We start from the raw sequence: 53,521 nt of genomic DNA, 5'->3' as shown, positions 1-53,521 counted from the left end.
GGACCCTGGCCGACGGCTGGGCCTACGCCCGACTCTATGAGTCGACCCGCCAACGCAACGACGCCCTACCCGGCTGGCTGCACTTCTACAATCACCACCGCGCTCACTCCGCCATCGGCGGCCAGCCACCAGTCACCAGGCTGACCAACCTCCCTGGACATCACACCTAGCCGCACCCGTCGCGTTCCGTGATCGATACGACGTCGTGATCGAGTCGTAGCTGCTCGGACGAGTGTCCTCATCACGCTGGGTGTCACCGGCAGGGCCGAGCCGGTGATGGTCGACGTCGCAATGGTGCTCTCTGGTTTGTTCGTCGGCCGACCGCGGTCCACTCTTTTCGGCGACGGCGCCGAGAAATGGATGAGAGACCATGTCGGTGTGTCCGGCAATTGCTGTCCGTGACGGTGTGGCAGCACCACGACGTGCAGGATGTCGATCAGGAAAGGAGATCATCGTGCGCAACTGGGGTTGGTGAGGGCATCCGCCGCAATGGCCACGTCCATTGTGTCGACCAACGGTGGTTCGAGTGCGAAAGGAGATCGACAATGCGTAACTGGGGTTGGTGAGAACAGCGCACGCACCGCGTCGCAGCACGGGACGCGGTGGGCACCGTCCGGGTGACGACGCCCACCGCGCCCGGCAGCGCCGTCGAGTCCCCTCGGCCACCTGTCCGTAGAGTGGGACCCCGAGTCGATGCCGGTCCTCCCTGCGGTCTCTCCGCCGTGGAGGACGCCCGAACGGGGCCGGCGGCGAGGAGGCAGTACGTGACGACGAACCGGGGACTCTCGGCGATCCGACGCCCGGCCGATCTGCGAGGGCTCGGGCCCGAGGAGCTGGCCTCGCTCGCGGCCGAGATCCGGGGGTTCCTCATGAAGGCGGTGTCCCGCACCGGCGGTCACCTGGGGCCGAACCTGGGCGTGGTGGAGCTGAGCATCGCCCTGCACCGGGTCTTCGAGTCCCCGCAGGACACCCTGATCTGGGACACGGGCCACCAGGCGTACGTGCACAAGCTGCTGACCGGCCGTCAGGAGGGCTGGGACCGGCTGAAGAAGACCGGCGGGCTGTCGGGCTACCCGAGCCGCGCCGAGTCCGAGCACGACCACGTGGAGTCCAGCCACGCGTCGTCGTCGCTGTCCTGGGCCGACGGGATCGCCCGCGCGCACGCGCTGACCGGGGTCGACCGGCACGTCGTCGCGGTGATCGGCGACGGTGCGCTGACCGGCGGCATGGCCTGGGAGGCGCTCAACAACATCGCGGCCGGTGCGGACCGCAACGTCGTGATCGTCGTGAACGACAACGGCCGCTCCTACTCGCCGACCATCGGCGGGCTGGCGGACCGGCTCGCGTCGCTGCGGCTGCAGCCCGGCTACGAGCGCGTGCTCGAGGCCGGCAAGCGCACCGTCCGTGGCACCCCCGTCGTCGGGCCCGCGCTCTATGCGGGCCTGCACGCGTTCAAGGCCGGGGTGAAGGACGCCCTGTCCCCGCAGGAGCTGTTCTCGGACCTGGGGATCAAGTACTTCGGTCCGGTCGACGGCCACGACATCGGCCAGCTCGAGTCCGCGCTGCGCCGGGCGAAGCGCTTCGGTGGGCCGGTCATCGTGCACACGGTCACCCGCAAGGGCAACGGCTACCCGCCCGCGGAGAACGACGAGGCCGAGCAGATGCACAGCCCGGCCGCGTTCGACCCGGAGACCGGTCTGCCCACCGGCACCCCGGTGACCGGCTGGACCGACGTGTTCGCCGAGGAGATGGTGGCGCTCGGGACACGGCGCACCGACGTCGTCGCGATCACCGCGGCGATGCTCGGCCCGACCGGTCTCGCCCCCTTCGCGGCCGCCCACCCGGACCGCATCGTCGACGTCGGGATCGCCGAGCAGCACGCGCTGACCACCGCCGCCGGGCTGGCCCGGGCCGGGCGGCACCCCGTCGTCGTGCTGTACTCGACGTTCCTCAACCGGGGCTTCGACCAGCTGCTGATGGACGTGGGACTGCACCGCGAGCGCGTCACGCTGGTGCTGGACCGCTCCGGGGTCACCGGCAGCGACGGCCCGTCGCACAACGGGATGTGGGACCTGTCGCTGCTGGGCATCGTGCCCGGCATGCGGGTCGCCGCCCCGCGTGACGAGACGACCCTGCGCGAGGAGTTCCGGGAGGCCGTCGCGGTCACCGACGGCCCGACCGCGCTGCGCTACCCCAAGGGCTCGGTGATCGGCTCGGTCCCCGCGCTGCGCCGGCTCGACGGCGGGGCCGGGGTCGACGTGCTGCACGAGCCGTCCGACGGGCGTTCCCAGGTGCTGCTCGTCTGCGTCGGGCCGTTCGCCGAGTCCGGCGTCGCCGTCGCCCGGCGGCTCGCCGACCAGGGCGTCGACGTCACCGTCGTCGACCCGCGGTGGGTCCTGCCGGTCCCGCGTGAGCTGCTCACCCTGGCCGCCGACCACCAGCTCGTGGTCACCGTCTCCGACTGCGGCACGCACGGCGGGTTCGGGTCCGCGCTGTCCGACGCGCTGCGCGCCGCCGAGGTCGACGTGCGTCAGCGCGACCTCGCGCTGCCCCAGGAGTACCTGGAGCACGGCAGCCGCGACGACGTGCTCGCCACCTGCGGGCTGACCGAGCAGGACATGGCCCGCCGGATCACCGAGTGGGCGGCCGCAGCGGTCCCCTCGACCCCCGAGGGGGCCGTTCCCGGGCGGGAGCGCACCCGCTGATGCGCGTCATTGTCGTCGAGGACGAGCCGGCGATGGCCGACGCCGTCGTGCGCGGCCTGCGCCGGGACGGGATGGCCGTCGACGTCGCCTACGACGGCGACGAGGGTTCGGAGAAGCTGTCGGTGACCCGCTACGACGTCGCCGTCCTCGACCGTGACCTGCCCGGCCGCAGCGGCGACGACCTGTGCGACGAGCTCGTCGCCGCGGGTGGCCTGACCCGGGTGCTGATGCTGACCGCGTCGGGCACCCCGGCCGACAAGGTCGAGGGGCTGTCCCGCGGTGCCGACGACTACCTGGCCAAGCCGTTCGACTTCCCCGAGCTGGTCGCCCGGGTCCGGGCGCTCGGTCGTCGGGCGACCCCGGCGGTGCCGCCCACGCTGCGGGCCGGCGACGTCGTGCTGGACCCGGCCCGGCGCACCGTGCTGCGCTCCGGACGTCCGGTCGAGCTGACCCGCAAGGAGTTCGGCGTGCTGGAGGTCCTGCTCGCCGCGCGCGGTGCCGTGGTGTCGTCGGAGGAGCTGCTCGAACGCGTCTGGGACGAGAACGCCGACCCGTTCACGACCACGGTGCGGGTCACCGTCATGACCCTGCGCAAGAAGCTCGGTGCGCCGGGTCCGATCGACACCGTCGTCGGTGCCGGGTACCGGGTGCCCGCCGACGGGACCCCCACGGCGTGACGCGGTGGGCGCCCTCCGGCCGCGGCTGACGCTGCTCGCGACGGCGCTCGTCGCCGCCGTCGCCGCGCTGCTGCTCCTGCTCGGCTGGATGCTGGTGGGCGCGGTCATCGCGGGCACCCCGGCGCTGCCCGGAACGGTGTTCGTGGGCGGGGTCGCGGTGCCCGCCGAGACGGCCCGCGAGGCGGTCGCCGCCTCGGCGCGCGCCGAGGTGCTGCGGGCCGGGCTGATCGCGTTCCCCCTGGTCGTCGCGGCCGGCGCGGTCACGTCCTGGGTGCTGGTCGGGCGGGTGCTGCACCCGCTGCGCCGGGTCGTCGAGACCACGTCACGGCTCTCGGCGAGCTCGCTCGACGAGCGGGTGGCACTCGCCGGGGCCCGCGGCGAGGTCGCCGAGCTGGCCGCCGCCGTCGACGCGATGCTCGACCGGCTGCAGGCCGCGTTCGACGCCCAGTCCCGGTTCGTCGCCAACGCCGGGCACGAGCTGCGCACCCCGCTGGCGGTGCTCCGCACCGAGATCGACGTGACGCTCCAGGACCCCGACGCCGACGCCGCGGAGCTGCGCCGGATGGCCGGGGTGGTCCGGGAGGCGGGCCGTCGCTGCGACGAGCTGGTCAGCGGGCTGCTGCTGCTCGCCCGCACCGAGGCCGGGGGAGCGTTGCACGACTCGGACCGGGTGCCGGTGGACCTGGTCGCGCTCGTCGCCGCGGAGCTCGCGGCCGTGACCGGGGACGTCGCCGTCCGCGGACTGGTGGTGCGGACCGACCCGCGACCCGCGACGACCCGGGGCAACGAGCCGTTGCTGCGCCGGATGGTGGCGAACCTGCTGGAGAACGCGGTGCGGCACAACCGCGACGGAGGCTGGATCGAGGTCGGCTGCGGCACCGGAACGCCCGGGTCGGAGGTCGTGCTGCGGGTTGCGTCGTCGGGGCCGGAGCTGGCCCCGGACAAGGTGGCCGAGCTGTTCGAGCCGTTCCGGCGGGGCCCGGTGGCCCGTACCGCCCACACCCGCGGATCCGGCCTGGGGCTGTCGATCGTGCGGTCGGTCGCGACCGCGCACGGCGGCACCGTGCACGCCGAGGCGGTCCCCGGCGGGGGACTGGCGGTGCACGTCGCGCTGCCCGACGACACGACGGCCCCCGTGCCCTCGGGCGGCGCCCCGGCGCTGGCCCGCTGACCGGCGGGCAGGCCCGGTCCGGGCTCAGCCGGCGCGGGTGGCCAGGGCCGGTTCGAGAACGGGGGTCAGGAGCTCGACCTGCCACGGGCGGGCGCCGCCGGCGCGCAGGGCGGCCGGGAGGTCGCCGTCGGTGGGTGGGGTCCAGCAGACCCGGCGCAGCAGGTCGGGCTGCAGGAGGTTCTCCACCGGCACGTCGTGCTGCTCGGAGACCGTGCTCAGTGCCGCGCGGGCGGCGTCGAGCCGGGCGGCGGCGTCGGGGTCCCGGTCGGCCCAGCGTGACACCGGCGGGGGGCCGTCGGTGGTCGCGGCGCCACGCGGCAGCTCGGACTCGGGCAGCTCGGCGGCCCGGCGCAGCGCGTCGAACCAGTACCGGGCCAGCCTGCGCTGGGAGCGTCCGCGGAACACCGGCAGCTCGGCCAGTGCCTGCGGGGAGTCGGGGTTGCGCACCGCGGCGTCGACGATCGCGGCGTCGGGCAGGACCCGGCCGGGGGCGATGTCGCGCTCGGCGGCGAGCGCGTCGCGGGCCAGCCACAGCTCCCGGACCGCGGCGAGCGGACGGGGGCGGCGGACCTTGTGGATGCCGGAGGTGCGCCGCCAGGGCTCCGCGCGCGGCGCGGGCGGCGGTGCGGTGCGGACCGCCTCGAACTCCTGGCGGGCCCACTCCAGCTTGCCCTGCTCGTCGAGCATCCGGGTCAGGACGTCCCGCAGGTCGATGAGGACCTCGACGTCCAGCGCGGCGTAGACCAACCAGTCCTCGGGCAGCGGGCGACGCGACCAGTCGGCGGCGCCGTGCCCCTTCTCCAGGCCGAGGCCCAGCAGGTTCTCCACCATCGGGCCGAGCCCGACCCGGGGGAGCCCGGCGAGCCGGCCCGCCAGCTCGGTGTCGAACAGCGACGCCGGGCGCAGCTCCAGCTCAGCCAGGCACGGGAGGTCCTGCGAGGCCGCATGGAGCACCCACTCCGGCCCGTCGAGGGCCGCGGCGAGCGGCCCCAGCTCGCCGCGCAGCGGGATCGGGTCCACCAGCGCGGACCCGGCCCCGGCACGCCGCAGCTGCACCAGGTAGGCGCGCTGGGAGTACCGGAAGCCGGAGGCACGCTCCGCGTCGACGGCGACCGGACCGCTGCCCCCGGCGATCGCCGCCGCCACGCGGGCGAGGTCGTCGGGGGTCTCGGTGACCGGGGGGAGGCCGTCGGCGGGACGGAGCAGCGGTACCTGATCGGGTGAACCGTCCGGAGTCGCCGAGACCGGCGGCCGGGTCGTGTCCGTACCGCCGGCGGCGCCGGTCCCGGGATTCAGCGAATGACCCCCGCGCGCATGGCGAGCGCGACCATCTGGGCGCGGTCGCCGGTGCCGAGCTTGCGGCCGATCCGGGAGAGGTGGCTCTTCACCGTGAGGGCGGAGAGGTTCAGGGCCTCACCGATCTCCTTGTTGGACTGGCCGTCCGCGACGAGCTGCAGCACCTCGACCTCGCGGGCCGAGAGCTCCCGCGGGGTGTTGTCGGTGCCCGGCACGCGGGACCCGGTGGCCAGCAGCGGGGCGACCGTCGGGTCGGCGTAGACGCCGCCGTCGAGGACCCGCTTGACGCCGTCGGTCACGACCGAGGGCGACGCCGACTTGAGCAGGTACGCCTGCGCGCCGGCCTGGAACGCCGAGCGGACCGCGTACGGGTCGTCGGAGGAGGCGAGCACGACGAGCCGGTTCCAGCCGAGCGAGCGGAGCTCGCTGACCAGGTCCAGCCCGCTGCCGTCCGGCAGCGTCAGATCGAGGATCGCGAGGTCGCAGGGGCCCGCCGCGTGGGCGCGTGCCCGCGCTTCGGTCACCGAGGCGGCCTCGTGCACGGTGCCCGCTCCCATGGAGCGCAGCCGCCCGGCGATCGCCTCCCGGAGCAGCGGGTGGTCGTCCACGACGAGAACCGTGAACAGCTCCTCCCGCGGCTGCGGGACGATCCCAGGTGAGAGCACTGCTCCACCGATCGGAGCGCCACCTGGGGTGGTGTTGCCGGAGCTCTGCGCCGGCACTTGCTGGCCAAGTACAGCCACGTCGTCAACCTTCCTGGAGTCGGTCGTACGCCCCCGACCAACACCGGAACCCGAGGGACGGAGAGTGGCGCTCGGCCGCCCGGGCGGGTGCCATGGCAGAGATGGTATCCCTCCAAGCGGCCTAACGTCTGGTGTGCATTCGTCTTTCCGGCTCGGAAAGTTACATGCGTGTGGGCGCGGTCCCACCCCTCCGGGTGAAAGATGTCCGACACATGCCGCTGACCTGCGACGTTCAGCCGGGCGATCGGCTCAACGGCACTGCGCCGACCGGCGGCAGGCCCGCGGCGGTCGACACGAGGGACGCGAACGCGACGGCGTGTCGGGACAGATCGCCGTCGCTCTCCGTGGGGGACCAGGAGGCGCGCAGCTCGACGTCGTCCTCCCGCGGGGGCGTGTCGCCGGGGCCGCCACCGTCCGCGCTGAGCCCGCCGAAGCGGACCGACGAGGTCTGGGTGACGGTCCCGCCGAGCGCGGTGAAGCCCGCCCCGGCGTGGTCGAGCGCGTCGGTCAGCCAGGACCATCCGATGCGCGGCAGCATGTCGTCGCCGAGCTGGCCGGGCTCCAGCCGGGCCTGCACGAAGCAGACCAGCCGGAAGGTGCCCTCCCAGCGTTCCTGACCCTCGGGGTCGTGGAGCAGGATCAGCCGGCCGGAGGTGTCCGGCTCGTCGAGGTCGTCGGTCCCGTCGCCGCGGTGCCCGATGTCGGCCTCGACGCTGGTCGCCCAGCTGTACGGCGCGAGCCGGGGTGGGGCCTCGAGCGGCCGCACCACGAGCTCGGGGCGCGGTCGGACCGACGCGAGCGAGCGGACCGCGCTGCGGAACGCTGCTGGTGGTGGTGAGTTCGGGTCCGGCACGGCGTCGGACTCTAGGGTGCGATACCGGTCGTACCTGGCAGGCGCGCCGGGGCGCCCGACTACCGGCCCCGTCCGCGTGGGATCATCCGGGGGTCATGACTGCAGGCATCGTCTCCGCGCCCCCCGCCCGCCGCGACCTCTCGGGCGCTCCGTTCCTCGATGCAGTGCGCGGCGCGACGCCGTCGCGGCTGCCGGTCTGGTTCATGCGTCAGGCGGGTCGCTCGCTGCCGGAGTACCGGGCCCTGCGCCGGGACAACGAGATGCTCGAGGCGTGCCTGACCCCGGATCTGACCTGCGAGATCACCCTGCAGCCGGTCCGCCGCCACGACATGGACGCGGCCATCCTGTTCTCCGACATCGTGGTGCCGCTGCACCTGGCGGGCATCGGGATCGACATCGTGCCGGGCACCGGCCCCGTCGTGGACTCGCCGGTCCGCACCGCCGCCGACGTCGCGGCCCTGCCCGAGCTGGCTCCGGACCAGGTGACGCGCGTCACCGAGGCGATCGGTCTGCTGCTGCCCGAGCTGGGCCGGGTCCCGCTGATCGGGTTCGCGGGCGCCCCGTTCACCCTCGCCTCCTACCTCATCGAGGGCGGCCCGAGCCGCAACCACGAGCGGACCAAGTCCCTCATGCGCTCCGCTCCCGAGGTCTGGCACGCCCTGCTCGGCAAGCTCGCCGTGCTCACCGGCACGTTCCTGCAGCAGCAGGTCGCCGCCGGGGTGGACGCGGTCCAGCTCTTCGACTCCTGGGCGGGCGCGCTCTCCGAGCGCGACTACCGCGAGTTCGTGCTGCCGCACTCCGCCGCCGTGCTCGGTGCGCTCGCCGGGGCCGGGGTGCCGCGGATCCACTTCGGGGTCGGCACCGCCGAGCTCCTGGGCGCGATGACCGAGGCCGGCGCCGACGTGATCGGCGTCGACTGGCGGACCCCGCTCGACGTCGCGGCCCGCCGTGCCGGGGGAGCGGTGCCCGTGCAGGGCAACCTCGACCCGGCCGTGCTGTTCGCCGGCCAGGACGCCGTCGACGCCGAGGTCGTGCGGATCGCGGCCGAGGGCACCCGCACCCGCGGGCACGTGTTCAACCTCGGCCACGGTGTGCTGCCGGCGACCGACCCGGACGTGATCACCCGGACCGTCGAGACGGTGCACGCCCAGCCCGTGTCCGGGCCGACGGGCGAGCGTCCGGCGCGATGACCCGCGTCGCCGTCGTCGGCGGCGGTGTCTCCGGGCTGGCGTGCGCGCACCGGCTGCGGACGCTGCTCGGCCCGTCCGCCGAGATCGTCGTGCTGGAGCAGCGTGACCGGCTCGGTGGGGTGCTGCGCACCGTCGACCTCGCGGGCGCGCCGTTCGACGTCGGCGCGGAGGCCTTCCTCGCCCGCCGCCCCGAGGTCCCCGCACTGCTCGCCGAGATCGGGCTGGCGGGCGCACTCACCCACCCCACCGCGGCGACGGCGACGATCCGCGCCGGGGGCCGCACCGTCGCCCTGCCCCGCGGCACCCTGATGGGCGTGCCCGGCCGGGACGCCGACCTCGGGGGAGTGCTGTCCGACGCCGGACGGGCCGCGGTCGCCGCCGAGCCGTCCACGCCGCTGGCGTGGGAGCCCGGCACCGACATCGCGCTCGGGACGCTGCTGCGCCGTCGGTTCGGCCCGGAGGTCGTCGACCGGATCGCCGACCCGCTGCTGGGCGGTGTCTACGCCGGCCGGGTCGACCGGCTCGGCCTGCGCGCCACGGTCCCGGCGCTCGCCGCCGCGCTCGACGCGGGGGCCGGATCGCTCACCGAGGCGGCCAGCACCGGGATGGCCGCGTCCGGCCAGCGCAGCGGCACCCTCGCCGCCGGCACACCGGCCGCGGGGGCCGGCGCCACCACACCGCCGGTCGCCGGGAGCCAGGTCACCAGGAGCCAGGCCGCCGGGGGCTCCGGGGTCGACCCCGCGGCGGTGCCACAGCCGGTGGCCGCCGGACCGGTCTTCGGTGCCGTGCGCGGGGGCTACCGCGAGATGATCGCCGCACTCGTCGCCGCGTCGGCGGCCCGGGTGCGCACCGGCGTCACCGTGCGGGAGCTGCACCGCCGCCCCGACGGCTGGCGGCTGGTCCTCGGCCCGGTCCCGCAGCCCGAGGCGCTCGACGTCGACGCCGTCGTCCTCGCCGTCCCCGCACCCGCCGCGCGCCGGCTGCTGGAGCCGGTCGTACCGGCCGCGGCCGCGGCGGCCGGGCGGATCGAGCTCGCCTCCTCCGCGGTCGTCGCGCTCGCCTACCGGGCGGCCGACGTCGCCGGCCTGCCCGGCACCTCCGGCTGTCTGGTCGCCGCGGACGAGCCGCTGTCGGTCAAGGGCGTCACCCACGCGTCGACGAAGTGGGCCCACCTCGGTGCGGACGGTCTGGTCCGGATCCGGGCCTCGATCGGCCGGTTCGGGGAGGAGGCGAGCCTGCAGGTCGACGACGCCGAGCTCGTCGACCGCGTCCGCGCCGACCTGGCCGTCCTCGACGGCGTCGACGCCGTCCCGGTCGCGTCGTTCGTGCAGCGCTGGGGCGGCGGTCTGCCGCAGTACGGCGTCGGCCACGGCGCGGTCGTCGACGCGCTGGAGTCGGCCGTCGCCGCCGTCGGGGGCCTGGAGGTCGCCGGGTCGATGCTGCACGGGGTCGGTGTCCCCGCCTGTGTGGCGACCGCGCGGTCCGCCGCCGAGCGGCTCGCCGCGGCCCTGCCCTCCGCACCGACCGGTCGCTGAGGGCACCCTCACCGGCCGCGTACCATGCCCGACATGGCCCGCGTGGACGTCAAAGCGATCAACGACACCATCCGCTACACCATGTGGTCGGTCTTCCGGGTCGAGCCCGGCCGCCTCGGCGACGACCGTGCCCCCGCCGCCCGCGAGGCCACCGAGTACCTCGACGCGCTCGCGAACAAGGACGTCGCCGTCCGCGGCGTGTACGACCTCGCCGGTGTGCGGCACGACGCCGACTACATGATCTGGTGGCACGCCTCGGAGATCGAGTCGCTGCAGGCCGCCTACTCCGACCTGCGCCGCACCACCGCGCTCGGCCGGGCCAGCGTGCCGGTCTGGAGCCAGACCGCGCTGCACCGCCCGGCGGAGTTCAACAAGAGCCACGTCCCGGCGTTCATGGCCGGCGAGGACCCGAAGCGCTACGTCTGCGTCTACCCGTTCGTCCGGTCCTACGAGTGGTACCTGCTGCCCGACGCCGAGCGCCGGAAGATGCTGGCCGACCACGGCATGGAGGCCCGCGACTACCCGGACGTGCGCGCCAACACGGTTCCGGCCTTCGCCCTCGGCGACTACGAGTGGATCCTCGCCTTCGAGGCCGACGAGCTGTACCGCATCGTCGACCTCATGCGGCACCTGCGCGGCACCGAGGCCCGCCGCCACGTGCGCGAGGAGATCCCGTTCTACACCGGCCCGCGGGTCGAGGTCGGCGACCTCGTCGCGTCCCTGCCGTGAGCCGGGCGCGGGGCCGTCGCGCGACGGCCCCGCACCGGTGTCAGCCCTCGGCGGGCTCCAGGGTCAGCGACACCGAGTTGATGCAGTAGCGCAGGTCGGTCGGGGTGCCGTAGCCCTCGCCCTCGAACACGTGGCCGAGGTGGCCGTGGCAGTTCGCGCACAGCACCTCGGTGCGCGTCATGCCCAGGCTGGAGTCGACCCGCTCGATGACGGCATCGCCCGCGAGCGGGGTGAAGAACGACGGCCACCCGCAGTGCGACGCGAACTTCGAGTCGCTGCGGAACAGCTCCGCCCCGCAGGCCCGGCAACGGTAGACGCCGGTGGTGGTCGTGTCGGTGTACTCACCGGTGAACGGGCGCTCGGTCCCGGCCTTGCGGAGCACCTGGTACTCGGCCGGGCTCAGCTGGGCCCGCCACTCCTCGTCGGACTTCTGCACCTTCGGGGCCGGGAGCTCGGACCCGGAGGCGGTGGTGTTGCGGCTGAACAGACCCATGCATCCACGGTAACCCGTTGATCGGTCGTGTGCCGCCGGTCGTCGGACCCGGGTGGCTCGTCAGACCCAGGTGGCGACCACGAACCCGGCCGCGTTCGCGACGACCCACGCCGCGACGAACAGCAGCAGCACCGTCACCGCGACCGCGGCGGCCCGCCGGGGGCCCCGTAGCCGGTTCGCCGACTCCGCGAAGTCCCCGACACCGCGGATGTAGCCCTCCACCGAGCACGACGGCAGCCGCTGCATGCGGTCCAGGTGCGCGGCGAACTCCCGCGCCTCGGGATCCTCCGGGTCGAGGCCCAGCAGGTCGTCGTCGAACCGGGGGGACCGGTAGGAACTCATGGGCACACGATAGTCACCGGGGGTAGGTTCGCCGGGTGGCGAGCCGTGAGGTCGTGATGCTGCAGGTCGACGGGCCGGACGGGCCGCGTGAGGTCCGCCTGACCAGCCCGGACAAGGTGGTGTTCGGCGAGCTCGGGATCACCAAGCGCGAGGTGGTCGAGTACTACGTCGCGGTGGGGGAGCCGATGGCGTCCGCGCTGCGTGACCGCCCCACCAACCTGAAGCGGTTCAACTCCGGGGTGGACGGCGAGCCGTTCTTCGTCAAACGCGTCCCGAAGGGTGCCCCGGACTGGGTGCGGACCTGCACGGTGACCTTCCCCAGTGGCCGCACCGCCGAGTCGGTGTCGATCACCGAGCCGGCGACGATCGCCTGGGCGGCCAACCTCAACACCCTCGACTTCCACCCGTGGCCGGTCCGCTGCGCCGACACCGACCACCCCGACGAGCTGCGCATCGACCTCGACCCGCAGCCGGGCACCGACTTCGGCGACGCCGTCGTCGTCGCGCAGACGCTGCGCGAGGTCCTCACCGAGGCCGGACTGACCGGGTGGGCCAAGACCTCCGGCGGGCGGGGCGTGCACGTCGCCTGTCCGATCCGGCCCGAGTGGGACTTCGTGGAGGTCCGGCACGCCGTCATCGCGATCGCCCGGCGCGTCTGCCGGCGGATCCCGGAGCTGGCCACGGTGGACTGGTGGAAGGAGGAACGCGGCGAGCGGGTGTTCCTCGACTACAACCAGGCGGCCCGTGACCGCACCATCGCCTCGGCCTGGTCGGTGCGCGGTCTGCCCGCCGCGACCGTCTCCATGCCGGTCACCTGGGACGACCTCGGCGAGGTCGACCCCGCGGCGTTCACCCTGCGCACCGTGCCCGGTCTGCTGGAACGCCACGGGGACCCGCACGCCGGGATGGGCGAGGAGCGGGGGAGCTGCGCGAGGGCGCTGGAGTGGTACGCCGAGGACGAGGCCGAGCGCGGCCTGGGGGACCTGCCCTACCCGCCGGAGTACCCGAAGATGCCCGGCGAGCCGCTGCGGGTGCAGCCCAGCCGGGCGCGCAAGCAGTAGCCACCGCGGCCACGCCGGCGACCGTCGAGATCACCGGGACCGGGTCGGCGCACCGACCCGGGGGCCGGTCGCGGTGGCAGAATCCCCTGCCATGTACGCGGTCCTGGACGACGGTCCCTACGCGGGTGAGCAGGTGCGCATCGACCCCGACGCCACCGGCCGTCCGCCGCGGACGATCGAGCTGTCCGACCCCGGCGGGGGCCCCAGGGGCTACGTGCTGATCGGACCGCTCGCCGACGCCGACCGCTGGCTCTACCGGCGCGCCCGCGGCGACGTCGACGCGTGATCACCGGTTGTGGAGCGCAGCGTCCGTGAGCCGGGCGGGATCCTCCACGACCGGTGATCACGCACCGCGTTCGCGGGCGCGCTTGCGGCGCTTCCCCTCGTGCATGGCCGCGACCCGCGGTACCGGGATCGCCCGGCCCTCGGTGAGCAGCACCTCCTGCAGGGCCGCGGGTGCGGGCCGCAGCTCCGACCAGGTCGGGCGTCCGTCGAGCAGACCGGCCACGGTGCCCACCGTGAAGTCGGCGGGCGAGGCCCCGTCCAGTTCGTCCCAGGTGAGGGGGAACGACACCGGCAGGCTGGGGCGGGCCCGCGGGCTGTAGGGCGCGGCGAGGGTGGCCCCGCCTGCCCGGGTCGGGTCGAGGAAGACCCGCCCGCCGCGGTCGTCCCGGATGAACGCGGTCGTCGCGATGTCGGGGGCCAGCGCCGCGGCGCGGGCGCACACCGCGCGGGTCGCGGCGAACGCGTCGTCGATCGGGAGCTGCTCGGACAGCGGGACCACCAGGTGCAGGCCGGTGGCACCGCTGGTCTTGACCGCGGCGGCGAGGCCCAGCTCGGCCAGCGCCGCCCGGACCGGGTGCGCGGCCGCGACGACGCGCTCGAAGCCGGCGCCGTCGGGCGGGTCGAGGTCGATCACGAGCTCGCCGGTGGTCGTCGCGCCGTGCGGCACGAGGGTCGGGTGGAACTCGACCGCACGCTGGTTGCCGAACCACAGCAGCGTGCGGCGGTCGTGGCAGAGCGGGTAGTGCACGGTGCGCTGCGAGGACTCCGCCCACACGTCGACGGTCGGGATCCAGTCCGGCGCCCCGCGCGGGAGGTTCTTCTGCATGAACGGCGCCTGGCCGGGGCGGGCCCGCACCACCGACAGGGGCCGGTCGGCCAGCGCGGGCAGCAGGAGCTCGGCGACGGCGTCGAGGTGGTCGAGCAGGGCCCGCTTGGTGACGCCGGCGCCGTCGAAGGCCTCGGCGTCCAGGCTGGTGAGCTCCACCCCGTCGCGGACCTCGTCGACCTGCCGGCGCGCCACGGCTCAGCTCCCGATGAACCCGCGCTCGGCCAGCCAGGCCCGCGCGACGTCACGGGGGCTCTGCCCGCCTGCGGAGACCCGGCCGTTGAGCTGCTGCACGGTCTGCTGGTCCAGGGCCGCGGTGATCGGGGCGAACAGGTCGGCGACCTGCGGGGCCCGGTCGAACACGTCGGCCCGGAAGACCGGGACCGCGCTGTAGGTGATGTGGTAGCCGCGGTCGTCGGTGAGCACCTTGAGGCCCAGCGCCGGGATGCGGCCGTCGGTGGCGGCGACCTCGCCGAACAGGCAGACGCCGTCGGCCGTCGACTGGAAGATGACACCCTGGTCGAGGGTCTTGCGCCGGTCACCGGGCAGCTCGAAGCCGTAGGCGCGCTGGAGCCCGGCGAGGCCGTCGGCTCGGGAGGCGTACTCGGTCTCGACGCAGACGTCGCCGGGCTGGCCGGAACGGACATAGGCGGCCATGTCGCTGATCGTGTTCAGGTTCAGCCGGGCGGCCGTCGCCCCGTCGACGACGAAGGAGTACGTGTTGTCGAACCGGGCGCGGTCCAGCCACACCACGCCGTTCTGCACACGGTCGCGCCGGCGCAGCTCGGCCAGTACCTGGTCGTCGGGCAGGGTGCGGGTCTCGCGCAGGTACGACGCCCACGCGGTGCCGGTGTACTCCCAGTAGGTGGAGATGTCCCCGGACAGCAGCGCCTGCCGGGTGGCGTCGGACCCGCCGATGTTGCACCGGTCGGTCACCGAGGCCCCGGCCGACTCCAGCGCCGCGATCGAGATCTGGCACAGGATCTGCTGCTCGTCGAAGTTCTTCGACCCCACGACGTAGGTCCGCCCGGACAGGTCGACGCCCCGGGCGAGCGACCCGGCCGTCGCCCGTGGCCCGCCGCCGGCCAGGCCGGTGCAGCCGCCCACCAGCAGCGCGACGGCGAGCAGGGCCGGGACCAGCGTCCGCAGCCTGCGGCCGGGGAAGGGGCTCACGGGATCGTCCTGCTTCGCCGGGAGGGCATGGTCCGGTCAGCCGATCACGAACCGTCCCCCGGCGCAACGTTCACGCGCGCACGGTGATCGACCCGGGACACTGCGACAACGGGACACCGCGACCCCGCACCCGGTGGAGCCGGGGCGGGGTCGCGGCGGGCGCACCGGGACACCTCAGCCGATGAAGCCCTTCTGGGTCAGCCACTCACGCGCGACGTCGCGTTCGTTCTGGCCGAAGGAGGACACCTTGCCGTTCAGGTCGAGGATGGTGTTGTAGTCCAGGGCCTGGGCGATCGGCGCCAGCACCTGCCGGACGGCGGGGTTGGCGTTGTAGACGTCGGCGCGGATGGTCGGTGCCGCGTTGTAGGTGACGTGGTAGCGCTTGTCGTCGTCGAGGACCTTGAGCTTCAGGCCGGGGATGCGGCCGTCGGTGGTGAAGACCTCGCCGAACAGGCACTTGTTGTCCGCGGTGGCCTGGTAGATCACGCCGGTGGCGAGCACCTGCGGGTTCTGGGCGGTGAAGCCGTAGGTCTTCTCCAGGCCGCGCAGGCCGTCGTCACGGGAGTTGTACTCGGTCTCCACACACATCGAACCCGCCGGTGCCCGGCCCGACTTGATGTAGTCGGCCATCTGCGACAGCGTCGTGATGCCGAGCTCCTGCGACTTCGCCTCGGTCATGGCGAAGGCGTAGGTGTTGTTGAAGTTGGCCTTGTCCAGCCACTGGATCTTGTTCTGCTCCAGGTCGCGCTGGGCGACGAGGTTGTAGAGCTCGTTGTCGTCGGTGACCCGGCGGGTCTCCTTGAAGAAGGAGGCCCAGGCGGTACCGGTGTACTCCCAGTAGATGTTGATGTCCCCGGCCAGCAGCGCCTGGCGGGTGACGTCGGTGCCACCGGTGTTGCAGCGGTCGGTGACGTTGCCGCCGGCCGACTCGAGCGCGGCGACGGTGATCTGGCAGAGCACCAGCTGCTCGTCGAAGTTCTTGCCGCCGACGACGTAGTTCTGTCCGCTCAGGTCACCGGCCTGGGCCAGCGAGCCGCCGGAGGCCGACGGGCCACCGCCGCTCAGGCCGCCACAGCCCGCCAGGGCGAGCGCCGCCGCGGCGGCCGTCGCCGTCAGGGCGAGACGCCGGGATCGTCCGAACTTCACGTGTCCTCCAGGGAATGCGGTACTGCGGGGATTCGGGGGCGAGCGGGGCCCGCGTCAGCCGGCGTTGCGGCGGACGGCGTACTCGGCGAGACCGGCGAGCCAGTCCACGATCAGGGCCAGCGCGGCGACGATGGTCGCGGCGACGAGGGTTCCGGTGGGGCGGCCGAGCTCGAGCATCCCCTTGATCGGCTCGCCGAGACCGCCGGCGCCGACGTAGGTGGCCAGGGCCGCGGTGCCGACGTTCAGCACGAGCGCGACGCGGACGCCGGCGACCATGACCGGTGTCGCCAGCGGCAGCTCGACACGCAGCAGCGTCTGCCGCGCCGACATCCCGATGCCGCGGGACGCCTCGATCAGCGCCTTGTCGACCTGCTGGAGCCCGACCACGGTGTTGGTGAGCACCGGCAGCAGCGCGGCCAGTGCCAGCGCGACGACGGCGGTGGGCAGGCCCAGCCCGAGCGGGGAGAACGCGAGCAGGACGATCACGCCGAACGCGGGCAGGGCCTGCATGAACCCGGTGAACGCCAGGATCGGGCGCTGGATCCGGTGGGCGGACGGGCGGCTGATCGCGATGCCGGCCGGGATCGCCACGATGATCACGACGAGGGTGGACAGGCCGGTCAGCACCAGGTGCTCGCCGAGCCGCTCCCCGAGCGAGCTCGCGTTGATCACCGAGGCCTCGACGTCGTCGAGGCCCTGGGAGGCGGCGTAGAGCAGCACCAGCACCACACCGACGACGGCGATGAGCGGGTTGACGATGAGCGACCGGTCCAGCCGCCGGGTCCGTCGGACGACCGGCTCGGCCGAGGACGACCCGGACGGCGCGCCAGCGCCGGTCTCCTCGGCGGCGGGGGCGCTCACGAACCGGCCTTCGTCTTGAGGCCCTCGACGAGGTCACGCCACCAGAGCGCGCCCTGCAGCCTCTGCTGCTCGTCGACCACGCCGACCAGCTCGGTCTGGGAGTCGAGCATGACGTCGACGGCGTCGTAGACGGTCCCGGTGCGCGGCACCGTGACCAGCTTGGGCAGGTCGGCGGTGCCCGGCAGGTAGGCCCAGCGCACCGGGCGGCCCTGCGCGTCGGCCTCGTAGGTGGGGGAGCCGTTGCGGGCGGCGGTGCCGTCGAGGTCGACCGGCTGCAGCTCCAGGCGGGACAGCTCCAGCAGCGACAGCCGCCGGACCGCGGCGCCGGCGCCGACGAACTCGGCGACGAACTCGTTGGCCGGGTGGGTCAGGATCATGTCGGGGGTGTCGTACTGCTGCAGCGTGCCGCCGGGCCCGAACACCGCGATCCGGTCGCCGAGCTTGACCGCCTCGGTGAGGTCGTGGGTGACGAAGCAGATGGTCTTGGCGAGCTGCTGCTGCAGCTCCAGGAACTCGTCCTGGATGCGCTCGCGGGTGATCGGGTCGATGGCGCCGAACGGCTCGTCCATCAGCATCACCGAGGGGTCCGCGGCGAGTCCGCGGGCGACGCCGACACGCTGCTGCTGTCCGCCGGAGAGCTGGCGCGGGTAGCGGTCGCGGTAGTCCTTGGGCTCCAGCCCGACCAGGTGCAGGAGCTCGTCGACCCGGGCGGTGATCCGGTTGCGGTCCCACCCGAGGATCTTCGGGACGACGGCGATGTTGTCGCCGATCGTGAAGTGCGGGAACAGGCCGACCTGCTGGATGACGTAGCCGATGTGGCGGCGCAGCTCGTCGGCGTTGACGTCGGTGACGTCGTCGCCGTCGAGCAGGATGCGACCCGTGGTGGGCTCGATGAGCCGGTTCATCATCTTGAGCGTGGTCGTCTTGCCGCAGCCGGACGGCCCGATGAACATCGAGATGGTGCCCTCGGGCACCTCCAGGTCGAGTTCCTGCACGGCCGGGGTGGTGGACTTCGGATAGGTCTTGCTGATGCCTTCGAGAGCGATCATCGGCTTGCCGGAATCAGACACGGATCCCCCTCGGGGTGGTGAAGCGCTGCACGATCCAGAAGACGACCTCGTAGACCGCAGCCACGACGAGGCAGCCGAGCGTGGCCGCCAGAACCTGGTTGAACGAGTTGACCGATCCCAGCCGTTGCAGGCCGAGGAAGAGCGAGGAGCCGAAGCCGGGGCCGTTGATGGCGCCGGCGACGACGGCGATACCGATGATGATCAGGACGGCGACCCGGATGCCGGACAGGATCACCGGCCAGGCCAGCGGCAGCTGGATGGTGACCATCCGGCGCACCGAGCCCATCCCCATTCCTCGGGCGGACTCGAGGACGGCGTCGTCCACCGAGGAGAGCCCGGCGACGACGTTGCGCAGCACCGGGTAGATCGCGTAGATCGTCAGGGCCGTCAGCGACGGCGTGACGCCGAGCCCCAGGATCGGCTGCAGCAGGCCGAACAGCGCCAGGGACGGGATCGTCAGCGCGGCGGAGAACACGATCAGCAGCGCCTCGCGGGAGCCCGCGCGGACCGGGCGGCTCCATGATTCGGGCGTCAGACGATTGGTGTGCAGCAGGGTGCCCGCCGCCAACGAGATCACGACCGCGATTCCGACCGAGATCGCGACCACCAGGAAATGCTGCTGGCCGTAGAACACCAACTGGTTCAGCTGGGTGCCGACATAGGTGAAGAAATCCACCGTGCTCCTTCCGCCCGGGGGCCGTGTCCGCCGCTCGGGGCAGGGGCACGGTCCTTCCGCACCACTCGTCGTCGGGTCCGTTCGGCGTTACACCCACCCGAACGACGTGACCGGGAGTTCGCGTGCGCCCACCGGTGCGGTGGGCATGACCTGCGGCCTCCTGCTCGCCCGACGGAGCCTAGCCGCAGAACGGTGGGGGCGGTAAGTCGAGCGGACCGTTCCGGGACGATGGCGTCGGCATTCCGGAAACGTTTCGTGCCACCGTCGTCGCAGGTGGGGATGGGCGACAACGCTGTTCCCGCAACCGCACCGGAAAGCGGCGGATACGCAATCGTGACCTTCTGCGCCGGTTTCGTCGCATCCCGACCGCGGTCCGGCTCCACCCAGGGTGAGCCGCCCGGAGCACGCGGTTACGGCGGGCAGACCACGGGCTGGGAGGGCGCCCGGCCGGTCAGCAGCGCCCGGTCGACGAGGCCGGTGACGCAGGGGGTGCGCGGATACGCCCCGGTCCCGCTGCCCTGCCAGCGCACCAGCCGCCCCGTCGCGAGCTGTTGGGCTGTCCGTTCCGCGCCGCTCTGCGGCGAACGCGGGTCCTGCGCGGTCCCGATCACGAGGACCGGGGGCGGGGGAGCGCCCTGCGGCGCCGCCGGGGTGACCGGCCCGCCCGAGGGCCACGGCCCGCAGGCCACGAGGTCCTGCGCCGCAGCGACACCGAACAGCGGGAAGCGCTGCGCCCACTGCCCGGCCAGGCCGGCGGCCTCACCGGGGGTCACCCGCACCCGGCTGTCGTTGCAGCGGGTGGCCAGGGTGGCGTCGAAGCGGCCCTGCGGGCCTCCCAGCGGGGCCAGGATGCGGACCAGGCCCGCCGGGTCGCCGTCCCCGGCGGCGACCAGCGCGGACTGCAGCTCCGGCCAGCGGGCGGGCTGGGACAGGACCGAGCGGACCGCGCGCAGCGTCGCGCCCGCGGTGACGGCGTCGCCGTCGCCGGCCGGCAGGGCGGTGCGGGACAGGCGGAACACCAGCTCGTCGACGTAGCCGCGCGGGTCGGGGCCCAGCGGGCAGGCCGGCGAGGCGGTGCAGGCCACGGCGAAGGCGTCGAAGGCCTTCTCCGCGGCCGCGGTCGTGCTCTCGGTCCGGGCGGGCTCGTCGAGGGTGGGGTCACCGGGGCCGTCGAGCACGACCCGCCCGACGGAGCCCGGGTGCGCGCCGATCCAGGCAGCCGCGGCGTCGGCGCCGTCGCCGACGGCGAGCAGGTCCAGCCGGGCCGCGCCCAGCACGGACCGCAGCGACTCCAGGTCGTCGGCGCCGCTCGCGGCGCGGTAGCTGGTCAACGTCCCCGACAGCAGCAGGTTGCAGTCCTGCACCACCTCGCGGGCGCGTTCCAGCAGTGCCGTCATGGCGGCCTCGTCGCGGCGGTCCGGTCCGGCGTCGAGCAGGATGGCGCGCGCGTCGACCGGGGCGCAGTCGAGCAGGTCCTCCCCGGTGCCGCGGCGGTCCATGCCGATCACCTGGTAGCGGTCGAGCACCGCGGCGGGCAGTCGGGCGGCGAGGCTCACCGCGGTCCGGGCGGACCCGTCGGTACCGGTGTCGCCGAGCACGACCAGCGCCGGCCGCCCGTCCGGCGCGCCGGGCGTGGTGACCCGGGTCAGACCGAGCCGGGCCGGGCCCAGCTCGGGCCGGTCCCGGTCGGCGGGCACGGTGAGCCGGGCGCAGCCGACCGTCAGGGGGCGCCCGGCGGGCAACGGGGTGCCCGCGGTGGTCAGCGCCGCGGCCGTGTCGGCGGTGCAGTCGGTGAACCCGGTGGTGCGGACCGGGTCGGAGTCCGGCAGCAGGTCGGGGTCGGCGGGCGGGCCCGCGGCCGAGGTCGGAGGGGCGGCGGGCAGCTGTTCACCGCGCACCGCCACCGGTGGCCGCTGCGACGGCCCGACCGCACACCCGGCGAGCAGCACCGCGGCGAGCAGGACCCCGAGCACACTCCACCGCCGCACGAGCACCGATCATGCCCGCACCGGGGTGTGGCCTCGGTGAGCGGCCCCGCTCCTACCGCGCCGTCCAGCCGCCGTCCTGGGACAGCGACGTCCCGGTGATCGACGCCGACGCCGGCCCCCACAGCAACGCGGCCAGCTCCGCGGTCTCGGCGGGCTCGATCAGCCGCTTCACCGCCACCGGGGTGAGCATGATCTTCGTGACGACCTCGTCCTCGGAGATCCCGTGCGTGCGGGCCTGGTCGGCGATCTGGGCCTCGACCAGCGGGGTGCGCACGTAGGCCGGGTTGATGCAGTTGCTGGTCACGCCGTGCTCGGCGCCCTCCAGCGCGGTGACCTTCGACAGGCCCTCGAGGCCGTGCTTGGCCGAGACGTAGGCGGACTTGTACGGCGAGGCCCGCAGGCCGTGCGCGGAGGAGATGTTCACGACCCGGCCCCAGCCACGGGCGTACATGTGCGGCAGCGACCGCCGGATCAGCCGGAACGGCGACTCCAGCATCAGGCGCAGGATGTTCGAGAACATCTCCGGGTCGAACTCCTCCAGCCGCGAGACGTGCTGGCGGCCGGCGTTGTTGACCAGGATGTCGACATCGGTGGGCAGCTGCTCGACGGCGTCGAGGTCGGACAGGTCGCACCCCAGCGGCGTGACCAGGTCGCTCTCGGCGGCCAGCGGGGCCACCCGGTCCTCGGCGAGGTCCACCGCGTACACCCGCGCCCCGTCGGCGACGAGCCGGCGCGCCACCGCGGCCCCGATCCCGCTGCCCGCCCCGGTGACGAGGGCCGTCCTGCCGTCCAGCACTGCGCTCATGCCGACGACCGTACGGACGCCGGCCGGCCCGGCTCCTGTGAGCCGGGTCACCCACCCGGCCGGTGGGTCAGGAGACCCGCGGGCGGTCGTCGCGAGGGGCCGCGTCCAGCTCCAGCCGCACGGCGACGGGCAGGTCCGCCATCCCCAGCGCGTCGCGGATCGCGGGCAGGACCTCGGCGTCGAGGCGGCGGCAGATCTCGGCGACCTCCCCGTCGGCGACGTCCTCGTCGACCCACACGGTGGCGCGCACCGCGGGTGCGGAGGCGCTGCCGACCATCCGGGCCCGGGCCCGGGTCACCCCGGGCAGCGTGGCGGCCCCGTCGGCGACGGCGTCGGCCGCGGCGGAGGCGCCGATCCGGATCTCGGTGTCCGGTCCGCCGTCCAGGACCAGCTCCGGGCGGGGCTCCGGGCGCAGCGACCGGGCGGTCCACCAGAGCCCGAGCAGCACCAGCACGAGCCCGGCCAGGACCGCGACCAGCCGGGCGGCGGTGCCGTGGTCCAGCAGGAACTGCTCGACCACCGGGTCCAGCAGCGGGCGCTGCGGGCGGCCCCGCCCGAAGACCCCGGTCACCAGGAGCACGGTGAGCACGCCGACGGCGAGCAGCAGCCCGCCGAGGAGGACGAGGCCGGTGCGGGCACCGCCCGCGGAGCGGTACTGGGCGCGCCGCGCGGTCCGCGCCGCGCGGCGCGGGTTCGCGAGGGCGGGTGCCGGCGACCCTCCCGCCGGGATCCCGGTCGAGCTCGCGTCGTCGGTCATCACTGCACTTCCTTCGAGCCCGGCTGGTCCGGGGTGGCGCGCACGGTCAGGCGCGGCCGCCGGGCCAGGGGAAGCGCGTCGAGGACGCCGGAGGCGGCGGCGCGGGCCGCCTCGCGCAGCACGTCGACGTCCCCGCGGCCGCGGGCGTTCACCACGACCGAGCGGGCCGACGCGGTCACCGAGGCCGCGGTCACCGGGTCCGCGGCCCGGACCCGGGTGCCGACCAGGCGGGCCAGCACCCGCGGCGCGGTGGCGACGGTGAGCCCGGGCGACGGCGCGTCGAGTGCGACATCGTGGCGCCGGGCGAGCAACCCGACGAGCAGCAGCACGGCCCCGACGACGATCACCCCCACCGCGACCCAGAGCACCGGCTGCGCGGTCCACAGGGTGTTCTGGACGGTGGTGCGCCAGTCCCGCCAGGGGACGAGCAGCCCGGGGCCGGAGACCCGGCCGGCCCAGGCCGCCACCACCTCGACGACGACGAGCGCGCCGAACGCGGCCACCACCAGGCTCAGCAGCGGCGCGAGAACGCGGAGCAGGACACGCACGGGGTCCGGCCTCCCTCTTCCGACTCGGTCACGGGTCCGACGGTTCTACTGCACGTCTACTGCACGCGGGGGGAGGCCGGGCGCGGCCCGGCGTCCCCCGATCGGAGGGCCTCGACCTCGACGGTCAGGCCGCGCAGACGGTGCCCGGTGGTGCGACGCAGGTCGGCGTCGATCCGCTCCCGGACCTCGGCGACGGCGGCCCGCACCGACCCGGGGTGGGCCAGGGTGAGCCGCAGCCGGACGTCGACCTCGCCGGCGTCGCCGGTCTTGCCGGTCGTGTCGTCGCTGGTGACCCCGACCGTGCCCCGCGCCGGACCCGACCGCCGGGTCACCCGGGCGGTCGGTCCGGACTCGCCGACGTCGAGCCCGGCGACCCGCCGGGCGCGGTGCCGGGTCGCCGGCGCGGTGTCCGCGGCGTACTCGACGATCTTGCGCAGCACCGCCGGGTCGATCTCCAGGACGCCGCGCTCGGCGGGGTCGGGGAGGGTGCTCACCGGTCGCGGCCCCGGCCGAGGCCGGACAGGTCCAGCTCGCCGTCGAGGACCCGGCCGACGACCAGGCCGATGATGCCGAGCACCAGGGTGATGACGAAGGCCAGGAAGCCGCCGGTGGCACCGGCGACGCCCAGCAGGAGGCCCGCGAGCAGGCCGGTCTGGGTGGCGTTCATGAGATGTCCTCTCCGGGACGGGTGGGGCGGGGTGAGTGCCGGCCGGGCCGGTCGACCCGGGGGTGCGTGCGACGTCGGACGGTGCGGATCAGGGCCACCAGGACCCGGGTCGGCAGCGGCAGGTCGCGCACGATCTCGATCGGTGCGTCGTAACGGGGGTCGTCGTGGCGGGGGTCGTCGAGGCCGGATGCCGCCCCGCCGTGCGGGTCGGCCGCGAGGGCGCGGAAGCGGGCCAGCCCGGCGCGGAAGACCTCCGGGTCACCCCCGCGGTCGGGGTGGTGGGTACGGACGAACGAGCGGTAGGCCGACCGTTGCTCGGGGGTGAGGCCCCCGGGCCCGCCGGGGTCCGGCTCGACCATCCCGTTCCCACCTCCACCTCAGGTGACCTCCACGTCGGTCACCGTCACGTCGACCGGGACCCCGTCGACCAACGGCGCGACCGATGCCCGCAGCGCCGCGACGGTAGCCGGGATCGGCCGGTCCAGGCGCAGCACCACCCCGATCTCGACCGGATCGTCGGCACCTCCGATCCCGACGCCGACCAGCCGTCGTCCGGGGAGCCAGGTCGCGACGGTGCCGAACGCGCCGCCGTCGAGCTGCACCACCGACGGGTGCGCGGCGACCGTCTCGGCGACCAGCTCGGCCAGGACGGCCGGGCTCCGTGCGGGCACCGTCACTCCACGACGCGGCCGGTCGGGGCAGGAGCCGCCGGGGCGTCGTCCCGGCCGTCGTCCTCGCCGGCCAGGTGGATGTCGTTCACCGCGATGGTGACCTCGATGACCTCCAGCCCGGTCATCCGCTCGACGGCGCCGATGACGTTGCGGCGCACGGCCGCGGCCAGGTCGGCGATGGCGACGCCGTACTCGACGACGACGTCCAGGTCGATCGCGGCCTGCTTCTCGCCGACCTCGACCGCCACGCCCGCGACGGTCGAGGCGCCGCTGGTGCCGCCGCCGGGGATGCGCTCGCGCAGCGCACCGAAGGCGCGCGACGCGCCGGAGCCCATCGCGTACACGCCGGAGACCTCGCGGGCGGCGATGCCGGCGATCTTCTGCACGACGGACGGGGCGATCGTGGTGCGGCCCTGGCCGGTGCCCTCGGCGAGGCGCCCCGCGGGTGTCGTGGCGGAGGTGGTGGTCGGGGTGCCGGAGGTCATCGGTGCTCCTCTCACGGGCCGGCCCCGGGTGGGGGCCCGCCGCGGTGCGTGTGGTGTCCCCCGTGAGATGCCCGTCCCCGGACCTCCCTCACGGTGGTTCACCCGTTCGGCGCAGCCGGGATCCCCGCGGTGGCACGGACGTAGTGCAGGAGCAGTGTCCCGTCGGCCGCCGCCTCGTGGCCGGCCAGGCGCAGCGCACGCGGCACGGGGAGGGGGTCCGGCCCGGTCGCGATCCGCCTCTCGGGGCCCCCGACCAGCACCGGGACCAGGGTGAGGCGCAGCTCGTCGACGACGTCGGCCCGGACCAGCGCGCCGAGCAGGGTCGGCCCGCCCTCGCACAACACGGAGGTGTGGCCGCGGCGGCCGAGGGCGGTGAGCAGCGTGGTGGGGGAGAGGTCGTCGAGCAGCACGACGTCGGCGCCCGCGGCGGCGAGCGCGGCGCGCCGGTCGGCGGGGGCGGCGGTCGTGGTGAGCACGACCGGTGGGGTGACGGTGTCGGTGAACAGCCGTGCGCCGGGGTCCAGCCCGGCCGACCCGGTCACGACGACGACCGGCGGCGGCCCGGGCTGCCGCCCGTCCGGCCCGGGACGGCGCGGCCGGACCCCGCGGTAGTCCTCGTCCCGCGCGGTGCCCGCCCCGACGAGCACGCAGTCCGCCGACCGGCGCAGGGCACGGAACAGGGCCCGGTCGGCGGGGGTGGACAGGCCGCCGGAGCCGGCCCCGCCCGCGCTCACGGCACCGTCGGCGGAACTGACCATGACCGCGGTGACCCGCGGCCGGACGGGTGGGGGACCGGACGCGGAGGGCTCGGTGGACACCCGCCGAGCATCCCGCCGTGCGGGCGACGTGACGCACGGGGGTGTTCTGCCGTAGGGCAGCCTCACTTATGGTGAGCGGAGCCGCACCGGATGGGTGGGGCATCCGGTCGAGCAGGGGGCCACGAGCACGGTGAACGCGATCCAGGTCCGACCACCGTCGGCACAGCAGCCGGCCCCCCCACGGCGGTCGTTGCGCCGCCGTCGGCTGATCGGCCTCGCGGCGCTGGCCGCGGCGCTGCTGCTCGCGGTGCTGGCCAGCATCGCGATCGGGACCAAGGTCATCCCGGTGAACGAGGTGTTCTCCGCGCTGGTCGCCCCGACCGGCAGCGAGAACGACGTGGTCATCCGCTCCCTGCGGATCCCGCGCACCCTGCTCGGGCTGCTGGTCGGGATCGCGCTCGGCCTGGCCGGCGCGCTGGTGCAGGGCTTCACCCGCAACCCGCTCGGCGACCCGGGCCTGCTGGGCGTCAACGCGGGGGCGGCGTTCTTCGTCGTCATCGGCATCTACGTCTTCGGCGTCAGCACGCTGTTCGGCTACGTCTGGTTCGCCTTCGCCGGTGCGCTGGTCGCCAGCGTCGTGGTGTTCGTGATCGGCACCCGGGCACCCGGCGGCGCCACCCCGGTCTCGCTGGCGCTGGCCGGCGCGGCGGTCAGCTTCCTGCTGCAGGCGGGCACGTCCTCGGTGGTGCTGCTCGACGAGACCAGCCTCGACGCCTACCGGTTCTGGGTGGTCGGCTCGCTCGCCGGGCGCGACGCGGCGGTCGGCGGCCAGGTGGTGTGGTTCATCGTCGTGGGCGCGGTGCTCGCGCTGGCCAGCGCGCCCGCGCTCAACGCGCTCTCCCTCGGCGACGACGTCGCCACCTCGCTGGGGCACTCGGTCCGCCGGACCCGGGTCGTCGGCGTCGTCGCGATCACGCTGCTCGCCGGTGCGGCCACCGCGGCCTGTGGGCCGATCGCGTTCCTCGGGCTGATCGTGCCGCACGTCGTGCGGGTGTTCACCGGACCCGACCACCGGTGGCTGCTGCCCGCCGCGGGGCTCGCGGGGGCGGTGGTGCTGCTGCTCGCCGACGTCGTCGGACGGGTGGTGGCCCGCCCCGGTGAGCTGCAGGTCGGCATCGTGATCGCGTTGATCGGCGGGCCGTTCTTCATCGCGCTGGTGCGCCGACGCAAGCTGGGGGCCGTGTGAGCACGCTGACCGACCCGGACACCGGGCCCCGGCCTTCGACGGTGGTCGTCCCCGGTCGCCGCGCCGTCCGCGCGGGCCGCTTCTCCGGTGTGCTGCGCGTGCGCACCGCGGTGGTGCTGCTCGTCTGCGCCGTCGCGCTGGTGCTCGCCGCCGCGGTCAACATGGGCCGCGGCGACTACCCGATCGCACTCACCGACGTGCTGGCGACGCTGTTCGGCGGCGGCGACGCGGGCCAGCAGCTCGTGGTGCTGGAGCTGCGGCTGCCGCGCACCCTGGTCGGCGCCCTGGTCGGCGGCGCGCTCGCCGTGTCCGGGGCCATCCTGCAGGCGGTCGCCCGCAACCCGCTGGCGAGCCCGGACATCATCGGTGTCCAGTGGGGCGCCAGCGCCGCGGCGGTGTTCATCATCGTGCTCGGCGGTGGCGCGGCCGGGGTCGGCGGCGCGTTCGCCTCGCTCGGCATCCCGCTCGCCGCCCTGATCGGCGGGCTCGTGGCCTCGGTCGCGGTGTACGTGCTGGCCTGGCGCAAGGGCATCCAGGGCTTCCGGCTGGTGCTGATCGGCATCGGCATCCAGGCCGTGCTCGTCGCGGCGGTGCAGTGGCTGCTGACCGTCGCGCAGATCTACCAGGCCGCGCAGGCCCAGGTCTGGCTGAACGGCAGCCTCAACGCGCGCAGCTGGAACGAGGTCGTCCCGCTGTCGATCGCGATGCTGGTGCTCGTGCCCGCGGCGCTGGTCCTGGTGCACCTGCTGGGCGCACTGCGCTTCGACGACGACACCGCCCGCGGCCTCGGCGTGCGGGTGAACGGTGCCCGCACCGCGCTGCTGCTCGTCTCCGTCGGCCTCGCCTCGGTCGCGACCGCGGCCGCGGGCCCGATCGCCTTCATCGCGCTGGTCACCCCGCAGATCGCGCGTCGGCTCTGCCGGGTCGGGACCCCGCCGATCGGGGTCTCGCTCGTGCTGGGCGCCGCGCTGACCGTGCTGTCCGACCTGATCGCCCGCACCGCACTGGGGTCCGTCGAGCTCCCGGTCGGCATCGTGACCGCGGTGCTCGGCGCCCCGTTCCTGCTGTACCTGCTCGCCCGCACCCGCCAGGAGGCCCGTCGATGAGCACCGTCGAGGACATCAGTGTCGCGGAGGCCACCGCCTCCCCGACGACGACCGCGGGCGAACCCGTCCGCCCCGGCGAGGTCCGGCTGTCGGCCGAGCAGGTCACGCTCGGCTACGGCGACCGCACCATCGTCGACGGGCTGGACCTGGAGGTGCTGCCCGGCGCGGTCACCACCGTGATCGGCCCCAACGGCTGCGGCAAGTCCACCGTGCTGCGCGCGCTGGGCAGGCTGTTGCCCGCCCGGGCCGGCCAGGTGCTGCTCGACGGCAAGCGGATCGACCGCACCCCGACCAAGGAGGTCGCGCGGGTGCTGGGGATCCTGCCGCAGTCGCCGCTGGCGCCCGAGGGGCTCACCGTCGGCGACCTCGTCGCCCGCGGTCGGCACCCGCACCAGGCCTGGTACCGGCAGTGGTCCTCGGACGACGAGCGCGCCGTCGCCGAGGCGCTGGCCTGGACGGGCCTGTCCGACCTCGCCGAGCGCCCGGTCGACGAGCTGTCCGGTGGCCAGCGCCAGCGCGCCTGGATCTCGATGGCCCTGGCGCAGCAGACCGACCTGCTGCTGCTCGACGAGCCGACCACCTTCCTCGACCTGGCCCACCAGGTGGACGTGCTGGAGTTGGTGCGGCGGTTGCAGTCCGAGGCGGGCCGCACCGTGGTCATGGTGCTGCACGACCTGAACCTGGCCGCCCGCTACGCCGACCGGCTCGTCGCGATGAAGGACGGCCGGATCGTCGCGGCGGGTTCGCCGGCCGAGGTCGTCACCGAGGAGCTGCTCGCCGACGTGTTCGGGCTGCGGGCCCGGGTGCTGCCCGACCCGGTCACCGGCACCCCGCTGGTCGTGCCGGACGCGGGCCCGTCGCTGCGCGCCCCGGAGCCGATCGCCGAGGCATGATCTCCGGTGTGACCCCCGGCGACGACCGACCACCCTTCCTCGCCACCCGCGCGGTGCACGCGGGCAACGACGTCGACGCCGGGACCGGCGCGATCCGCCGCCCGATCGTCGCGGCCAACTCCTACGCCCTGCCCGAGGACCCCTCGGAGCTGGACTGGTCGGGCACCGCGACCCGGCTCTACACCCGCAACGGCGGGGCGAACCAGGGCTGGCTGGAGGACAAGCTCGTCGCCCTGGAGGACCCGGCCGGGGTGTCACCGGGCGGGTGCGCCGCGGTCGCACTGGCCTCGGGCGTCGCGGCGCTGCACGCGGTGTTCTTCACGTTCCTGCGCACCGGCGACCACGTCGTCAGCTCCGACGTCACCTACGTCGCCACCCACCGGCTGCTCACCGAGCTGCTGCCGGACCGGTGGGGGATCACCGCCACCCTGGTCGACTCCTCCGAACCGGAGGCGGTGCGCGCCGCGATCCGCCCACGGACCCGGCTGGTGCACGTCGAGACCCCGGCCAACCCGACCACCCGGATCACCGACGTCGACGCCGTCGCGGCGATCGCGCACGAGGCGGGCGCCCTGCTCAGCGTCGACGCCACCTTCGCGACGCCGGTGCTGCAGCGCCCGCTGGAGCGGGGCGCGGACCTCGTCGTGCACTCGCTGACCAAGTACGTCAACGGCCACGGCGACGCGATGGGCGGTGCGGTGCTGGGCCGCCGCGAGCTCGTCGAGCGGATCCGCGCCGACGCCATGGTCGACGCCGGGGGAGTCATCAGCCCGTTCAACGCCTGGCTGATCGCCCGCGGCGCGGTCACCCTGCCGATGCGGATGCGCGCGCACTGCGCCGGCGCGCAGCAGGTCGCGGAGTACCTGGAGTCCCGCCCGGAGGTCGCCTACGTGGCCTACCCGGGTCTGGCGTCGCACCCGCAGCACGCGCTGGCGACCCGGACCCTCGACGGCGGGTACGGCGGCATGCTGGCCTTCGCCCTGGACGGGCCGCCGGAGCTGCAGAACCGGTTCGTCGCGGGCCTGCGCGTCATCACCTCGGCGGTGTCACTGGGTCACGACGAGTCGCTGATCGTGCACGTCGGGGCCGGTGGCGACGGCCGGGCGGCGCACTTCCCGCCGGAGTTCCGCCGCCTCGGGCACCTGCGCCTGTCGGTGGGGCTGGAGGACCCGCGCGATCTCGTCGCCGACATCGCGCGGGCCCTGGACACCGTCGCGGGCGGCCTCAGCCGATGAGCGACCGGCCGACGATCTCCTTCATGATCTCGTTCGTGCCGCCGTAGATCGCCTGTACGCGGGAGTCGACGAACGCGCGGGCGATCGGGTACTCGAGCATGTAGCCGTAGCCGCCGTGCAGCTGCACGCAGCGGTCGACGACCCGGTTCTGCAGGTCCGAGCACCACCACTTGGCCTTGGCCGCGTCGGGCACAGACAGCTCGCCCTCGCCGTTGTGCTCGGTGATGCAGCGGTCCACGAAGACCCGGGCGATGGAGACCTCGGTGTCCATCTCGGCGAGCTCGAAGCGGGTGTTCTGGAAGTTCGCCACCGGGCGGCCGAAGGCCTTGCGCTCCTTGGTGTAGTCCAGCGTCATCTTCACGGCGGCCTCGGCGCCCGCCACCGAGGCGACGGCGATCGAGAGCCGCTCCTGGGCGAGGTTCTGCATGAGGTAGATGAAGCCCTGGCCGACCTCGCCGAGCCGGTTCGCGTCGGGCACCCGGACGTCGGTGAAGCTCAGCTCCGCGGTGTCCTGGGCCTTCATGCCGACCTTCTTCAGGCGGCGGCCGCGTTCGAAGCCCTCCATCCCGCGCTCCACCACGAACAGGGTGAAGCCGAGGTGCTTGGCGTCGGGGTCGGTCTTGGCGACGACGATCACCAGGTCGGCCAGGATGCCGTTGGTGATGAAGGTCTTGGAGCCGTTGAGGATCCAGTCGTCGCCGTCGCGACGGGCATTGGTCGCGATGCCTTGGAGGTCCGAGCCGGTCCCGGGCTCGGTCATGGCGATCGCGGTGATCAGCTCGCCGGAGCAGAAGCCGGGCAGCCAGCGCTTCTTCTGCTCGTCGGTGCACAGCCGCAGCAGATAGGGCTGCACGACGTCGTTGTGCAGCGGGAAGCCGATCCCGCTCGCACCGGCCGCGACGATCTCCTCGGCCAGGATCGCGTTGTAGCGGAAGTCGTCGACCCCGCCCCCGCCGTACTCCTCGGGGACGGCGGTGCCCAGCAGGCCGGCCGCGCCCGCCGCGGTCCATACCGCTCGGTCGACCTGGCCGTCCTCCTCCCACTGCTCGTGGTGAGGGGTGACCTCCTTCGCGATGAAGGTCCGGCACAGGTCACGGAACGCGTGGTGCTCGTCGTCGAAGATCTCGCGCTGCATGGTCGGCAGTCTCACATACCGACGGGTAACTCCGGTCGTCCTCGCGGGCCGTCGATGACCCACGCGTGCCGATAGGGTGCGCCCGTGGATCTCGTGGACGCCGTCGCCAACGTGTGGGACCGGGCCGTGGTCGGCCACCTCGCCGACCTGCGCCGGATGCCGCGGGACGCGGTGGTGGGCTCCCCGCAGGGGATCCTGTTCCGGTACCGCCCGTTGTCCGGCGTGGATCCCTCCGAGGGCGCGCCGGTGCTGCTCGTGCCGCCGCTGGGTGCCCCGGACTTCGCCTACGACCTGCGCCGCGGCTGCTCGCTGGTGGAGCACCTGCTGCAGCAGGGCCGGACCGTCTACCTGATCGACTACGGGCCCAAGTCGTTCTCCGACCGCAGCCTGGGCATCGAGAGCTGGGTCGACGAGCTGCTGCCCGACACGGTCCGCCGGGTCTCCGAGGAGACCGGCGACGAGGTGCACCTCGTCGCCTGGTCGCTCGGCGGGATCTTCGCGCTGCTCACCGTCGCCGCCGCGGTGCAGGCACGCGACCCGCTGCCGGTGCGCTCGGTCGCCGCGATCGGCACCCCGGTCGACATCTCCCGGGTGCCGCTGGTGGCACCGATCCGGCCGCTCGCGCAGATCAGCGGCGGCCGGCTGGTCTCGTCGATCTACCGGGCCGTCGGCAGCTTCCCGGCGCCGATGGTGAGCTGGGCGTTCCAGCTGACCGCGGTGGACCGGCTCGTCACCAAGCCGCTCGCGATCGCGTCGCGGATCGACGACCGGGACTGCCTGGCCCAGATCGAGGCCGTCGACCACCTGATGCGCAACATGCACGGCTACCCGGGCCGGGTGTTCGGGCAGATCTTCCACCTGCTGCTCCGCAGCAACGATCTCGCGAGCGGCGGACTGCGCCTGGGCGGGCGCGACGTGGAGCTGGCCGACGTCGGTGTGCCGGTGCTCGTCGTCGCCGGGCGGGACGACGTCATCGCCCCGCTGCGCGCGGTCCGCGCCGGCGTGCCGCTGCTGACCGGCAGCCCCGAGGTCCGGTTCACGACCTCGCCGGGTGGGCACCTGGGCGTGCTGACCGGGCGCCGGGCCCGGGACACGACCTGGCCGGAGCTCGACCGGGCCCTGGCCGGCCGACCCCCCTGGGACGCCGCCGCGGACACCCCCGACGACGAGGCCGGTCCCGCGGTCGGTGCCTGACCGAGCGCGCCGGTGTCTGGCCGGCCGCGCCTGGCTGGCCGCGCCGCCTGACTGGCCTGGTCGCCTGACTGGCCTGGCCGGCTCTGCTGCCTCGTCGGCTCTGCTGCCTGACCGCCCCACTGCCTGACCGGCCCCGCAGCCTGACCGGCCTCGCCGGTGCCGAGGGACCGGCCCCGCTCGGGCCTCGGCCCGTGCGTCGGTCCGCGCCGCGCGCTGACCCCGCGCCGCGTCGCGGTGATCCGCGGTCCGCGCACTGATCCCCAGTCCGCGCGCTGATCCGTCCGGCGCGCGCGTCCGGACGCGCGCGCCGAACGGATCAGCGCGCGCCGACGAGCAGAGGGATTGACCGGTGAGGTGGCTAAGTGATTTAGTCACTTTATGACCGCAGGGAAGACGTTGTCGGAGCGCCTGGCCGACGACATCATGGACATCATCCGGACCGGGAACCTCGGCCCGGGGGACCAGCTCGCGTCCTCCCGCGACCTGGCGCGACGGTTCGAGGTCACCACCCCGACCGTCCGCGAGGCGCTGCGACGCCTGGAGGCCACCGGCGCGGTGGAGTTCCGGCACGGCTCGGGCACCTACGTCGGCGCCGGGGTCGGGCGGCGGCTGCTCGCCAACCCGCACCGTCCGTCGCGGACCTCCGACGGCGTGCACGAGCTGATCCGCGCCCGGCTCGTCCTGGAACCGTCGATCGCGGCCGCCGCGGCCCGGGAGCGTGACACCGCCGGGCTGGCGATGCTCGCCGAGAGCGTCACCAACGCCCTGCACCCGCCGGTCGGCGACCACCGCCCGGCCGTGCACTTCCACGTCGCACTGGCCGCGACCAGCGGCAACGCCCTGCTCCGCGAGACGGTGGAGGCGCTGCTGCACATCCGCGCCCGCGACCAGGTCGAGATCCGGCACCGCTACGACGACCGCGAGCGCGACCACGCCGAGCACGTCGCGCTGCTCGACGCCGTCCGCGGGGGCGACCCGGACCTGGCCGAGCGGCTCTGCCGCGAGCACCTCACCTCGATCGCCGAGGCGGTGGGCGCGTGAGCACGCGACGCCTGGGGGAGATGACGACGGTCGAGGCCGCGGCCGCCGTCGTCGACAGCCCGGTCGTGCTGCTGCCGGCGGGGGCCTTCGAACAGCACGGGCCGGGGCTGCCGCTCGCGACGGACCTGATCCGCGCCGAGGCGGTCTGCGACCGGGTCGCCGCGGAACTGGGCACCGCGGTGGTCGGGCCGTCGTTGCCCGTCGGGGTGTCGCCGCACCACCTGGCCTTCGCCGGCACGGTCAGCCTGACCACCACGACGTTCGCCACGCTCGTGCGCGAGTACGTCGAGGGCCTGTACCGCCACGGCTGGCGCAAGATCTGCGTGGTCACGGGGCACGGCGGGAACGACGCCACCCTCGCGACGGTCGCGCAGGACCTCCTCGCCGTCCGTCCGGACCTGCAGTTCGCGTGGAGCCCGCTCACCCCGCTGGCCGCCGACGTCGTCGCCGCGGCCGGGCCGCCCGAGGTCAGCGGGCACAGCGGGCAGGCCGAGACGGCGCAGATGCTCGCCGTCGCACCGCACCTGGTGCACACCGACCGGCTCGCGGCCGGGACCACCCGGCTCACCGAGCTCGACGCCCTCGGCAGCCTCGCCCGGCGTCGCGGCGGCCCGACGATCACCACCTCCTACGACCGCCTGTCCGGCAACGGGGTCCTCGGCGAACCCCGCCGGGCCGACCCGGAGCACGGCGAGGCGATCGTCGCCGCGATCGTCGACCGGATCACCGACTTCGTCACGGCGTGGCTCAGGGCCTGAGGCCCTCCGACCCGTACGGACCCACAGCACTCCCGCGGTGGCGCCACCGGTGCCCCCGTCGCACGACCTGCCCGTGACCGGGCGGGACCAGCACCGGCCGTCGACGACGCCGTCCGAAGGGAACTCCCATGTCCGCACCGAGCCCGTCAGCGCCGAGATCGTCAGCACCGAGGCCGACGGCAGCACCACGACCCGCGACGACTCCGTCCGCTCCAGCGGCTGTGACCCGACGCCCGGGCAGGGCCCGCCTGCGTGCCGTGGCGACGGCCTGCCTCGTCGCGGCCGCCCTCACCACCGGCGCCGCCGTCGCCCCGACCGCCTCCGGCAGCACACCCGGCCCCGGCGCGGCCCCCGGACCGGTCGGAGCCCCGACCCCCGGCTGCGGCACCACACCGCCGCAGGCGGCTGGCACGACCGCCGTCCGCACCGTGGACAGCGGCGGCCGGGAACGCAGCGTGCGGGTCCACCTGCCCGACGGCTACCGCCCCGACCGGCCCGCCCCGGTGGTCCTGGTCTTCCACGGCCGCGGCAACGACGGCGCCACCACCGAGAACTTCTCCGGCCTGTCCGGCCTGCCCGCCGTCGTCGCCTATCCCGACGGGGTCCCCGGGGGAGAGGGCAAGCGCGCCTGGCAGGGCGCTCCGTACTCGGCGCCGGGCGTCGACGACGTCGCCTTCCCCGGGGACCTCCTCGACGATCTGGAGTCCGCCCTCTGCATCGACCCCGGCCGGGTCTTCGCCACCGGCAAGTCCAACGGCGGCGGTTTCACCGAGATCCTGGCTTGCCGGATGTCCGACCGGATCGCCGCGATCGCCCCGGTCGCGGGCGCCTACTACCGCGACGGCGAGCCGCCGTGCCGGCCCGGCCGCCCGGTCCCCGCGCTGTTCGTGCACGGCACCGGGGACGCCACGATCCCCTACACCGGCGACGCCGACCGTGGCCTGCCCGCGATCCCGGCGAAGGTCGCCGAGTGGGTCGCCCGCGACGGCTGCCGGGCCCGCCCGCAGACCCGCCGGATCCGGCCCGACGTCACCATCGCGACCTGGCGGGGCTGTCGCGACGGAGCCCGGGTGGCGCACGTCGCCGTCGACGGCGGCGGGCACACCTGGCCCGGCGCCACCGCCTACTCCGGCGGCGGCGTCACACCCGGACCGTGCGCGCCACCGTGCTGATCGGGGACTTCTTCGGGCTCGGGGGCCCGCGGTGAGCGCGCCCGCCAGCACGTCGGACCGGGAGCTGCCCCGGCTGGTGCGGGCGATGGCCGTGGTCGAACGCGTCGGGAACGCGCTGCCGCACCCGTTCTGGCTGTTCTGGGTGCTGTCGGCGATCCTCGCCGTGGTCAGCGCGGGACTGGCGGCGGCGGGCGTCGCGGTGGTGGCACCCGACGGCGAGCCGGTCGCGGTGCGGAACCTGCTCTCCGGCGACGGCCTCGCCATGGCCGTCTCATCGATGATCGACAACTTCGCCCAGTTCCCGCCGATGGCGACCATCGTCACGGTGATCATGGGGGTCGCCGTCGCCGAGCGCAGCGGGCTGCTCGCCGCGGCCATGCGGGCCGGGGTCGCCCGGGTGCCGGCGTCGCTGGTGGTGTTCGCGGTCGCGTTCGCCGGGACCGTCGCGCACGTCGCGTCGGCCGCGGCGTACGTGATCCTGGTGCCGCTGGGCGGGCTCGCGTTCCGCGCGGTGGGCCGCTCGCCGATCCTCGGGATCGTCGTCGCCTACACCGCCATCGCCTCGGGCTACGACGCCAGTCCGGTCCCCACCCCGAACGACGCGATCTTCGCCGGCATCACCACCGCCGCGGCCCGGATCGTGGACCCGGAGGTCGTGGTGACCCCGGTCGGCAACTGGTTCTTCACCATCGCCTCCTCGGTCGTGCTCGCGCTGGTGATCACACTGGTGACCCGGCTGGTCCTGGCCAAGCGCCCGGACCTGGACCCCGACCCGGACGCCCCCGACGACGACGTCGCCGGCCTGAGCCTGTCGGTGGCCGAACGGTCCGGCCTGCGCCGCGCCGGGTGGGTGCTGCTGGGCTTCGCGGTGCTGCTCGTCGCGGCCATGGCCCCGGAGTGGTCGCCGCTGCGCGGGGAGAACGGGTCGATCGTCGAGTCCCCGCTGGTGGAGGGGATCGGCGCGGTCATCGCGCTGCTGTTCGGCCTGCTCGGCACGGTCTTCGGGCACGCGGTCGGCACGATCACCACCGCCGCCGACGTCCCGAAGCTGATGGCCGACGGGATCCGGCAGATGGCCCCGGTGCTGGCGCTGTTCTTCGCGATCGCCCAGTTCCTGGCCTACTTCGACTGGACCCACGTCGGGGACGTGCTCGCCGTCGTCGCGGCCGACGCGCTGCGCACCACCGGCGTCCCGATCCCGGTCGTGTTCCTGATGGTGCTGGCCGTGCTCACCGTGGTGAACGTGATGGTCACCAGCGGGACGGCGATGTGGTCGATCGCGGCGCCGGTGATCGTGCCGATGCTGATGCTGGTCCACGTGCCGCCCGAGACCACCCAGGCGCTGTTCCGGATCGCCGACTCCGGCTCGACGGCGATCACCCCGATGAGCCCGTACTTCATCATGGCGCTGGGGTTCCTGCAGCGGTACCGCAAGGCCGCGGGCATCGGGACGCTCGCGTCGTACACGCTCCCGCTCGCGATCGCGATGACGGTCGTCTGGACCATGCTGTTCTTCGCCTGGTGGGCACTGGGGATCCCGCTGGGACCGGGAGCTCCCGTGCGGTAGCGGGGAGCGGGCGGGGCCCGGCGGCGTGGAGGACACTGGCGCAGGTGCGCTACCTCGACGGCCCCGGTTCCGGACCACGACGCTGGTCGGTGATGGGGCTGGGCACCTGGCAGTTCGGCACGAGCGAGTGGGGCTACGGCGACGCGCTGGATGCCGGGCGGATCGTCGCCCGTGCCCGCGAGCTGGGTGTCACCGTGTTCGACACCGCGGAGCTCTACGGCCCGCTGCGCAGCGAACGGATCCTGGGCGACGCGTTGCGTGCCTGCGGCGGCCGCGGGTGGCGCGACGAGGTCGTGATCGCGACGAAGTTCTTCCCGGTCCTGCCCCTGGGGCCGGTGCTGCGCCGGCGCGCGGTCGCCTCCGCCGCCCGGCTCGGGGTGACCGAGCTGGACCTCTACCAGGTGCACAAGCCACACCCGCTGATCGGCGACACGTCGGCGATGCGCGGCATGGCCGAGCTGCAGCGGACCGGCCTGGTGCGCGACGCCGGTGTCTCGTCGTACTCGCTGGACCGCTGGCTGGCCGCGGAGGAGGCGCTGGGCGGACCGGTGCTGTCCAACCAGGTCGAGTTCAGCCTGCTGCGCCGCCTGCCCGCCGGGGCCCTCGTCCCGCACGCCGCCGCGCACGGACGCATCGTGATGGCCTACAGCCCGCTCGCCCAGGGACTGCTCACCGGCCGCTACGACGCCGACCACCGGCCCACCAACGCGGTGCGCCGCAGCAAGCCGGAGTGGCTGCCGGAGAACCTGGCCGCGCTGGCCCCGCTCACCGACACCCTGCGCGACGTCGCGTCCGCGCACGACGCGACGCCGTCCCAGGTCGCGCTGGCGTGGGTGGTGCACCACCCGAACACCGTCGCCATCCCCGGTGCGTCGAGCGTGGCGCAGCTGGAGTCCAACGTGGCCGCGGCGGACATCGTGCTGACCTCGGACGAGTACGCCGGTCTCACCGCGGCCGCGCAGCGGGTCCGGCTGCGCACCGGACCCGCCACGCTGCCCGCCGTCGCGCGGGAGCTGTTCTCCCGGCGGTGAGGCGCCTACTTCACGTGCTCGCGCAGGAACTGCGTCGCGCGGGTCCAGGCGATCTCCGCCTGCTCGGCGTCGTAGGTCCCCATGTGGTTCTCGTCGTTGAAGAAGGCGTGCCCGGCCGGGTACTGCAGGAACTCCGGGCGGGTGCCGGACTCGGACTCGATGCGGTCGGCGAGCGAGCTCACCGCCTCCGGCGTGGCCATGGTGTCCTCGGACCCGAAGTGGCCCTGCACGGCCGCGGTCAGGTCCGCGAACGACGGGTAGTCCTCCTTCAGGACGCCGTAGAACGGCACCGCGGCCGCGACCTTGTCGCCCTGCTGCGCGGCGAGGACCAGCACGAAACCGCCGCCCATGCAGAAGCCGACGGCGCCGACGGCCGAGGAGGTCACGTCGTCGCGCCCGAGCAGGTACTCCACGGCTCCGGCCAGGTCGGTGGCCGCCTGCTGGACCGGCAGCTCGGCCATGAGCTTGCCGGCCTCGTCGGAGTCGTGGGTGGTGCGTCCGCCGTAGAGGTCGGGCGCCAGCGCGACGAAGCCCTCGGCGGCGAACCGGTTCGTGACGTCCACGATGTGGTCGGTGAGGCCCCACCACTCCTGGATGACGATCAGGCCGGGCCCGGACCCCGAGTCGGGGCGGGCCAGGTAGCCGTGCGCGGTGCCGCCACCGGAGGGGAAGGTGACGTTCTGCGCGGGGTTCTCGTTGGTGTGTGCCACGTGCCCGATGACATCACGACGGTGCCGGTGCCGCCCGCCGGGAAGATCGTCGGGCCCCTGTGACGGAGGACCCTCCGTTAATCTTGAGCGTCGCAAACGATATGGGTCTATCGTCACCGCCATGCTCGCCGGGACCGCCACCCGCACCGCGCACGACGCCGCGGTGGAGAACCTGCGCCGGGCGCGCGCCGGAGCCGGCGCCGTCCAGCTGGGGAAACCGTCGTCGAACCTGTTCCGGTTCGGTGACCGCGACACCGGGGCCGCCGCGCGCCGACTCGACACCTCCGCGCTGAACGGTGTGCTCGGTGTGGACCCGGAGGGGCGTGCGGCGAGTAGCGAAGGCGGATCGCCCATCTACACCGCCGAGGTCCAGGGGATGGCGACCTACGAGACCATCGTGGACGCCACCCTCGCCCACGGGCTGATGCCGCTGGTCGTCCCGCAGCTCAAGACCATCACCCTCGGGGGAGCGGTCACCGGTCTCGGTGTCGAGTCGACGTCGTTCCACGCCGGGCTGCCGCACGAGTCGGTGCTGGAGATGGACGTGCTCACCCCGGCCGGGGAGCTGCTGCACGTCACCCCCGACGGCGAGCACGCCGACCTGTTCGCGGCGTTCCCCAACTCCTACGGCACACTCGGCTACGCCCTGCGGCTGGTCGTCGAGCTGGCCCCGGTGAAGCCCTTCGTGAAGCTCACCCACCACCGCTACCCGACCGCGTCCGCCGCGTCGGCGGCGATCGAGCGGTTCGTCGCCGCGGGGGAGATCGACTTCCTCGACGGGGTCGTGTTCGGACCCGACGAGCAGTACCTGACCACCGGTGAGTTCGTCGACGCGCCGATGCCGGGCGCCCGGATCTCCGACTACACCGGCCAGGAGGTGTTCTACCGGTCGCTCCAGCGCCGCCCGGTCGACCACCTCACCGTGCGCGACTACCTGTGGCGCTGGGACACCGACTGGTTCTGGTGCTCGCGGGCGTTCGGTGTGCAGCACCCGGTGGTGCGCCGGTTCTGGCCGCGCCGCTGGCGCCGGTCGGACGTCTACCGCCGGCTCGTCGCCCTCGACCAGCGCTACGGCGCGTCCAACCGGGTCCGCGAGGCCCTCGGTGGGACGGCCGAGGAGATGGTCGTGCAGGACGTCGAGATCCCCGTCGAGCGGCTCCCGGAGTTCCTGGAGTTCTTCCACCGCGAGATCCCGGTGCTGCCGGTGTGGCTGTGCCCGCTGCAGCTGCGGGGCGAACGGACCTGGCCGCTCTACCCGATGGAGCCGGGCCGGCTCTACGTCAACGTCGGGTTCTGGTCGTCGGTGCCGGAGAAACCGAGTGACCGGTGGGCACACAACCGGCTGATCGAGGAGTGTGTCGCCGACCTGGGCGGGCACAAGTCGCTGTACTCGACCGTGCACTACGGCGAGGACGAGTTCTGGGCCCACTACAACGGTGCGGCCTACCGCGCGGTGAAGCAGCGGTACGACCCGGACGGTCGGGCACCCGACCTGTTCCGGAAGGTCACCGGCCGCTGAGGGGCACCGCGAGGATCGACACGGGAGGGGATCGGCGATGACAGGAGTGCTGGAACAGCGGACCGCGACGCTCGAGCCGGTGGCGGGGATCCTGTCCCGCGTCCTGGGCTCGACGCGTGAGCTGCGGGTGGAGGCGTTCGACGGGTCGCGGACGGGACCCGACGACGCCCCGGTCACGTTGCGGGTGAACTCGCCCCGGGCACTGGCCCGGCTGGTGAGCGCACCCGGCTCGCTCGGGCTGGCCCGGGCCTACGTCACCGAGGAGATCGACGTCGACGGGGACCTCTACACCGCGCTGCGCGCGATGTCGGAGGTGACGCTGCACTCGATCCCGCGCCGGGAGCAGCTGTGGCTGGCGCGGCGGCTGCTGCCCTACTGGCGCGAGCACCGGATGCCGCCGCCCGATCTGGAGGCCCGCCCCAAGGGGCTGCTGCACTCCAAGCGGCGCGACTCGCAGGCCATCTCGCACCACTACGACGTGTCCAACCGGTTCTACGAGTTCGTGCTCGGACCGTCGATGACCTACACCTGTGCCGCCTACCCCGACGCCGACGCGTCGCTGGAGACCGCGCAGGCCGCCAAGTACGAGCTGGTCGCGACCAAGCTGGACCTGAAGCCGGGGATGCGCCTGCTCGACGTCGGCTGCGGCTGGGGCGGCATGGTCCGCCACGCCGCCCGCGAGCACGGCGTCCGCGCGCTCGGGGTGACCCTGTCGAAGGAGCAGGCCGCCTGGGCGCAGGAGGCGATCGCCCGCGAGGGGCTGTCCGACCTGGCCGAGGTCCGTCACCTCGACTACCGCGACGTCCCCGACGGCGTGTACGACGCGGTGTCCTCCATCGGCCTCACCGAGCACATCGGCAAGTCCAACCTGGACTCCTACTTCGCGTCGATGTACGCCAAGCTGCGGCCGGGCGGGCGGATGCTGAACCACTGCATCACCCAGCCGTACCGGCCCGACCACCGCCACACCGACCCGTTCATCCACCGCTACGTGTTCCCCGACGGGGAGCTGGAGCCGATCGCGGTGCTGGTGGACGCGATGAACGAGGCGGGGTTCGAGATCCGGCACGAGGAGAACCTGCGCGAGCACTACGCCATGACGCTGCGCGACTGGGGCACGAACCTGGAGCGCAACTGGACCGACGCCGTGGCCGAGGTCGGCGTCGGCCGGGCCCGGGTGTGGCGGCTCTACATGGCCGCGTGCCGGCTGGGCTTCGAGCTGAACAACATCCAGCTCCACCAGGTGCTGGGGGTCAAGCTCGAAGACGGCGGCCGGTCCGGGTTCCCGCTGCGCGGGGAGCACGGGGCGTACTGAGACCGGGGATCAGCGGAGACGGCGCGCGGCCGCGACGGCCTGCGCGCCGTATCCGCCCCCGAACAGCACCGCGTGCACCAGCAGCGGGAACAGCTGGTGCAGGTCGACCCGCTCGCGCCATCCGTCGGCGAGCGGGGCGACCTCGTCGTAGGCGGCGAGGACGACGTCGAGGTGCGGCAGCCCGAACAGGTCCAGCATCGCGAGATCGGATTCCCGGTGCCCGCCGTGCGCGGCCGGGTCGATCAGCCACGCAGCCCCGTCGCCCGACCAGAGCACGTTGCCCGACCACAGGTCGCCGTGCAGCCGGGCCGGCGGCTCGTCCGGACCGGCCAGGGCGCCGATCCCTCCGCACACCGCCTCGACGACGGCGGCCCCGGCCGGGTCGACGGCGCCGCGGTCCCGGGCGGCCCGCAGGTAGGGCAGCACCCGGTCGGCGGCGAACCAGTCGCCCCACGGGCCGTCGTGGGGACGGTTCGTCATCCGCGTGCGACCGATCCACGCCAGCTCCGGTCCGCCCGGCGGCGGGACACCGAACGCGTCGGCCCCGGCGTCGTGCAGCGTCGCCAGCTCCCGGCCGAACCGCTCGGCGGCGGCCGGCGTCGCCCGGCCCGGGGCAATCAGCCCGGTGACCAGGAGCACGTCGTCGGCGCCGAACACGCGGGGGACCGGTGGCCCGCCCGGTACCGCGATCCAGCGCAGCCCCGCGGCCTCGGCCCTGGCCGCACCCGGGTCGGCCGAGGAGTCCTTCACCACGACGACGGTGCCGTCGTCCAGGGTCGCGCGCGGCGGGTGGCCGTCCGGCCCGTCGCGCACCGCGCGGCCGGTCAGCCGGGCGACGCGGTCGGTCATGCGTTCCGGGTGACGTACTCGACCAGGCCGGGCATCGCCGCGTCGATCATGGCGTGGACCTCGGCGAACCCGTCCGGGCCGCCGTAGTAGGGGTCGGGCACCTCGGCGCCCGCGGGTGCCGCCGGGTCGAACGAGCGCAGCAGGCGGACCCGCTTGGGATCGGGCACCGACTGCTCGAGGGTCCGCAGGTGTCCCATGTCCAGCGCGACCAGCAGGTCCGCGGACAGGATCTCCGAGTCGACCTGGCGGGCGCTGTGGGTGGTGTCGTAGCCGTGCTCGGCGAGCACCTCGGCGGCCCGGGAGTCCATCGGCTGCCCGACGTGCCAGTGGCCGGTCCCGGCGCTGGTCACCCGCACCCGGTCGGCGAGCCCGGCGGCCTCGACCTCGGCGGCGAGGATCTTCTCGGCGATCGGGGACCGGCAGATGTTGCCGGTGCAGACGAAGACGACGTTCACTGCGACGTTCCTCCGGGGAGCGGGGGTGCCGACGTCGACCCTGACGCCTCGGGTGGGGTGGTGTGGACCATTGTCCACCGGGCATCGGTGCGCGCCGTAGGGTGGCCCGATGCCGTTCGATCACCATTCGGCCGGGACGGATCACGCGGGCGGCCACGACCTGCGGCACCACGGCGACGCCGAGGCCGCCGACGGGCTCGTCGACTTCGCCGTCAACGTGATCGGCGACGGCCCCCCACGCTGGCTGCGGGACCGGCTCGCCGCGACCCTGGACGGTCTCGGCCGCTACCCGCGCGCCGACCACGACGCCCGCGCCCGCGCCGCCGTCGCGGCGCGCCACGGCCGCGACGCGAGCGAGGTGCTGGTGCTCGCGGGCAGCGCGGAGGGCTTCGCGCTGCTCCCGATGCTGCGCCCCCGGCTCGCCGCCGTCGTGCACCCGGGGTTCACCGAGCCGGAGGCAGCGCTGCGCGGCGGCGGGGTGGACGTGGTGCGGGTGCTGACCGACGCCGCGACCGGACACGCGCTGGACCCGGCCGCGGTGCCGGCGGAGGCCGACCTCGTCGTCGTCGGGAACCCGACGAACCCCACCGGGGTGCTGCACCCGGCCGACTCGCTGCGCGCGCTGGCCCGCCCGGGGCGGATCCTGCTCGTCGACGAGGCGTTCGCCGACGCCGTCCCCGGTGAGCCGGAGACCCTCGCCGGCGACGCGGGCGTGACCGGTCTGCTGGTGTTCCGCTCGCTGACCAAGACCTGGGCACTGGCCGGGCTGCGCGCCGGCTACGCGCTCGGCGCCCCCGACCTGCTGGCCCGGCTCGCCGCACCCCGCCCGCCGTGGCCGGTCTCCACGCCCGCCCTGGAGGCGGTCATCGCCTGTTGCGAGCCCGACGCGGTCTCCGCCGCGGACCGACGCGCCCGCGAGCTCGCCGCGCACCGCGTCACGATGGCCGCGGCACTGTCGGGCGTCGACGGCGTCGCCGTGTCGGCGGGACCCGCCCCGTACCTGCTGCTCCACCTGCCCGACGGCACCGGCGAGGAGGTGCGGCGGATGCTGCGCGAGGCCGGGATCGCGGTGCGCCGCGGCGACACCTTCCCCGGTCTCGGGCCCGACCACCTGCGCGTCGCGGTCCGCCCGCCGGAGACGGCCCGCCGCCTCGTCGACTCCCTCGACGAGGCACTGCGCCGGCTGGCGGTGTCGGCGTGAGCACGCTGCGCGACGTGATCGCCGCCCTCGACGCGGCCTACCCGCCCCGGCTCGCCATGGACTGGGACGCGGTCGGCCTGGTCTGCGGCGACCCCGACGACACCGTCTCCCGGGTCCTGGTCGCCGTCGACCCCACCCCGGAGACCGTCGACGAGGCGATCTCCTCCGGCGCCCAGCTGTTGGTCACCCACCATCCGCTGCTGCTGCGCGGGGTGCACGGCGTGGGCGCCGACACCCCGAAGGGCGCCCTGCTGCACCGGCTCATCCGGGCCGGGGTCGCGCTGTTCACCGCGCACACCAACGCCGACGTCGCCGACCCCGGTGTCTCCGACGCGCTCGCCGCCGCCCTCGGCCTGACCGTGTCCGGTCCGCTGGAACCGGTCCCCGGCCCGGCCCTGGACAAGATCGTCACCTTCGTGCCGGTCGGCCCGGCGATCGCCGCCGTGCACGCCGCGCTGTCCGACGCCGGAGCCGGCGCGATCGGCAACTACTCGCACTGCTCGTTCGCCACCGCCGGGACCGGCCAGTTCCTGCCCCTCGACGGCGCCGCCCCGGTCATCGGGTCGGTCGGCCGCCTGGAGCGCGTCGCGGAGACCCGGCTGGAGATGGTGCTGCCGCGGTCGCGACGCCGTGACGTCGTCGCCGCGCTGCGGGCCGCGCACCCCTACGAGGAACCGGCCTTCGACCTGCTGGAGATGGCACCGCTGCCGTCGTCGCTGGGGCTGGGCCGGATCGGCGAGCTCGACGACGCCGAGCCGTTCGCGGCGTTCACCCGCCGGGTCGCCGCGGCGCTGCCCGCCACCGCCTGGGGGGTGCGCGGCGCCGGGGACCCGGACCGTCCGATCCGCCGGGTCGCGGTCTGCGGTGGCGCCGGGGACTCGGCCCTGGACTCCGCGGCCCGGGCCGGCGTCGACGCGTTCGTCACCGCCGACCTGCGTCACCACCCCGCGTCCGAGCACGCGCTCGCCGGGACCGGCCCCGGCGGCCCGACACCCGCGTTGGTCGACGTCGCGCACTGGGCCTCGGAATGGCCGTGGTGCGGGCAGGCGGCCGGGGTCGTGGCCGAGGCCCTCGCAGGTAGCGTCTCGGTCGCGGTCTCGCAGGCCCGTACCGACCCCTGGACCACCGCCGCCCCGAGCAGCGGATCCGACACGACAGCAGGACAACCGGAGGCGAGTGCATGAAGGCCGATCCCACCGCGCAGGCGAAGCTGGTGACGCTGGCCGAGGTGGACGCCGAGATCGGCCGGCTCACCCACCGGCGTTCGACGCTGCCCGAGCTCGCGCAGCTGGACGAGGCCGAGCAGCGCGTCCGGGCGGCGCGCGACGCCGTGGTCCGCGCCGAGACCCGTGCCGGTGACCTCGACCGCGACATCGCCCGGCTTGAACGTGACATCGACGGCGTGCGGGCCCGCACCGAGCGCGACCACACCCTGCTCGCCGGCTCGGGCATCTCCGCCAAGCAGGCCACCGAGCTGCAGCACGAGCTCGACACCCTGGCCCGCCGCCAGGGCATCCTGGAGGACGAGCAGCTCGGGATCATGGAGGAGCGCGAGGCGGTCGGCATCGAGCTCGACCACGCCCGTGGCGAGCTGGCCGAGGCCGAGACCGCGGTCGGCGAGGTGACCGCGAAGCGCGAGTCCGCCGAGGGCGACATCGACGCCACCCGCGCCGGGCGCGACCGTGCCCGCACCGAGCTCGTCGCCGCGCTGCCCGCGGACCTGCTCGCCGACTACGAGCGCATCCGCGCCGGCGGCCGGGTCGCGGCCGGGCAGCTGCGCGAGTCCCGCTGCGGCGCCTGCCGGCTCGAGCTGGACCGGACCTTCCTCAGCCAGGTCCGCACGGCGCCCGCCGACGAGGTCGTCCACTGCGAGGAGTGCGGAGCGATCCTGGTGCGTGGCCGGTGAAGCTGGTCGTCGAGGCGGACGGCGGCTCGCGGGGCAACCCCGGGCCCGCCGGCTACGGCGCGGTCGTGCTCGACGCCGGAGCCCGCCAGGTGCTCGGTGAGGTCTACGACGGCCTCGGGATCACCACCAACAACGTCGCCGAGTACCGCGGCCTGATCGCCGGGCTGAGCGCCGCCCGTGACCTGGGGGCCACCGAGGTCGAGGCCCGGATGGACTCCAAGCTCGTCGTCGAGCAGATGAGCGGGCGCTGGAAGATCAAGCACCCGCCGCTGCAGGAACTCGCCGACACCGCGCGCGAACTGGCCGCGGGCTTCGACGCGGTGACCTTCGTGTGGATCCCGCGCAAGGACAACGCCCGCGCCGACGCGCTCGCCAACCGCGCGATGGACGGCGAGTCCAGCCCGACTCTGGATCCGTCCGCCGCGGCAGGGCCCGCCCCGAAGCCACCCGCCGGGACGACCGCGTCGACGGACTCGGCGGCAGCGGCGGCCTGGACCGGGCAGACCGGGTCCCCGGTGCGGCTGATCCTGCTGCGTCACGGCCAGACCGAGCTGTCGATCGAGCGCCGCTACTCCGGCCACGGCGATCCCGAGCTGACCGAGCTGGGGCAGCAGCAGGCCGCCGCCGCGGCCCTCGCGATCGCGAAGCGGCTCTCGCGACAGGGCGTCGAGCCGGCGGCGGTGCTGTCCTCACCGCTGCGCCGGGCCCGTCAGACCGCCGCGGCCGTCGCCGAGTCGACGGGGGCCGAGCTGGAGGTCCGCGAGGGGCTGATCGAGACCGACTTCGGCGGCTGGGAGGGCCTCACCTTCACCGAGGCCCGCGAGCGCGACCCCGAGCTGCACGGCCGCTGGCTGGGCTCCGCCGACGTCGAACCACCGGGCGGGGAGAGCTTCCGCGCGGTGGGGGAGCGGGTCGAGGCCGAGCGGGCCCGGATCGTGGAGGAGTTCGCCGGGCGGACGGTGATCCTGGTCAGCCACGTCACGCCGATCAAGATGCTGCTGCGCACCGCGCTCGGCGCCGGCGACGAGGTGCTCTACCGCATGCACCTCGACCTGGCGTGTCTCAACATCGCCGACTTCTACCCCGACGGGGGCGCCTCGGTGCGTCTGGTCAACGAGACGTCCTACCTGGACGACCTCCGGTAGCCGGTGGCCCGTCAGCGGCGCGCCACCACCTGCTGGATCGATACCGTCCTGACCCGTTCGGGCGGTGTCGACTCCGGACAGTTGTTCCCTTTCCTCACCTGAGCGATGCTGCGCGTGCACCGTACGGGGCGGTCAACCTACGGAGCGTGAACGACGGTCTCGGTGGCGGCGGGGAACAGAGAGACGGTGAGGACAGCGATGTCGCAGATCCACGAGCACGACTACGGCTACGACCTGGCACACGAGATGAAGGTGATCGCCCGGCTGCCCCAGCAGCGGCGCGGCAGCTCACGCCCGATGGGCGTCCCGGCCCGCGAGATGGACCCGGACACCGACCTCGGCCACGACATGGCCCACGAGTTCTGATCCCTGTCCACCGTCCGCGACGGGCTCCGCCCTCTCCGGGCGGGGCCCGTCGTGCGCTCGGGGGCTACTGCGGGAGGACCGCGAGCGCGGCCCACAGCGCGGTCGTCGCGGCGAGCAGGCCCAGCGGGACGGTGAGCGCTCCCAGCCGCAGGAACGTCCCGAGCTGCGGCGGGTCGCCGTAGCCGGTGGCGATGCGCCGCCACAGCAGCGTCGCGAGCGACCCGGCGTAGGTGAGGTTCGGCCCGACGTTGACGCCCAGCAGCATCGCCAGCACCAGCCCGGGGTGCGCGGCCGGTCCGAGCGCGGAGAGCAGCACCAGCGTGGCGGGCAGGTTGTTCACCAGGTTCGCCAGCACCGCCGCGACGGCCGCGGTGACCAGCAGCCCGGTCAGGTCCGGGGTGGCGGGCAGCAGTGAACCGATCCAGCCGGACAGTCCCTGCGCGCCGAGCCCGGCGACGACCACCCCCAGGGCCAGCACGAACAGGCAGAACCCCGGGGAGGCGGCCGCGACCAGGCGCAGCGGCCCGGTCTCGCGCCGCACCAGCGCCCGCACCGCCAGCACCGCGGCACCGGCTGCGGCGACCCAGCCCGGCGCGACGCCCAGCGGTGAGGCCACCGCGAACCCGGCCAGGGTCAGCCCGAGCACCACCAGCGCGACGACCGGCGCCGCCGGCGCGGGCACCGCGGGGTCGGCGGGGGCCGGCACCGGCGGTGCGGCCAGGTCACGCCGGAACACCCACCGCAGCACCAGGTACTCCACGGCGATCACCGCCACCCACGGCCCGGCCATCAGACCGGCGAAGGTCAGGAACCCCATACCCGACGCCGAGAACGCGAGCAGGTTCGTCAGGTTCGACACCGGCAGCAGCCCCGACGCCGAGTTCGACAGGTGTGCGCAGGCGAACGAGTGCGGCCGCGACGCCACCCCCAGCCGGGCCGCCGTCGCGAGCACCACCGGGGTCAGCAACACGACCGTCGCGTCCAGGCTCAGCACCGCCGTCGTCCCGGCCGCCGCGACGAACACCGCGGCCAGCAGCCGTCGCGGCGACCCGGCCGACGCCGTCGCCAGCCGCGCGCCCAGCCAGCGGAACACGCCCTCGGCGTCGACGAGGTGCCCGAGCAGCAGGATCGCGGCGAGGAACCCGACGGTCGGGGCGAGCTCGCCGATCTCGGTCCACGCCCCGGCCGGGGTCACCAGCCCGGCGACGACGGCGACCAGCGCCGCCGGGACCGCCACCACGGCCTCGGGGAGCCCGAACGGGCGCAGCGTCGCGGCGGCCAGGACCGCGGCCAGCAGCGCGACCGCCAGCAGGAGGCTCACGTGAACAGCGACGCGACGCCGACGGCCGGGGTCGTCGCGGCGTTCGTCGCACCCGCGAGCAGGCCGGCCACCAGCAGGAACACCAGCGCCCACGGCGGGGGGAGGTCGATCACCACCGGACGGTATCCCGGTGCAACGTCGCGGTGCTCCCCGGCGGCCGACCGTTCGGGTCCGTAGCCTGGAACCCATGACCGCAGCCACCGAGATCGCGTTCGAGAACACCTTCGTCCGCGACCTGGAGGGGCTCTTCGTGCCCTGGCAGGCCGCCCCGACGCCGGACGCGCGGCTGGTGCTGCTCAACGAGTCCCTGGCCCGTGAGCTGGGCCTGGACCCGGCGCAGCTGCGCACCCCCGAGGGGGTCGCGCTGCTCACCGGCACGACCGTGCCCGACTCGGCGACGACCGTCGCGCAGGCCTATGCCGGCCACCAGTTCGGCAACTACTCGCCCCGGCTCGGCGACGGCAGGGCGCTGCTCGTCGGAGAACTCGTCACCCCGGACGGCACCCGCCGTGACCTGCACCTGAAGGGATCGGGGCGGACCCCGTTCGCCCGCGGCGGCGACGGGAAGGCCCCGCTCGGGCCGATGCTGCGCGAGTACGTGATCTCCGAGGCGATGCACGCGCTCGGGGTGCCGTCGACGCGCTCGCTCGCCGTCGTCGCGACCGGTGAGCCCGTGCTGCGCGACCGCGGCCCGGAGCCGGGCGCGGTGCTCGCCCGCACCGCGGCCAGCCACCTGCGGGTGGGGACGTTCCAGTTCGCGGCAGCGAGCAGCGCAGGCGGATCGCGCAGCGACACCACGACCGGAGAGGTCGACCTGCTGCGCCGGCTCACCGAGTACGCGATCGCCCGGCACCACCCGCAGGCGTCCACGCCGCTCGAGCTCTACCGCGCGGTGATCGCCGCCCAGGCCGAGCTGATCGCGCGCTGGATGCAGATCGGGTTCGTGCACGGCGTCATGAACACCGACAACATGACGATCTCCGGGGAGACCATCGACTACGGCCCGTGCGCGTTCCTCGACGCCCACGACCCGTCGACCTGGTACTCCTCGATCGACTCCGGCGGTCGCTACGCCTACGGCAACCAGCCCGGCATCGCGCAGTGGAACCTCGCCCGCTTCGGGGAGTCGCTGCTCGGCCTGTTCGCCGACTCCCAGGAGGAGGCGGTCCGCCTCGCGACCGAGGAGCTGGCGGGCTTCGCCGACGTCTACCGCGCCGCCCACGACCGCGGCTACCTGGCCAAGATCGGCGTCGGGACCCCGGAGCTGCTCGCCGACCTGTTCGCCGTGATCGAGGACCAGAAGCCCGACCACACCCTGTTCTTCCGACGGCTGTCCGAGGCCGCCCGCGGTGACGCGGGGCCGGTCCGCGACCTGCTGTCCGACCTGGCCGCACTGGACCCGTGGCTGGAGTCCTGGCGGGCCGCCGGCCCGGACGCCGACGCGATGGACCGGGTCAACCCGGTCTACGTGCCGCGCAACCACCTCGTCGAGGAGGCGCTGGACGCCGCCGTCGAGGGGGACCTGGAACCGGTGCAGTGGCTGCTGCAGGTCCTCGCGGACCCGTTCACCGAGCGCGAGGGCTACGAGCGCTACGCCCTGCCGGCCGGGCCGGACGCGCCGCCGTTCAGGACGTTCTGCGGGACGTGAGCAGCGAGCACCCCGCCACCGTGACCAGCCGGTCCCGGTAGCGCGCGACCGGCCAGCCGCGCAGCACGACCAGCCGGCGCGCCGCTGTCCGAGGGCCCGGATCGCGCCGAACCGGCGGAGGTCGTGCGGGCCGCCGTGGCGGCATGAGTATCCTCGTCGTTGCGGACGAGTCGGTCGGGCGGCCGCGGCGGGACCTCCGGGTCCTGCCGAGGAAAGTCCGGACTCCACAGGGCAGGGTGGTTGTCAACGGCAACCCGGGGCGACCCGCGGGACAGTGCCACAGAGAACAGACCGCCACCGGCCTCAGGGCCGGGGGTAAGGGTGAAACGGTGGTGTAAGAGACCACCAGCACCCCGGGTGACCGGGGTGGCTCGGTAAACCCCACCCGGAGCAAGGTCGAGAGGCCGTACGTGTACGGCTGCGCAGGCGTTCGAGGGCTGCCCGCCCGAGCCTGCGGGTGGACCGCTGGAGCCTGCCGGCGACGGCAGGCCGAGATGGATGGTCGCCGAACGGAGCACCGTGAGGTGCCCGGGAACAGGATCCGGCTTACAGGCCGACTCGTCCGCCTCGCCCCCCGCCATCTGCGGCGGGGGAGCGGGGCTACCGCTGTGAGCAGCGGAAACGCTCTCGCGACCTCTCGTTACTTCTCGACGGTTTGCAACGCCCCACGGCCCAGCGACGGCCCGGAGCATGATCGTTTCTGCGCTCTACCGCGGGTCTTCCCCCACGTGCCCGGCCTGCTGGTGATCTCCTCGCGGCGCGGGCTCGTCCCTGCCAGGCCGGGGAGCGGGGCGCAGGGCACGGGTTCCCGCCTTGCGCCCCGCTCGTCGGTCTGGCTGCCGTCTCGGCGCGCCGTGGGGAGATCACCAGCCCTGCCGCACTTCCCTGATCTCCGAGCGGTGTCGGGTTCGGGCGGAGCCCGGCCGCCGGAGGCAGCTGCTCGATGTACCCGGTCGCCGGGTCGACCTGGCCGAGGAAGCCGCGGATGGATTTCTCGACGTCTGCTCGGCTCATGGCCGCCTCGCTGCGGTAGGACACGCTGAGCCCGTAGCCCTCGTTGGGGCCGGTCAGCCAGCCGAAGTCGTACTGGCTGCGGACGCCGAGGCGCCTGGTCACCCGGAACGTGTGCCCGTCGATGGTCACTGTGTCAGGGTGATCCGGCATCGGCCCAGCGTGTCGATCCGGCTCCGGGGCTGCAATGCGTTGGTGGCTCGGCGGGTGAGCGGCTCGACGCCAGGTGCCCGAGACGGCTCGTGAGATCTGGCTCGTCCTCCGCTGGCTTGAGGCTGGGTAGCCGAGTCCCGGCGCCGCGAACGGGCCGGAGGTGTAGTGAGCGAGCGACGGGGCCGGCGTGGCCGGCCCCGCGCCGCCGGAGGCGGCGCCTTGATCCTCAAGAGGCGGATTCGGCAGAGCGCACAGGTGACTTCGGATCGGTCTGCTCGCGGATCCAGGCCAGGTAGGTCGGGCTGCCGTCGTGGATCGGTCGGGCGCTGATGCTTGGGATGTCGTAGGGGTGCGCCGTGGCCGCCCGCTCAACGATGGCCGGGATGAGGGTGCGCCGGGTGTGCAGCGCGGCTCGACCCTCGGTGCGGTCGTGGACGTCGCCGTCCCACCGGTAGACGGAGCGCACGGGAGCGAAGTTGTGCACGTTGGAAGCGAGCCGGTCGACGACCAGGCCGCGGGTGAACTCGTGCAGCCACTCCGGGTCGGGTGCGGTGATCACGACCTCGCAGAGCTCGGCTGGTTCCGGGGCGGTCATGGTGTGCTGCCGCGGGCAGCGATGAGGTCGGTCATGGTGTGGTCGGAGTCCTCGCGGGTGCGGCCCATCGTGGCCCAGCCGGTCATGACCTGCTCGTCGTAGCCGAGACCGACCCACCGGCCGGTGAATTCGATTCCGTGCGGGTGCATGGCGAGGAACATCGTTCCCTTCGACCGCACGGCGCCGTCGGCTGCGGCGTACCAGCCGGTAAGGATCTGGTTGTCCCACAGGCGTAGCTCGCCCGACCACAGGTAGCCGCCCTCAGCCTGACTGAGCCCGCGTTGGGTGGCGGCGATGTGGACGAGGTCGCCCTCCTGGCGCATGTGCACCGGCTGGGTGGCGATCTTCTCGACGCCGTCGCGGGTGGTCTGCCACGACGCCCACCAGTCACCGGTCAGCGAGACACGGCCGGGCGTGCGGCCGGCCAGTTCGCTCACCGAGATCCCAAGGGCGTCGGCGATGGTCAGGGCGACCGACAGCAGGGGCTGTTGCTCGCCCGCCTCGTAGCGGCGGATCTGGCGGGTGTCGACCCCGGCCACGCGCGCGAGATCGGCCTGTGACATGCCGAGATCAGCTCGGCGACGTCGGATCACTTCGCCCATTTCCACGCACCCCATCGTCGTAGGACTTCCTAGTCCTTGACAACCGGACTAGTTCGCCTCATTGTAGGACTAGTTAGTCCGCGATGAGGTCGGGTACGTCCGCCCCACCGGTCTGACCTCGGCAGACACGAGCGTCTCGCCGAACAACCCGAGGAGGCGCCAGATGGCGATCACCAACAAGTTCCTCGTCGCGATGGGCGACGTGTTCCCGCACGGCGCGTTCGTTGTCTCGGAGGTCGAGCCGGTGCGTGACTTCGACAAGTCCTCGCCGGGGCGCCCGGTGCAGCAGCTCGACAAGGAGTCCGGCTTGCCGGTGTGGTCGGTGTCGGTCCTGGACGCGGACCCGGCCGCGCGTCGGACGGACAAGACGGTGACGGTGAAGATCGCCGCGCCGCATCAGCCGGTCCCGCCCGAGACGGCCGCGGGGCTGCCGTTCCGCCCGGTCGAGTTCGACGGGCTGACCGTGACGCCGTACGTGCAGGAGTCCGGGGGCCGGCCCCGGGTGGCCTACAGCTTCCGTGCTGCCGGGATGCGCGCTCCCGGCCACCAGCGCCCCGTCCCGGGCAAGAACCAGGACGCCGCCTGACCGTGCTCTCGCCTGCTCTTGCAGGTGGAGGGGGGCCCGCTGCAACGGGCTCCCCCTCCGGATCTCCCTCACCCCACGCCCTAGCTGTGATGTCCAGGGAGGTTGGTCAGCCTGGTGACTGGTGGCTGGCCGCCGATGGCGGAGTGAGCGCGGTGGTGATTGTAGAAGTGCAGCCAGCCGGGTAGGGCGTCGTTGCGTTGGCGGGTCGACTCATAGAGTCGGGCGTAGGCCCAGCCGTCGGCCAGGGTCC

At 74.2% G+C, this 53,521-nt stretch carries 57 protein-coding genes and 1 other RNA gene; 29 read left to right on the top strand and 29 right to left on the bottom strand.

Translation table 11 applies throughout. The annotated features are described in order from the left end of the window. The 4 genes from FVA95_RS14025 to FVA95_RS14010 all read left to right on the top strand — a co-directional run. Nucleotides 1-170, top strand: a 170-nt coding sequence (locus FVA95_RS14025; protein ID WP_149662779.1) for an integrase core domain-containing protein, incomplete at its 5' end; no start/stop codon positions are given. A 594-nt stretch (nt 171-764) separates the two neighbouring features. Continuing rightward, nucleotides 765-2,705 (top strand): 1-deoxy-D-xylulose-5-phosphate synthase, encoded by a 1,941-nt coding sequence (gene dxs / locus FVA95_RS14020; protein ID WP_149664610.1) that lies wholly within the window; start codon nt 765-767, stop codon nt 2,703-2,705. Continuing rightward, nucleotides 2,705-3,382 carry a response regulator transcription factor gene (locus FVA95_RS14015; RefSeq protein ID WP_149664609.1) on the top strand — a complete coding sequence of 226 codons (678 nt, stop codon included), beginning with the start codon at nt 2,705-2,707 and terminating at the stop codon, nt 3,380-3,382. Before dxs ends, FVA95_RS14015 begins: the two co-directional genes overlap by 1 nt. A 4-nt stretch (nt 3,383-3,386) precedes the next feature. Continuing rightward, nucleotides 3,387-4,553 (top strand): cell wall metabolism sensor histidine kinase WalK, encoded by a 1,167-nt coding sequence (locus FVA95_RS14010; protein WP_240051475.1) that lies wholly within the window; start codon nt 3,387-3,389, stop codon nt 4,551-4,553. Between the two features lie 24 nt (nt 4,554-4,577). On the opposite strand, the gene FVA95_RS14005 is transcribed toward FVA95_RS14010, so the two are convergent. The 3 genes from FVA95_RS14005 to FVA95_RS13995 form a co-directional block, all read right to left on the bottom strand. Next, nucleotides 4,578-5,849 carry a ribonuclease D gene (locus FVA95_RS14005; protein ID WP_149664608.1) on the bottom strand — a complete coding sequence of 424 codons (1,272 nt, stop codon included), beginning with the start codon at nt 5,847-5,849 and terminating at the stop codon, nt 4,578-4,580. Continuing rightward, complete coding sequence (locus tag FVA95_RS14000) at nt 5,846-6,406, bottom strand: response regulator transcription factor (protein WP_029239699.1); 561 nt, start codon at nt 6,404-6,406, stop codon at nt 5,846-5,848. The genes FVA95_RS14005 and FVA95_RS14000 overlap by 4 nt, the downstream gene beginning before the upstream one ends. Before the next feature lie 418 nt (nt 6,407-6,824). After that, on the bottom strand, nt 6,825-7,445 hold the full coding sequence (locus tag FVA95_RS13995; protein ID WP_149664607.1) for a DUF3000 domain-containing protein: 621 nt from the start codon (nt 7,443-7,445) through the stop codon (nt 6,825-6,827). 95 nt (nt 7,446-7,540) lie between these two features. Here FVA95_RS13995 and hemE point away from each other — a divergent pair, with 95 nt between their 5' ends. The 3 genes from hemE to hemQ are packed head-to-tail and all read left to right on the top strand — an operon-like array spanning nt 7,541 to nt 10,899. Further along, nucleotides 7,541-8,635: a uroporphyrinogen decarboxylase gene (gene hemE, locus FVA95_RS13990; protein WP_149664606.1), complete on the top strand. Its 1,095-nt coding sequence runs from the start codon at nt 7,541-7,543 to the stop codon at nt 8,633-8,635. Further along, complete coding sequence (gene hemG / locus FVA95_RS13985; protein ID WP_149664605.1) at nt 8,632-10,170, top strand: protoporphyrinogen oxidase; 1,539 nt, start codon at nt 8,632-8,634, stop codon at nt 10,168-10,170. Before hemE ends, hemG begins: the two co-directional genes overlap by 4 nt. Nucleotides 10,171-10,203: 33 nt before the next feature. After that, nucleotides 10,204-10,899 (top strand): hydrogen peroxide-dependent heme synthase, encoded by a 696-nt coding sequence (gene hemQ, locus FVA95_RS13980; RefSeq protein WP_043280124.1) that lies wholly within the window; start codon nt 10,204-10,206, stop codon nt 10,897-10,899. A 40-nt stretch (nt 10,900-10,939) separates the two neighbouring features. Here hemQ and msrB read toward each other — a convergent pair whose 3' ends face one another. Both msrB and FVA95_RS13970 read right to left on the bottom strand, forming a co-directional pair. After that, nucleotides 10,940-11,392, bottom strand: coding sequence for a peptide-methionine (R)-S-oxide reductase MsrB (msrB, locus tag FVA95_RS13975; protein ID WP_149664604.1), 453 nt, complete (start codon nt 11,390-11,392; stop codon nt 10,940-10,942). Between the two features lie 60 nt (nt 11,393-11,452). Further along, nucleotides 11,453-11,734, bottom strand: a complete 282-nt coding sequence (locus tag FVA95_RS13970; RefSeq protein ID WP_149664603.1) for a hypothetical protein — start codon at nt 11,732-11,734, stop codon at nt 11,453-11,455. 35 nt (nt 11,735-11,769) lie between these two features. On the opposite strand from FVA95_RS13970, the gene ligD reads away from it, so the two are divergent. Beyond that, nucleotides 11,770-12,795 carry a non-homologous end-joining DNA ligase gene (ligD, locus tag FVA95_RS13965; RefSeq protein WP_370460865.1) on the top strand — a complete coding sequence of 342 codons (1,026 nt, stop codon included), beginning with the start codon at nt 11,770-11,772 and terminating at the stop codon, nt 12,793-12,795. Between the two features lie 91 nt (nt 12,796-12,886). Further along, nucleotides 12,887-13,081, top strand: coding sequence for a hypothetical protein (locus FVA95_RS13960; RefSeq protein WP_149664602.1), 195 nt, complete (start codon nt 12,887-12,889; stop codon nt 13,079-13,081). A gap of 57 nt (nt 13,082-13,138) precedes the next feature. Here the strand turns inward: FVA95_RS13960 and FVA95_RS13955 are convergent, their stop codons facing one another. The 16 genes from FVA95_RS13955 to FVA95_RS13880 form a co-directional block, all read right to left on the bottom strand. Beyond that, a complete protein-coding gene (locus FVA95_RS13955) occupies nt 13,139-14,101 on the bottom strand; it encodes a DNA polymerase domain-containing protein (protein WP_149664601.1) in 963 nt (320 codons plus the stop codon). A 3-nt stretch (nt 14,102-14,104) separates the two neighbouring features. Continuing rightward, nucleotides 14,105-15,079: a glycine betaine ABC transporter substrate-binding protein gene (locus FVA95_RS13950; protein ID WP_240051474.1), complete on the bottom strand. Its 975-nt coding sequence runs from the start codon at nt 15,077-15,079 to the stop codon at nt 14,105-14,107. A gap of 174 nt (nt 15,080-15,253) precedes the next feature. Then, entirely contained in the window at nt 15,254-16,225 is a 972-nt protein-coding gene (locus FVA95_RS13945) for a glycine betaine ABC transporter substrate-binding protein (protein ID WP_240051473.1), read from the bottom strand. Between the two features lie 54 nt (nt 16,226-16,279). Further along, nucleotides 16,280-17,086 (bottom strand): ABC transporter permease, encoded by an 807-nt coding sequence (locus FVA95_RS13940; protein WP_020622351.1) that lies wholly within the window; start codon nt 17,084-17,086, stop codon nt 16,280-16,282. Beyond that, entirely contained in the window at nt 17,083-18,135 is a 1,053-nt protein-coding gene (locus tag FVA95_RS13935; protein WP_149664600.1) for an ABC transporter ATP-binding protein, read from the bottom strand. Before FVA95_RS13935 ends, FVA95_RS13940 begins: the two co-directional genes overlap by 4 nt. Nucleotides 18,136-18,148: 13 nt before the next feature. Further along, nucleotides 18,149-18,832: an ABC transporter permease gene (locus FVA95_RS13930; protein WP_149664599.1), complete on the bottom strand. Its 684-nt coding sequence runs from the start codon at nt 18,830-18,832 to the stop codon at nt 18,149-18,151. 410 nt (nt 18,833-19,242) lie between these two features. Then, nucleotides 19,243-20,820, bottom strand: a complete 1,578-nt coding sequence (locus FVA95_RS13925; protein WP_149664598.1) for an alpha/beta hydrolase — start codon at nt 20,818-20,820, stop codon at nt 19,243-19,245. Nucleotides 20,821-20,872: 52 nt separating this feature from the next. Further along, nucleotides 20,873-21,625 (bottom strand): 3-hydroxybutyrate dehydrogenase, encoded by a 753-nt coding sequence (locus tag FVA95_RS13920; protein WP_149664597.1) that lies wholly within the window; start codon nt 21,623-21,625, stop codon nt 20,873-20,875. 67 nt (nt 21,626-21,692) lie between these two features. Further along, a complete protein-coding gene (locus FVA95_RS13915) occupies nt 21,693-22,382 on the bottom strand; it encodes an alkaline shock response membrane anchor protein AmaP (RefSeq protein ID WP_149664596.1) in 690 nt (229 codons plus the stop codon). Further along, nucleotides 22,382-22,930 (bottom strand): DUF6286 domain-containing protein, encoded by a 549-nt coding sequence (locus FVA95_RS13910; RefSeq protein ID WP_149664595.1) that lies wholly within the window; start codon nt 22,928-22,930, stop codon nt 22,382-22,384. The genes FVA95_RS13915 and FVA95_RS13910 overlap by 1 nt, the downstream gene beginning before the upstream one ends. 56 nt (nt 22,931-22,986) lie before the next feature. Beyond that, nucleotides 22,987-23,424 (bottom strand): hypothetical protein, encoded by a 438-nt coding sequence (locus FVA95_RS13905; protein WP_149664594.1) that lies wholly within the window; start codon nt 23,422-23,424, stop codon nt 22,987-22,989. Next, nucleotides 23,421-23,597 (bottom strand): hypothetical protein, encoded by a 177-nt coding sequence (locus tag FVA95_RS31495; RefSeq protein WP_020622970.1) that lies wholly within the window; start codon nt 23,595-23,597, stop codon nt 23,421-23,423. Before FVA95_RS31495 ends, FVA95_RS13905 begins: the two co-directional genes overlap by 4 nt. Continuing rightward, the gene (locus FVA95_RS13895) at nt 23,594-23,956 is read right to left on the bottom strand and encodes a hypothetical protein (RefSeq protein ID WP_149664593.1); all 363 of its coding nucleotides are present in this window, start codon (nt 23,954-23,956) and stop codon (nt 23,594-23,596) included. The genes FVA95_RS31495 and FVA95_RS13895 overlap by 4 nt, the downstream gene beginning before the upstream one ends. Nucleotides 23,957-23,974: 18 nt before the next feature. Next, on the bottom strand, nt 23,975-24,268 hold the full coding sequence (locus FVA95_RS13890; RefSeq protein ID WP_193564350.1) for a hypothetical protein: 294 nt from the start codon (nt 24,266-24,268) through the stop codon (nt 23,975-23,977). Nucleotides 24,269-24,270: 2 nt separating this feature from the next. Next, nucleotides 24,271-24,753: an Asp23/Gls24 family envelope stress response protein gene (locus tag FVA95_RS13885; protein ID WP_149664592.1), complete on the bottom strand. Its 483-nt coding sequence runs from the start codon at nt 24,751-24,753 to the stop codon at nt 24,271-24,273. Nucleotides 24,754-24,851: 98 nt separating this feature from the next. Next, nucleotides 24,852-25,571, bottom strand: a complete 720-nt coding sequence (locus FVA95_RS13880; RefSeq protein WP_240051472.1) for a dihydrofolate reductase family protein — start codon at nt 25,569-25,571, stop codon at nt 24,852-24,854. 139 nt (nt 25,572-25,710) lie between these two features. Here FVA95_RS13880 and FVA95_RS13875 point away from each other — a divergent pair, with 139 nt between their 5' ends. Genes FVA95_RS13875 through FVA95_RS13860 form a run of 4 tightly spaced genes read left to right on the top strand, consistent with a single transcriptional unit; the run spans nt 25,711 to nt 29,991 of the window. Beyond that, the gene (locus FVA95_RS13875) at nt 25,711-26,757 is read left to right on the top strand and encodes an iron ABC transporter permease (protein ID WP_164514864.1); all 1,047 of its coding nucleotides are present in this window, start codon (nt 25,711-25,713) and stop codon (nt 26,755-26,757) included. Continuing rightward, nucleotides 26,754-27,863, top strand: a complete 1,110-nt coding sequence (locus FVA95_RS13870) for an iron chelate uptake ABC transporter family permease subunit (protein WP_240051471.1) — start codon at nt 26,754-26,756, stop codon at nt 27,861-27,863. Before FVA95_RS13875 ends, FVA95_RS13870 begins: the two co-directional genes overlap by 4 nt. Then, nucleotides 27,860-28,756 carry an ABC transporter ATP-binding protein gene (locus FVA95_RS13865; protein ID WP_149664590.1) on the top strand — a complete coding sequence of 299 codons (897 nt, stop codon included), beginning with the start codon at nt 27,860-27,862 and terminating at the stop codon, nt 28,754-28,756. The genes FVA95_RS13870 and FVA95_RS13865 overlap by 4 nt, the downstream gene beginning before the upstream one ends. A gap of 8 nt (nt 28,757-28,764) precedes the next feature. Then, nucleotides 28,765-29,991, top strand: a complete 1,227-nt coding sequence (locus FVA95_RS13860; RefSeq protein ID WP_240051470.1) for a PLP-dependent aspartate aminotransferase family protein — start codon at nt 28,765-28,767, stop codon at nt 29,989-29,991. On the opposite strand, the gene FVA95_RS13855 is transcribed toward FVA95_RS13860, so the two are convergent. Next, nucleotides 29,981-31,126: an acyl-CoA dehydrogenase family protein gene (locus FVA95_RS13855; protein WP_149664612.1), complete on the bottom strand. Its 1,146-nt coding sequence runs from the start codon at nt 31,124-31,126 to the stop codon at nt 29,981-29,983. The genes FVA95_RS13860 and FVA95_RS13855 overlap by 11 nt on opposite strands. Nucleotides 31,127-31,210: 84 nt before the next feature. Here FVA95_RS13855 and FVA95_RS13850 point away from each other — a divergent pair, with 84 nt between their 5' ends. The 6 genes from FVA95_RS13850 (at nt 31,211) to FVA95_RS13825 (ending at nt 37,889) form a co-directional block, all read left to right on the top strand. Further along, nucleotides 31,211-32,320 carry an alpha/beta fold hydrolase gene (locus tag FVA95_RS13850; protein WP_149664588.1) on the top strand — a complete coding sequence of 370 codons (1,110 nt, stop codon included), beginning with the start codon at nt 31,211-31,213 and terminating at the stop codon, nt 32,318-32,320. A 378-nt stretch (nt 32,321-32,698) separates the two neighbouring features. Then, nucleotides 32,699-33,361, top strand: coding sequence for a FadR/GntR family transcriptional regulator (locus tag FVA95_RS13845; protein ID WP_149664587.1), 663 nt, complete (start codon nt 32,699-32,701; stop codon nt 33,359-33,361). Further along, nucleotides 33,358-34,119 (top strand): creatininase family protein, encoded by a 762-nt coding sequence (locus FVA95_RS13840; protein WP_149664586.1) that lies wholly within the window; start codon nt 33,358-33,360, stop codon nt 34,117-34,119. Before FVA95_RS13845 ends, FVA95_RS13840 begins: the two co-directional genes overlap by 4 nt. Before the next feature lie 221 nt (nt 34,120-34,340). Then, complete coding sequence (locus FVA95_RS13835; RefSeq protein WP_205015857.1) at nt 34,341-35,291, top strand: PHB depolymerase family esterase; 951 nt, start codon at nt 34,341-34,343, stop codon at nt 35,289-35,291. A gap of 85 nt (nt 35,292-35,376) precedes the next feature. Then, nucleotides 35,377-36,858, top strand: a complete 1,482-nt coding sequence (locus tag FVA95_RS13830; protein ID WP_149664611.1) for an AbgT family transporter — start codon at nt 35,377-35,379, stop codon at nt 36,856-36,858. A 44-nt stretch (nt 36,859-36,902) separates the two neighbouring features. Beyond that, entirely contained in the window at nt 36,903-37,889 is a 987-nt protein-coding gene (locus FVA95_RS13825) for an aldo/keto reductase (RefSeq protein WP_149664585.1), read from the top strand. Nucleotides 37,890-37,894: 5 nt separating this feature from the next. Here the strand turns inward: FVA95_RS13825 and FVA95_RS13820 are convergent, their stop codons facing one another. Further along, on the bottom strand, nt 37,895-38,599 hold the full coding sequence (locus FVA95_RS13820; protein ID WP_240051469.1) for a dienelactone hydrolase family protein: 705 nt from the start codon (nt 38,597-38,599) through the stop codon (nt 37,895-37,897). A gap of 121 nt (nt 38,600-38,720) precedes the next feature. Here FVA95_RS13820 and FVA95_RS13815 point away from each other — a divergent pair, with 121 nt between their 5' ends. Continuing rightward, nucleotides 38,721-40,118, top strand: a complete 1,398-nt coding sequence (locus FVA95_RS13815) for an FAD-binding oxidoreductase (protein ID WP_149664583.1) — start codon at nt 38,721-38,723, stop codon at nt 40,116-40,118. A gap of 37 nt (nt 40,119-40,155) precedes the next feature. After that, entirely contained in the window at nt 40,156-41,433 is a 1,278-nt protein-coding gene (locus FVA95_RS13810; RefSeq protein WP_149664582.1) for a cyclopropane-fatty-acyl-phospholipid synthase family protein, read from the top strand. 9 nt (nt 41,434-41,442) lie between these two features. Here FVA95_RS13810 and FVA95_RS13805 read toward each other — a convergent pair whose 3' ends face one another. Both FVA95_RS13805 and FVA95_RS13800 read right to left on the bottom strand, forming a co-directional pair. Then, nucleotides 41,443-42,282: a fructosamine kinase family protein gene (locus FVA95_RS13805; protein WP_149664581.1), complete on the bottom strand. Its 840-nt coding sequence runs from the start codon at nt 42,280-42,282 to the stop codon at nt 41,443-41,445. Further along, complete coding sequence (locus FVA95_RS13800) at nt 42,279-42,737, bottom strand: low molecular weight protein-tyrosine-phosphatase (RefSeq protein ID WP_149664580.1); 459 nt, start codon at nt 42,735-42,737, stop codon at nt 42,279-42,281. Before FVA95_RS13800 ends, FVA95_RS13805 begins: the two co-directional genes overlap by 4 nt. A 109-nt stretch (nt 42,738-42,846) precedes the next feature. Between FVA95_RS13800 and cobC the strand changes: the two genes are divergently transcribed. From cobC to FVA95_RS30840, 5 genes are all read left to right on the top strand, one after another. Next, a complete protein-coding gene (gene cobC / locus FVA95_RS13795) occupies nt 42,847-43,938 on the top strand; it encodes an Rv2231c family pyridoxal phosphate-dependent protein CobC (protein WP_149664579.1) in 1,092 nt (363 codons plus the stop codon). 5 nt (nt 43,939-43,943) lie between these two features. Beyond that, a complete protein-coding gene (locus tag FVA95_RS13790; RefSeq protein WP_370460866.1) occupies nt 43,944-45,122 on the top strand; it encodes a Nif3-like dinuclear metal center hexameric protein in 1,179 nt (392 codons plus the stop codon). Continuing rightward, complete coding sequence (locus tag FVA95_RS13785) at nt 45,119-45,844, top strand: zinc ribbon domain-containing protein (RefSeq protein ID WP_020622577.1); 726 nt, start codon at nt 45,119-45,121, stop codon at nt 45,842-45,844. Before FVA95_RS13790 ends, FVA95_RS13785 begins: the two co-directional genes overlap by 4 nt. 2 nt (nt 45,845-45,846) lie before the next feature. Beyond that, the gene (locus FVA95_RS13780) at nt 45,847-46,989 is read left to right on the top strand and encodes a bifunctional RNase H/acid phosphatase (RefSeq protein WP_205015859.1); all 1,143 of its coding nucleotides are present in this window, start codon (nt 45,847-45,849) and stop codon (nt 46,987-46,989) included. A 198-nt stretch (nt 46,990-47,187) separates the two neighbouring features. Next, nucleotides 47,188-47,355, top strand: a complete 168-nt coding sequence (locus FVA95_RS30840; RefSeq protein ID WP_020622575.1) for a hypothetical protein — start codon at nt 47,188-47,190, stop codon at nt 47,353-47,355. A 64-nt stretch (nt 47,356-47,419) separates the two neighbouring features. Here FVA95_RS30840 and FVA95_RS13775 read toward each other — a convergent pair whose 3' ends face one another. Next, nucleotides 47,420-48,676, bottom strand: a complete 1,257-nt coding sequence (locus tag FVA95_RS13775; RefSeq protein ID WP_149664576.1) for an SLC13 family permease — start codon at nt 48,674-48,676, stop codon at nt 47,420-47,422. A gap of 187 nt (nt 48,677-48,863) precedes the next feature. Here FVA95_RS13775 and FVA95_RS13770 point away from each other — a divergent pair, with 187 nt between their 5' ends. After that, entirely contained in the window at nt 48,864-50,324 is a 1,461-nt protein-coding gene (locus FVA95_RS13770; protein ID WP_149664575.1) for a YdiU family protein, read from the top strand. Between the two features lie 166 nt (nt 50,325-50,490). After that, an RNA gene (gene rnpB, locus FVA95_RS13765) (RNase P RNA component class A) lies at nt 50,491-50,889 on the top strand. An 825-nt stretch (nt 50,890-51,714) separates the two neighbouring features. Here the strand turns inward: rnpB and cutA are convergent. Continuing rightward, the gene (cutA, locus tag FVA95_RS13760) at nt 51,715-52,083 is read right to left on the bottom strand and encodes a divalent-cation tolerance protein CutA (protein WP_149664574.1); all 369 of its coding nucleotides are present in this window, start codon (nt 52,081-52,083) and stop codon (nt 51,715-51,717) included. Beyond that, complete coding sequence (locus FVA95_RS13755; RefSeq protein WP_240051468.1) at nt 52,080-52,700, bottom strand: helix-turn-helix transcriptional regulator; 621 nt, start codon at nt 52,698-52,700, stop codon at nt 52,080-52,082. Before FVA95_RS13755 ends, cutA begins: the two co-directional genes overlap by 4 nt. 148 nt (nt 52,701-52,848) lie before the next feature. Here FVA95_RS13755 and FVA95_RS13750 point away from each other — a divergent pair, with 148 nt between their 5' ends. Further along, nucleotides 52,849-53,271, top strand: a complete 423-nt coding sequence (locus FVA95_RS13750) for a plasmid replication, integration and excision activator (RefSeq protein WP_149664572.1) — start codon at nt 52,849-52,851, stop codon at nt 53,269-53,271. A gap of 80 nt (nt 53,272-53,351) precedes the next feature. On the opposite strand, the gene FVA95_RS13745 is transcribed toward FVA95_RS13750, so the two are convergent. Then, on the bottom strand, nt 53,352-53,521 hold a 170-nt coding region (locus FVA95_RS13745), incomplete at its 5' end, for an integrase core domain-containing protein (RefSeq protein ID WP_149663001.1).

The sequence above is a fragment of the Pseudonocardia sp. EV170527-09 genome, assembly GCF_008369905.1.
Taxonomy (GTDB): Bacteria; Actinomycetota; Actinomycetes; order Mycobacteriales; family Pseudonocardiaceae; genus Pseudonocardia.
This window is presented reverse-complemented; position numbering and strand designations above follow the sequence as displayed.

Bases quoted from the DNA above. Each gene is read 5' to 3' on its own strand.
- FVA95_RS13770 (WP_149664575.1), top strand. From the start codon at position 48,864: ATGACCGCAGCCACCGAGATCGCGTTCGAGAACACCTTCGTCCGCGAC.
- FVA95_RS13830 (WP_149664611.1), top strand. From the start codon at position 35,377: ATGGCCGTGGTCGAACGCGTCGGGAACGCGCTGCCGCACCCGTTCTGG.
- hemE (WP_149664606.1), top strand. From the start codon at position 7,541: ATGACTGCAGGCATCGTCTCCGCGCCCCCCGCCCGCCGCGACCTCTCG.
- FVA95_RS31495 (WP_020622970.1), bottom strand. From the start codon at position 23,597: ATGAACGCCACCCAGACCGGCCTGCTCGCGGGCCTCCTGCTGGGCGTC.
- FVA95_RS13970 (WP_149664603.1), bottom strand. From the start codon at position 11,734: ATGAGTTCCTACCGGTCCCCCCGGTTCGACGACGACCTGCTGGGCCTC.
- msrB (WP_149664604.1), bottom strand. From the start codon at position 11,392: ATGGGTCTGTTCAGCCGCAACACCACCGCCTCCGGGTCCGAGCTCCCG.
- FVA95_RS30840 (WP_020622575.1), top strand. From the start codon at position 47,188: ATGTCGCAGATCCACGAGCACGACTACGGCTACGACCTGGCACACGAG.
- hemQ (WP_043280124.1), top strand. From the start codon at position 10,204: ATGGCCCGCGTGGACGTCAAAGCGATCAACGACACCATCCGCTACACC.
- FVA95_RS13865 (WP_149664590.1), top strand. From the start codon at position 27,860: ATGAGCACCGTCGAGGACATCAGTGTCGCGGAGGCCACCGCCTCCCCG.
- FVA95_RS14000 (WP_029239699.1), bottom strand. From the start codon at position 6,406: ATGGGAGCGGGCACCGTGCACGAGGCCGCCTCGGTGACCGAAGCGCGG.
- FVA95_RS13805 (WP_149664581.1), bottom strand. From the start codon at position 42,282: ATGACCGACCGCGTCGCCCGGCTGACCGGCCGCGCGGTGCGCGACGGG.
- FVA95_RS13885 (WP_149664592.1), bottom strand. From the start codon at position 24,753: ATGACCTCCGGCACCCCGACCACCACCTCCGCCACGACACCCGCGGGG.
- FVA95_RS13755 (WP_240051468.1), bottom strand. From the start codon at position 52,700: ATGGGGTGCGTGGAAATGGGCGAAGTGATCCGACGTCGCCGAGCTGAT.
- FVA95_RS13810 (WP_149664582.1), top strand. From the start codon at position 40,156: ATGACAGGAGTGCTGGAACAGCGGACCGCGACGCTCGAGCCGGTGGCG.
- FVA95_RS13750 (WP_149664572.1), top strand. From the start codon at position 52,849: ATGGCGATCACCAACAAGTTCCTCGTCGCGATGGGCGACGTGTTCCCG.
- FVA95_RS13935 (WP_149664600.1), bottom strand. From the start codon at position 18,135: ATGATCGCTCTCGAAGGCATCAGCAAGACCTATCCGAAGTCCACCACC.
- hemG (WP_149664605.1), top strand. From the start codon at position 8,632: ATGACCCGCGTCGCCGTCGTCGGCGGCGGTGTCTCCGGGCTGGCGTGC.
- FVA95_RS13915 (WP_149664596.1), bottom strand. From the start codon at position 22,382: ATGACCGACGACGCGAGCTCGACCGGGATCCCGGCGGGAGGGTCGCCG.
- cobC (WP_149664579.1), top strand. From the start codon at position 42,847: ATGCCGTTCGATCACCATTCGGCCGGGACGGATCACGCGGGCGGCCAC.
- FVA95_RS13960 (WP_149664602.1), top strand. From the start codon at position 12,887: ATGTACGCGGTCCTGGACGACGGTCCCTACGCGGGTGAGCAGGTGCGC.
- cutA (WP_149664574.1), bottom strand. From the start codon at position 52,083: ATGACCGCCCCGGAACCAGCCGAGCTCTGCGAGGTCGTGATCACCGCA.
- FVA95_RS13920 (WP_149664597.1), bottom strand. From the start codon at position 21,625: ATGAGCGCAGTGCTGGACGGCAGGACGGCCCTCGTCACCGGGGCGGGC.
- FVA95_RS13855 (WP_149664612.1), bottom strand. From the start codon at position 31,126: ATGCAGCGCGAGATCTTCGACGACGAGCACCACGCGTTCCGTGACCTG.
- FVA95_RS13845 (WP_149664587.1), top strand. From the start codon at position 32,699: ATGACCGCAGGGAAGACGTTGTCGGAGCGCCTGGCCGACGACATCATG.
- FVA95_RS13895 (WP_149664593.1), bottom strand. From the start codon at position 23,956: ATGGTCGAGCCGGACCCCGGCGGGCCCGGGGGCCTCACCCCCGAGCAA.
- FVA95_RS13815 (WP_149664583.1), top strand. From the start codon at position 38,721: ATGCTCGCCGGGACCGCCACCCGCACCGCGCACGACGCCGCGGTGGAG.
- FVA95_RS13785 (WP_020622577.1), top strand. From the start codon at position 45,119: ATGAAGGCCGATCCCACCGCGCAGGCGAAGCTGGTGACGCTGGCCGAG.
- FVA95_RS14015 (WP_149664609.1), top strand. From the start codon at position 2,705: ATGCGCGTCATTGTCGTCGAGGACGAGCCGGCGATGGCCGACGCCGTC.